Below are 42,606 nucleotides of genomic sequence, written 5' to 3' on the forward strand. Positions count from 1 at the left end.
TAAGGTACGAGAAATTTTAAACTACTAAATTCTAATTTGTAACAGAAAGGAAGTTAGATCCCATGGCTTATAAGTTTAAACTACCAGAAATGGGAGAAGGTATTACTGAAGGTGAAATTGCTACCTGGGATGTAAAGGTTGGCGATAAAGTCAAGGAAGACGATCCGTTAGTAGAAATTCAAAACGATAAGTCTGTCCAAGAAATGCCATCTCCAGTTGCCGGAACCATTAAGAGTATTGAAAAAAAGGAAGGGGAGACCGCTGAAAAAGGCGATGTCTTAGTTGTCATTGATGACGGCTCTCCTGATGAACCCGATGATTCAGCTCCTGCAGCACCTGCAAAAGAAGAAGCTGCTCCCGCTAAGGAAGAAACTCCTGCTCCAGCTGCTGCACCTGCGCCTGCCGCTGCTCCAGCCGCAGTTACTGCCGCACCAGCTGCATCAAATCCAAATGCAATTGTGAAAGCAATGCCATCCGTCCGTCAATATGCACGTGACAAGGGTGTGGACATCACTGCAGTTCCTGCTACAGGAAATCATGGTCAAATTACAAAAGCTGATATCGACAACTTCAATCCTGCCGCTGCACCAGCTGCTTCAGCTGCTGCACCAGCATCAGCCGCAGCTCCTGCCGGCGAGGCAAAAGCCACTGGACAAGCTGTTGCTCCATGGAAGTCCGATCAGCCTGATCTTGAAACTCGTGAACCAATGTCACCTATGCGTAAGATTATTGCCAAAGCAATGCGTACATCTAAAGACATTGCGCCTCACGTAACTTCATTTGATGATGTTGAAGTTAGTGCCCTGATGGCCAACCGTAAGAAGTACAAGCAAGCAGCTGCCGACCAGGATATTCATTTGACATTCTTGCCTTACATCGTTAAGGCACTGGTTGCCGTTATTAAGAAATACCCTGAGTTCAACGCTTCAATTGACGACACAACCCAGGAAATTGTTTACAAGCACTACTTCAATGTTGGGATTGCCACAAACACTGATCATGGTTTGTACGTACCAAACATTAAGAATGCCGATTCCAAAGGGATGTTTGAAATCGCCAAAGAAATTTCTGAAAATACTCAAGATGCTTATGACAACAAGCTTGGCCCAGATACAATGAAGGGTGGTTCAATTACCATCAGTAACGTTGGTTCAATCGGTGGTGGCTGGTTCACTCCAGTTATCAACCAACCTGAAGTTGCAATCTTGGGTGTTGGTAAGATTGCCAAGGAACCATACGTTGATCCTGAAGACGGCGAAATCAAAGTTGGCAATATGCTTAAACTTTCATTGAGTTACGATCACAGATTAATCGATGGCGCCCTTGCTCAAAACGCTTTGAATTACATGAATCAATTGCTTCATGATCCAGCAATGCTGTTGATGGAAGGATGATCGAATAATGGCTGATGTTGAAAAGAAAGAAACAGTAATTATCGGAGCTGGCCCTGGTGGCTACGTTGCCGCAATCCGTGCATCCGAATTAGGACAAAAAGTAACACTGATTGAAAAATCAGATACACTTGGCGGTGTTTGTTTAAACGTTGGTTGTGTTCCTTCCAAAGCTTTGATCGCTGCTGGGCATCGTCTGCAGGAAGCAAATGATGCTTCGACTTATGGAATCACGACTCAACCAGCTACAATCGATTTTGCCAAAACTCAGGAGTGGAAGCAAAAGAAGGTTGTTGACCGAATGACCAGCGGTGTTAAGATGCTGCTGAACAAGCACAAGGTTGAAGTCATTCATGGTGAAGCGGTTCTTGATAGTGATACCCAATTACGGGTAATGCCTACTGGACCTCAACAATTCATGAGTGCCGATACCGGAACAACTATTCAGTTTGATAACCTGATCATTGCCAGTGGTTCACATCCAATTGAAATTCCTGGATTTAAATTTGACGGTCGAGTGGTTGACTCAACCGGCGGCTTGAACCTTCCGGAAATTCCTAAAGAATTCGTTGTTATCGGTGGTGGATATGTTGGTACCGAATTAGCTGGTGCATATGCCAACTTGGGTGCCCACGTAACGATCATCGAAGGATTGGATTCAATCTTGAATGGCTTTACCAAGGACATGGTTTCATTGGTTGTTAAGAACTTGAAGAAGAAGGGCGTTGATATTCATACCAGTGCCAAAGCAATTTCTTCAAGTCAGGATGCCGACAGCGTTTCTGTAACGTACGAGGAAGATGGCAAACAAACAACCATCAAAGCTGACTACTGCATGGTCACCGTTGGTCGTCGTCCAAATACTGATGATCTTGGCTTGGAATACACCAAGGTTAAAGTTGATGACCACGGAATTGTTCAAACTGATGAACAAGGCAGAACTGATTCTCCACATATCTTCGCAATTGGAGATATTGCTTCAGGTCCTGCTTTGGCTCACAAAGCATTCTTCCAAGGCAAAGTTGCTGCCGGTGCAATTTCCGGTAAGAACACTGCTAACGACTATGTTGGCGTTCCAGCAGTCTGCTTCTCAGATCCAGAAATCGCCGTTGTTGGTATGACTCAGGCACAAGCAAAGGATAAAGACATCGAAGTTTCAACTTCGAAGTTCCCATTTGCAGGTAATGCCCGTGCCGTATCACTTGACCAAGCCGATGGATTTGTTCGTTTGATCTTCACTAAAGACGACAAGACACTTGTTGGTGGTGAAATTGTTGGACCAGGTGCCAGTGATCTGATTGCCGAGTTAAGCTTGGCAGTTAACAGTCACATGAATGTTGAGGACATTGCCCTTACCATTCACCCACATCCAACTTTGAGCGAGCCTATTCAAGAAGCTGCCGATGTTGGATTGGGATTCCCAACTCATATTTAAAAAGTTTCGATGAGTTCTGTTTAGAACTCGGAATACAAGTAAAGCAGGTCATGATGAATGTAGTTGTTCATCATGACCTGCTTTTTTGTCCCGCGAACAGCTTGGCAAATTGTTGAAGCTGGACCGGCGCCACTCACTTTTTTGGAACATCTGTCTTTTGAACTCAGCCAAACATGTAAAATCCCACAAACTTTGATCATTTCTGTTTCACAAACTCAGTATCTATCTTATAATAAAGTCAATGCAGTAACGATCGGAGTGAGTGCAATGGCTGATGGGTATGAATACCCTTTGATTGATGGTTTGAATGTCGATGAAATTATTGATGTTGTGAATTTTTACCAGATGGTTGAGCAGGCATATGAGCAATCCGGGGGTGTCAAAAGATCGGATTTTCTTGCCGCTTATCGAAAATTCCAGAAAATTCTGCCTTCCAAAATGGAAGAAAAACAACTTGAAAGGGAGTTTGAGAACCGTTCCGGATATGACGCCTATCAAGTCATCAAGGCTTCTAAAGACGCACAATCGGTTAATCTGAAGATACACGAGGCATAGCATGGAAATTAATGAATTAAAGCATATTGATAAAACTGTCCGAGGCTGGTTGAGTGAATCCAGAGACAATGTTTTAAGAAAAATCGATACCCGGCTTACGGTCGATACCAAAACCAGTCGGAAAGATTTAGTCACGAACGTTGACAAGCAAAATGAAAAGTTTTTAGTCGGCAAGATTCGTGAATTTGACCCCGATTCAAAGATTCTCGGAGAAGAGGGCTTTGGCGACCAGGTTCATTCCACCAAGGGACGCATTTGGATTATCGATCCAATTGACGGCACGATGAATTTTGTTAAGCAGCGCAACAACTTTGCCATCATGATTGCATTGTATGAGGATGGCAAAGGGGTTCTTGGTTATGTAATGGATGTGATTGGCAAACATTTACTTTCAGGAGGTCCTGATCTCGGAGTCTTTGACAATGGCCAACCGCTACCACCAGTTCAAGATACGCCATTAAGGGAAGGCTTGATTGGTTTAAGTGGTCCCATGGTATTGCATAATGATTATAATATGGTAGACATTGCTCAGCAGTCTTTGGGAATGCGCATATATGGCAGTGCCGGTATTGATATCGTTTCCGTTCTTCGTGGTGAATTGGTCGGATATATTTCCTACTTAAAGCCTTGGGATTTTGGGGCTGGCAGAATTTTATGTGAAACTGCCGGACTTAAGATGACAACTATTGACGGACAGCGGTTGGATGTGTTATCATCAACACCAGTATTGTTAGCAACACGAAATGCACATCGAGACATTCTTACAATCGTAAGTAAATGATCGGACTGTGACAGTTGTCACAGTTTTTTTATGCCAATATATATGATGTACAACATTCGGTTTGATTTAAATGAAGGGAAGCAAACGACTTGGATACTAAATTAAAGACACGCGACGACATTCGTAACATCGCTATTATCGCCCACGTTGACCACGGTAAGACAACCTTGGTTAACGAATTGTTAAAGCAGTCAGATACGCTTGATCAACACGTACAAATTGAGGATCGGGCTCTTGACTCGAATGCCATTGAACGAGAACGTGGAATTACCATTCTCTCAAAAAACACTGCCGTTCGTTATGGCGACAAACAAATTAACATCTTGGATACCCCAGGACATGCGGACTTCGGTGGTGAAGTTGAACGTATTATGCGAATGGTTGATGGCTGTTTACTTGTCGTTGATGCTTTCGAAGGTACAATGCCTCAAACCCGGTTCGTTTTGAAGAAAGCTCTTGAACAACACTTAACCCCAATCGTTGTGATTAACAAGGTTGACCGTGAAGGTGCTCGTCCTAAAGAAGTTGTGGATGAAGTTCTTGACTTATTCATCGAACTTGGTGCTGATGAAGAGCAACTTGATTTCCCTGTTGTATACGCATCAGCTATGAATGGTACTTCAAGTTACGATCCTGATATCAGCAAGCAGGAACATACTATGAAGCCTATCTTTGATACCATTATCAAGAATATTCCATCTCCTATCGATAACTCAGACGAACCTCTTCAATTCCAAGTTGCAATGCTTGATTATAATGACTTCGTTGGTCGTATTGGTATTGGCCGAATCTTCCGTGGAACTATCAAAGTTGGTGACAGTGTTACTGTTATGAAGCTTGATGGTTCAAAGCAAAACTTCCGTGTTACCAAATTAATGGGATTCTTTGGTTTGAAGAAAGAAGATATCCAATCCGCTAAAGCTGGTGATTTAATCGCCGTTTCCGGAATGGAAGATATTAATGTCGGTGAAACTGTTGTTGACCCTAAGGATCCAGAACCACTTCCAATCCTTAGAATTGATGCCCCAACTCTGCAAATGACATTTGGTACCAACACTTCACCATTCGCCGGCCAAGACGGTAAGTTTGTTACTGCCCGTCAGTTAGGTGATCGTTTGAAGCGTGAACTTCATACCGATGTTTCATTACGTGTTGATGACACTGACACCCCAGGTTCATGGGTTGTTTCAGGACGTGGTGAATTGCATTTGTCTATTTTAGTTGAAACCCTTCGTCGTGAAGGATTTGAATTACAAGTTTCACGTCCAGAAGTTATCTATCGAGATGTTGATGGAACAACTTGCGAACCATTTGAAACTGTTCAAATCGATACTCCTGACGAGTATACCGGTTCAATTATTGATACCCTTTCACAACGTAAAGGTACCATGCAAAATATGGAAACAACCGACAATGGTCAAACTCGTTTGACATTCTTGGCTCCATCACGTGGATTGATTGGTTATTCAACTGAATTCCTTTCATTAACTCGTGGTTATGGTATTTTGAACCATACTTTTGAAAAGTACATGCCAGTTATCAAGGGCTGGAACCCTGGTCGTAAGAAGGGTACCCTTGTTTCAATGAACGCCGGTAAAGCAACCACCTATGCAATGATGGGGATCGAAAGCCGTGGTACATTGTTAATCGATCCAGGTACCGAAGTTTATGAAGGTATGATCGTCGGTGAAAACAACCGTGAGAATGATATCACTGTTAACATCACCAAAGGTAAGAACCTTACTAACGTTCGTGCTGCCGGTTCTGATGATATGGCCCGGATTAACACGCCAACCCATCTTTCACTTGAAGAATCACTTGAATTCTTGAATGAAGATGAATTGTGTGAAGTAACACCTCACTTCATTCGTTTGAGAAAGAAGATTCTTAACTCAAACACTCGTGAAAAAGAAGCTAAGAAGCAACGTCATAACTAAAATTAACTTTTAAATTAAGCCGCAACCAAACCTTAACGGAATGGTTGCGGCTTTTTGAGTTGAAAAGTGGCTTAATTTGGATTTTTTTAAAATCCAATAAACCTCGTTGGCAATCCGCAAAATCGGCCTTTTAATTATGATATAATGTAGGTCGATGTCCGTACATACAATTAGAAAAGTGGAGTTGGACCAATGGGGAAAGAACGTTTAAAAAATCTTGATTATGTTATTTTTATACCATATATCATTATGTCAGTTATTGGGGTTGTAATGGTATACTCTGCCAGTGCAAATATTGCGCTGCAAAACGGTGGAAGTCCGCTGAGTTACCTGATCAAACAACTGATATACATGGTTGTTGGGCTCGGAATTATCCTTTTCATGATAAGAATGAACATTAACTTTTTAAGAAAGCCAATTGTTTTAAAGTTCCTTCTTGGACTATTTGTTTTTGGATTGCTATGGTTGCTGGTGTTTGGTAAAACCATTAACGGTGCTGCAGGGTGGATTCATTTGGGGCCGATTAATATTCAACCGGCCGAGTTTGTGAAGTTCTTTTTGATTATCTGGCTTGCCAACGCCGTTGCTTCAGGGCAGCCCGAAATGACGCTTTCTGTTCGCAGTTGGTTGGATCAGATGAAATGGCCGTTATTTTGGAGTCTTGCTTTGATTGCCCTTATCTTTAAGCAGCCTGATTCAGGTGGGGCAGCCATTAATTTTGCGATTGTCTTTATATTGATCAATTGTAGTGGTTTTTCCTGGAAACGGGCTTTATCCATTATTTATGGCTGTGCCGCCGGTGCATTTTTGATTTTTGAATTGGTTTTGGTGCCAATGGCTAAATCCGATTCTTTCTCCAACTCGTATCGTCTGCAACGAATTGTGGCGTTTACCAATCCGTTTGGACATGCTCAGGGAACCGGTCAACAGGTTGTTAACTCCTACTATGCGATCAGTAATGGCGGCTTGTTTGGTGTCGGTCTCGGTAATAGTGTTCAAAAAACCGGCTATTTGCCTGAACCCAACACTGATTTCATCATGTCAATTCTAACTGAAGAATTAGGTGCAATTGCCGCCTTCCTGGTTTTGGCACTATTGACCGTGATTATTTTGAGAACTATTCAGATTGGCGTTCGCAGCAATGATCCTTATCAAAGTCTGATTTGCTACGGTGTCGCAACTTACATGAGTATTCAAACATTTTTTAACATGGGTGGTGTATTGGGCGTTCTGCCAATTACAGGTGTCACATTCCCATTCATTAGTTACGGTGGTTCCAGTATTTTAACGCTGGCGATGTGTTTAGGACTGGTTCTAAATATTAGTAGTCGTCAGCGGATCGAGCGTCGAGCATTAAAATTGGCTCGAAAGGCTCATTAAAGGAGATGTATTTATGACATTAGATATTCAACCAACAACTGGATTGATCGTTTATCTGCATTCTATTCGTCATTCCAAAAATCTTAAGTCATATGGCAGACTCTATTATGTGTCCAAACGGATGCGTTATGGCTTGATCTATGTTAATAAAGATGAAGAAGAAGCGATTACCAAAAAGTTGTCCTCACAAAATTACGTTAAACAGGTTGTACCATCACATTTGAATGAACTCGTTCATGAAGTGGAAGGTAAAACTGATTTGGATGATGACGATTTGTCAGATGAAGATTATTAAAGTTGAGGTAAGCTATGAGAATTGTATCCGGTAAATATGGTGGTATTCGATTAAATCCGGTAAAGAGTGATAAGACTCGGCCAACCACTGATAAGGTGAAGGAATCGCTGTTCAGCATGACCGGCCCTTATTACCAAGGTGGTAAATTTCTGGATCTTTTCGCCGGTTCCGGAGCTGTCGGAATTGAAGCTGTCTCCAGAGGGATGGATCGTGCAGTTTTGGTTGATCGTCAGTATCAGGCAATCAAGACAATCAAAGAAAATATTGAAAAGATCCATGCTGAAGATCAATTTGACGTCATTAAAGGCAACGCCGAGTCGGTCTTGAAGCAATTAGCTGAAAATAACGTTCAGTTCGACATGGTATTTCTTGATCCGCCATATAAGCTTCAAAAAATTGTGAAAACTTTAGGTGATTTAAAGGCGCTCAATCTTCTTAACAAGGGTGCAGTGATTGTTTGTGAGACAGACAACCATACTGAATTACCTGAAACACTTGAGGGCTTTCAAGCGACCAAGCAAAAAAATTATGGGCTGACCAATTTAACGATTTATGACTATCAAATGGGGAATGAATAATGACAAAAGCTTTATATGCAGGAAGTTTTGACCCAATTACGTTTGGCCACATTGACGTTATTAAACGTGCCAGTCGGATGTTTGACAAGGTCTACGTTGCCATTAGTATTAATACGCATAAGCATGCTTTGTTTACCGATGAGGAACGAGCAGACTTTGCCAGACAGGCCTTGGCGGGAATTGAAAACGTTAAGGTCTTGGTGTCTGAAGAATTGACGGTTAAGCTTGCTCAAAGTATTGGGGCAACTGTATTGGTTCGCGGCGTGCGGGGCGGTAGTGATTTGGATTCTGAAATGTCGATTGCCGGATTGAACGAAAAATTGGACAATCATATTCAAACAATTTTTATTCCAACCGCTGCCAATTACCGTGATCTTTCATCCAGCATGATTAAAGAAATTGCCAAATTCCATGGTAGTGTTGATAAATTTGTTCCAGAACCGGTGGTAAGGGCTTTGAACGAAAAGTACCGGTAATAAAATCCTGTAAGAGAGTGGTGGACTGATGAAAAAGTGGTTAAAAAAGTATCTAATCTGGTTTGCCATTTTAATTTTTATAGCAATTGGCTTCTTGTGGCCGCTTCCCAACTATATTGAGGGACCCGGGGATGCTGCCAATTTGAGTAAAATTGTCAACATTAAGAACCATCCCGACAAGCATAAGGGCCAATTCATGCTGATGTCGGTCAGTATTGCCCAGGCAAGGCCGTTTACATATCTCTATGCAAAGTTGAACCCATACTATTCAATCGAGCCTGAGGAAGCTGTTACGGGCGGTCAGGACATGAAAGAATATAGTAAAGTTCAACAGATTTACATGGATGGGTCCATTAATAGTGCAATTTACACCGCCTATCATCAGGCACATAAAGCCGTCAAGATTCAATATCGAGGCATTTATGTCATGAGCGTGATGAAGAACTCGAAGTTTAAAAATAAGCTGAGAGTGGGCGACGTGGTTGTTGCTTTGGATGGCCATCATTTCAAAAGTTCGCTGGGCTTCATTAAATACGTGAAGCAGCAAAAGTATGGTCAAAAACTGACGGTCACATACAAACGAAACGGTAAGCTGCACAAAGTAACGGAACCACTCGGAATGATTTCCAAGCATCGAGCCGGAATTGGTATTTCACTAACTGATGATATTCAAGTTAAGCCGGCCATTCCAATTAAAGTGAATCCCGGTCAAGTTGGTGGGCCGTCAGGCGGGTTAATGTTCTCGCTTCAAATTTATAGTCAATTGACTAACAAAAATTTGCGGCATGGTCAAAAAGTTGCCGGAACTGGTACCGTTGACGGATTGGGAAACGTTGGTGAAATTGGTGGGATTGATAAGAAAGTGATCACCGCTAAGAAACATGGTGCCAAGATTTTCCTTGCGCCATATGTCAAACCGACAAAATATATTTTGAAGTATGAAGAGGACCATAAGACCAACTATCAACTGGCTAAAGCAACCGCTAAAAAATATGCGCCTTCAATGAAAGTGATCCCGGTTAAAACATTTGACCAGGCAGTTTCAGCATTGGAGAAAAATAAATAGGATTTTCAAAAAAGGGTTAGATAAACTAATCCTTTTTTTCGTATGTACATTTTAGAAGGGAGGTACAGCATGGATAGGATACGTGAGTTCATTGATGAATATCTTTATCAGATACTAATTGGTTTGGTGGCAGTCATTGTTATTTTTATGTTTGTGATTGGTGGAATGCTTGTTGGTAAAAGAAGTGACTCATCCCCCAGTGACGATCAAGCGGTCGTCAGAAGTTCAAGTACATCTGAAGCAGACGCCGGTTCAACATCTGAATCAGCATCGCAACAGCAGCCCAAACAAGTCGCCTCAGGGGCAAATCAGCAAATGTACGTTGACGTTAAAGGAGCCGTTAAGAACCCCGGGGTTTACCAAGTGAGCGCCAATATGCGGGTCGTAGATGCGATTGATTTGGCTGGCGGATATAACCGATCAGCAGATAAGAAGAAAATTAATCTCGCTCAAAAATTGACCGATCAGCAAGTTATCTATGTCCCCATTCGGGGTGAAAAGGGCAGTCCGGTTACTTCAACCGTTCAGGCCGCACCGTCTACACCGGCGGACATAGGGGATGCCTCAGCAGCCGATTCAGCCGCTGGCACAGATTCATCGGCTGCGGGTTCTCAACAAATTAATTTGAATACTGCTGATAAAACCAAGCTCCAAGAGTTGACCGGAATTGGCGAGAAAAAAGCCGATCAGATCATTGCTTATCGCCAAGCTCATGGTCAATTTAAAAATATTGAAGAACTAAAAGAAGTTCCGGGATTTGGTGACAAAACCTTTGCTAATCTAAAATCTTCAATTTGCGTATAGCCCAAATTGTAAAATTGAGATATGATTTACACCAGAGAAGGTGGAATGAAAATGGATAAGCGAATTAAATGGGACCAATATTTTATGATGCAGGCCGTCTTATTAGCTTCAAGAAGTACCTGTGAACGACTATCTGTCGGTGCGGTGATTGTTAGAGATAAGCGCATCATTGCTGGTGGATATAATGGATCGGTTGCAGGTGACGATCACTGTATCGACGTTGGCTGTTATTTGGAGGATGGTCATTGTGTCAGGACAATTCATGCAGAAATGAACGCAATTCTGCAATGTGCCAAATTTGGCGAGCCGACTGACAATGCTGAAATTTATGTGACTGATTTTCCCTGCCTTCAATGTACCAAGATGTTGTTGCAGGCTGGCATCACCAAGATCAATTACTTAAGAAATTACCATAATAATGAATATGCACAAAAATTAATTCGTTTGAAGAATATTGAATTAAACAAAATTAAGTTGACTCAATCCGATATGGACAGAGTGCCATTCGGATCCTATCTGTCTGATTAATTATTAATACAAATTGGCTCATCTTTCCGGCTGGAATCATGCTGCTAATGAGCATGGCGATTTATGGGAATCACTTAATCGGCCTTGGACTATTAGTCATCCTGTGCTTGAGGATTGGATTGTTGCGCAGTCCGCAGATAATGGTTATTTGCATGATGGTGGCGATAATCTTTGCCGGAGTTTGTTGGGTTACACAACTTCAGCTTGCTCAATCCACCAATCAAAAGACACTGACCGTGAAAATATATCCTGACACTGCGAAGGTTGATGGGGCAAATTTAGCTTTTATTGCCAAGCCTGAAGGGGCGGACCAGAAGATGGTGTTCTACGCCCGACTGAAGGACAAAGGCCAGCAGCATTTGTTTATGAATGAGGTCAAACCAATAGTGGTTGAAGCGGCTGGTAAAGTATCGGATTTTTTGCCGGCCACTAATCTGAATCAGTTTGATGCTCGCAAGTATTACCATCACCAGAAGATTTGTCACGCTTTTTTGGTGGAAAATTTTCATATTAAAGGGTCACCACCCAAGCTCTCGATTATTGATCGAATTCACATTATTCGATCAATTTTTAATCATTACTGCGGTCGACTTCCCGAAACGTTGGGAATCTACGCGACCGGTTTGATTAGTGGTTATCGGCCAAACAATTTTTTCGATGAGATGACGGGTGTTAAAAGGTTGGGGCTTTTGCATATATTCAGTATTTCTGGAATGCATGTGGCCTATTTTCTTTCGATTATTGATCAATTGATGGCATGGTTGGGAATTTCTCGATTTCGAAAAGCTGTTATCGCCATCTTATTTTTGGGTGGATATTTTATCTTTTCCGGCGGATCCCCAGGCCTTTTACGGGCAGTCATCATGGCAATTATTGGGATTATTAATCGCGTATTCAAGCTTGGGTTCTCACAACTTGATATTTGGAGCGGTTCATTAATGATCAATTTGCTGATTTTACCCGAGACGATGTTCCTGATGGGCGTTCAGTTAAGTTACGGACTTTCGTTGGGGTTGATTGCTTCTGAAAAATTATCTTATATCAAACAAACTGTTATTTTAAATTTACTAACTGTTCCAATCTTGTTATTTAACATTTATGAATGGCATTTTTTGAGTGTCGCCGTTAATTTAGTTGTGCTGCCAATCTTTGGCCGCGTCATTTTCCCATTGGTGATTGTCGGCGTGGTGAGTGGCTTAGTTGGGACAATGCTCATCCGGCCAATTGACTGGTTCTTACATGTGTTTAACGATGGTTTGAATACCATTAGTCAGTTGCCGGGGATGGTGGTATTTGGCAAGCCGTCATTAATCATTGTTTTGGTGATGGTGACTTTGACGCTTCTTCTGGCAATTTCTGATCGGAGACACTCAAAGCGAATTATGGTGGGATTGTTGTTGACTTACCTTGTTTCGTTTTGTTGGATTCACTTTCCTCGATACGGCGAGGTGACAATGTTTGATATTGGCCAAGGTGACAGCTTTTTAATTCGGGAGCCGTTTAATCGCTCCGTGACGTTGATTGACACTGGTGGAAAAGTTCAGTTTGCTTCTGAAGCATGGCAAAGGGGCACTCAAAAATATCAAGCCAAGCGATTATCGATTAATTATTTGAAAAGTATCGGCATTTCCAAAATTGATAATTTGTGCGTCAGCCATCAGGATGCCGATCACTGTGGCGACCTGCCGGCGTACATTCAAGAAATGGACATCGGCAGGATCCTCGTTCCGTTGGGAATGGATAAGAACCCCGGCTTTATGAAGCGAATTGCCGATCGTCGGCAAACCACCAAGCTGTTATGTGTCAATGACGAAATGCGGGTGGTGGGGCTTCCGGCTGAGATTTATCACCCATATTTAGCAGGGAAGGGTGAAAACCATGATTCAATGGTTTTAGGCACTCAAAAGGGTGGCCTCAGCTGGCTGTTCACAGGGGACTTGGATCGGCCCGGTGAATTGGACACGATTGCCCGTCACCATGGATTGACTGCGGATGTTTTGAAGGTTGGCCATCACGGAAGCAAGACTGCTTCAGACCCGCAATTTATTTCCGCCATCAAGCCGCGGATTGCTTTGATTTCTGCCGGCCGAAACAATCGTTATGGGCATCCCAATGATGAAACCTTGGTGACACTCAAACAGCATAACGTCAGAATTTATAATACCCAAAAACAGGGTATGGTAAGATATATTTATCGAAACAATACCGGACATTTTAAAACTGTCTTGAAAGGCAATGAAGGGAACCTAGAATGAATTATTCGCAATTAATAAAACAATTAAATGCTGGAACTGCCGATCCGGTATATTTGATTATGGGTGACCAGGAATATCTCTCCCAACAAATCAAAAATGCATTCACAAACATTATCCCCGATAGTGAACGGTCAATGAATATTGGCAGCTATGACATGGAAGATACGACCATCTCGGCTGCTGTGGAGGACGCAATCTCCGTGCCGTTTTTTGGTGAGCGGCGGTTGGTGATGATTAACCGGCCATACTTTTTAACCGGAATGAGAACCAAGTCTAAAATTGATCAGAACATTGACGATTTTCTTGAGTATTTGAAACATCCCGAGAAATCCACTGTCATGGTGATATTTGCGCCCTATGACAAGCTGGATTCACGGAAGAAAATTACCAAGGCTCTCAAGAAGGTTGCGGTGACTGTCGAAATTGGCAGTCTTCGCGAACGTGAAATCAAACAGCTGGTTACCGATAAGATCACTTCGGAAGGATTTAAGATTAATCAAGATGCATTGGACCGAATGGTCGAGTTAACCGGCGGTAAGCTGACTTCGATGATGAGCGACCTTCCCAAATTATTTTTATATAATAATGATACTAAAGTGATTGATATTGATTCGGTCAATGGCCTTGTCAGTCGATCAATGGAACAGAATGTTTTTGATCTGGTTAACAGCGTGCTGAAGAAGAATGCCAAGCAGTCAATGGATATTTATCATCAGCTGCTTTTGGAAAATGATGAGCCGATCCGAATCAACGCGGTCTTGATCCAGCAGTTTCGGCTTTTACTGCAGGTGATGATCCTTCAAAAGCACGGCTACTCCCAGGGGAATCTGGCATCAACCCTGAAAGTTCATCCTTATCGGGTTAAGCTCGCAATGCAGACTGTGAGAAAGTTTAGTTATGGTCAGCTGAGGGATGCCTATGTGGGTTTGGTGGATACGGAACGTCAAATGAAGTCGACCCGGCGTCCGCCAGAATTATTATTTGAATTATTTGTGCTGAAATTTATGAAAAGCGTCAGTTAGAAATACGAAAACAGGAGTCGGGATGCCAAATGGCAATTCCAACTCCTGTTTTTATGTAAAAAAGTGTACAAAAAAAGTTGTTAGACTAGGGTCCGTCTGAAAACTACTTAAGTAAGATGCAAATTGAGGCAATGTAAACCGTAGCCAGATAAACATGAGCGAGCTTATCATAACGCGTTGCAATCCTACGAAAGTTCTTCAACTGATTGAAGAAGTTCTCAATCAAATGGCGCTCACAATAAACGTGGTAATCACAGGTCCACTTGTCTTTGGTATTTTCCTTTGGCGGAATGGTATAGACGCCTGCTTTATCTTCAATATACTGGCGAAGTTTCGCGGTGCCATAGGCTTTATCCGCGATAATATTTGATTGAGAAATATCGAAGCCTTCCAGCAACTCACTGGCAACTTGGCTATCATGTACTTGACCACCTGTTAGGCGAAAACCCAAGGGATTCCCTAATCCGTCAACGAGTGCGTGAATCTTGGTCGTTCGGCCACCTCGACTTAGTCCAATAGCTTGATTTTCGACCATACATTCGGCGTTTTTTTTGCCCCAGTGGCCTTTTGATGCGCTCGAACGATCGTTGAATCTAAGCTCAAGTTTTCCATGTCGGGATCGTCAATCAATTCGAGAAAAACCTGTTCGAACAAGCCTGAACTTACCCAGGCTCGGAAGCGACTATACACCGTTTTCCAAGAGCCATAGCGTTCAGGTAGATCACGCCAAGGAGCCCCGCTGCGCATGAGCCAGAGGATAGCGTTGAGGGCGGTACGGTTGTCTAGGCTTGATGGACGGCCAGTCCGGTATGGCGGGAAGTATCCTTTGATTCGGTCCCACTGAGCATCTTCCAGTTCGTATCGTTTAGGTGTTGTCATCGGAATGCCTCGATTCGTTTTTCCTCAGATTATACCTGAATTTTTAGTTTTCAGACAGTCCCTAACTAACAACTGGAAAAGGTTTTATTTAGCTAATTTTGAAGTTAAACGTGACTTGTCACGAGCAGCCTTGTTAGCTTTGATTAAGCCCTTTGATTTTGCATGATCAATTGCGCTGATTGCGTTAATGTATAAATCCTTAGCGTCGTCAGAACCGGCAACTTGTGCCTTTTGGAACTTCTTAACTGCAGTACGGTATGCACTCAATTGAGCAGCGTTACGACGTTGTGCTTTTTCGTTGGTTTTAACACGTTCGATAGCAGATTTGATAATTGGCATTTGACTCACCTCCGAGTATTATTCTTAGTAAAAATTATTAAATTTCAACAAGCATCATTATACAAAAACCAGCCGACTATTGCAACCCAAACTGCGAATGAATATTGCAAAGAGGCTTGTATTTATTAAAAGAATCCGGTATACTAACTTTTGTGTGTTGTACAAGACCTTCGACTTAGTTTGTCGGGTACCACTTCCGTTTACTCAGTTGTTGGCTTCAAAAAAATAAAAAGGTGGTTATATATTATGGCAATTACACAAACCAAGAAGAACGAAATTATCAACAAGTTTGCTCGTCACGAAGGCGATACCGGTTCAGCAGAGGTTCAAATCGCTGTTTTGACTGCAGATATCAACGAACTGAACGAACATATGCGTACTCATCGTAAAGATTATCATTCACAACGTGGACTTATGAAGAAGATTGGTCACCGTCGTAACCTTTTGGCTTACTTACGTGACAATGACGTTACTCGTTATCGTCAATTGATCAAGGACTTAGGTCTTCGTCGTTAATATTAACATTTCAAGAACGGATATTTTCCGTTCTTTTTTTATACATATTTATTTTAAGCAATAACAATCTGTTTTGAAAAATTCGGTTTCAACAAAAAATATGTTAAACTAAAAGAAGCTGAAAACGAACGTAAAAAAGAACAAATTAATTTTTGAGGTGAATCATGAAAAACAAAATAAAAGTCATGGCTATTGGTGGCGTCCGCGAGAATGGTAAAAACATGTACGCGGTTGATATTAATGGCGGAATTTATATTTTGGACTGTGGTCTAAAATATCCTGAAAACGAATTATTGGGAATCGATGTTGTGATTCCCGACTTTAGCTGGTTGGAAGAAAATAAAGATCGGATTGTCGGGGTCTTCCTGACACACGGTCACGCGGACTCAATTGGTGCGATTTCTTACTTCTTAAGTAAGTTTGATGTGCCAGTCTTTGGTTCTGAAATGACAATTGAGTTAGCCAAACTTAATGTGGCGGACTCTGAGGAAATTAAGAGCTTTGATGATTTCCATGTTGTCAGCGAACGCAGTGAAATTGATTTTGACGACATCAAAGTGACTTTCTTCAAGACAACACATTCAATCCCCGGTTCTTTGGGAATTGCCCTTCACACATCAGATGGAATCATTGTTTACACCGGTGATTTCAAATTTGATCAGACCGCTGCGCCAATTTATCAGACCAACTACTCAGCTTTGACCCAATTGGGCGATGAGGGCGTTTTAGCATTGCTTGATGATTCAGGAAATGCTGAAAATCCTAAGCCAAGTGCGTCAGAGAAGAAAATTGCCGAATATATATATGATACATTCAACTATCAAGACAGCCGGATTATCGTTGCCAGCGTTGCTTCCAATATTTTGAGAATGCAACAGGTCTTCAATGCTGCTGCCAGAACTGGTCGGAAAGTTTACTTAACCGGTCATGATTTGGAGCGGATTGTTAAAACCGCAATGGGATTAAATACCCTGAAGCTTCCTGAAGACGATTTACTGATTGGCTCACTTGATGAGCTGAAGAAAATGGCACCTGACAAAGTTGTCATTATTCAGACTGGTAAAATGGGCGAACCCATTAAGGCAATTCAACGAATGGCCAACAAGGAACAAAGTGACATTAATATTGAACCAAAAGATTTGGTATTTATTACGACAACCCCATCTACTGCAATGGAAACAACCGTTGCTAAAACCCGCGATATGGTTTATCGGGCCGATGGTGAAGTTAAGATGATTTCTGATGAGATGAACTCATCAGGTGATGCCAGTCAATCCGATTTACAATTATTGATGAATCTTTTGCATCCAAAGTATATTATCCCTGTTCAAGGAGAATATCGTTTACTTGAAGCCAATGCCAAATTAGCCAAAGAAATTGGCTATACGGATGATCAAATTGTCATTCCGGCAAAGGGTGATGTCATTTCAATTTCCAAGGATGACATTCATCTCGGAAAGGGCGTTGACTTGGCCGACACCATGATTGATGGGATCGGAATCGGCGACATTGGGAACATTGTTCTCCGGGATCGAAAAGTTCTTTCCGAAGACGGTATCTTTGTGGCTGTTGTGACAATTGACCGTAAAAAGAAGCGGATTGTTTCAAGTCCTAAGTTAACTTCCAGAGGATTTGTCTATGTCAAGGCCAATAAAGACCTGATGAAGGATGCAGCCGGCATTATTGAGAAGACGGTTACGAACAATCTTGAACACAAAGAGTTTGATTGGAGCAACTTAAAGCAGGATGTTCGAGAAGACTTAAGCGATTATCTCTACAAGCAGACAAAGCGTCGTCCAGTTATCCTTCCAGTTATTATGGAAGTCAATCAACACCATAAACGTTCAAAGAAAAAGCAAAAAGCGACTGAAAAAGATTAATCAACAAGCGAGTAATTCATTAAATTGAATTGCTCGTTTTCTATAGTAGTGGATGATGGAGGAAATCATGGCTGGAATTACAAAAAACGATCAGGTCATTTTACTTAGTGCCCATGAAGATCTGCAAGACGGCCGATTCAATCAAGTCGTCAACAAGTCTGAACATTTGTTGGAGAAATACCCGAAGATGCTTGAGATAAACGATCTGTATGCAAGTGCGCTCTACAATTTAAAGAAGTTTTCAGAAGCCTACAAGGTCATTCAGGAATTTCAAAATGACTTTATCACTAATCCGCAATACCAGTCGGACGGACTAAAGATATTCTTGGCCAATGATCTGTTCATGGCTGCCAGAGAAGTACTGGCTCACACATCGGCGGACAAGCACCAGCAGCGACAGGCAGTCATTCTTCAAAATGAGGATGCCTACCGTCAACAGCACAGTAACGATTTATCAAAGCAAACAAGACGATTGGCTCATCTTGGTTCACTTCCGGTGTATGAGCAGGTCCACGAAATCACGGTTTCACAGAAGTTGCCTTTAAAGGAATATGTGCTTGCAGCAAAAACATTGCTGAATGATCCCTTTGGCTGGCAGGTTTCAAAGACTCAAGTTCTACTTCAGCTGATGAAAGTGAAATTTTCTGAAAACATCCAGTTGTATTGGCTGGATGGCAAGTCCCACACCATAAGTATTGACGAATTAAAACCATTGGACGAATATCAATCTTTTGTAGCTGTTTTAAAAAAAGTAACCGAGCAATTTGAATCAGAAGATCCAATTAAGCTCGATCTTGTTGAAAAAGAATTATTTACTCAAAGTAATTACATTTTTCCCTATTTTGATGAAGTCATCACCATTCCCAAATTCTGGGCAGAAACTGTGATTGCCCAATCCTTTGGTGGGACTGCATCCGCAGATAGTCCCGAAGAGGAAAGAATGCTGGCTTGGATTAAGCTGATTCATGACCAGGAGATTAAAATTGGTCTCATATAACCAAATTATTTTCGGAAAATAAGGGGAATCTGTTTACAAACAATTGTAGTATCGATATAATACTTAAGGATTCTTCGAAAATTGACTACTTTGTCTTTTCCAGAAGATGTAGTATAATAACACTTAGAAATGCATTGATGTGAATTGATGTAATTCTTGAAAACAACAGGAGGTTTCATTAATGGCAAAAGAACATTATGAAAGAACAAAACCCCATGTAAACATTGGTACTATTGGCCATATTGATCATGGGAAAACTACTTTGACTGCTGCTATCACTAAAGTATTGGCTTCAAAGGGTCTCGCTAAGGCTGAAGACTATGCTGATATTGATGCAGCTCCAGAGGAACGTGAACGTGGTATAACTATCAACACTGCTCACGTGGAATACGAAACTGAAAAGCGTCACTATGCCCATATCGATGCCCCAGGACATGCTGATTACATTAAAAACATGATCACTGGTGCCGCTCAAATGGATGGTGCTATTTTGGTTGTTGCCGCAACTGATGGCCCAATGCCACAAACTCGTGAACATATCTTACTTGCTCACCAGGTTGGTGTTGATTACATCGTTGTATTCTTGAACAAGACTGATTTAGTTGATGATGACGAATTAGTTGACTTGGTTGAGATGGAAGTTCGTGAATTACTTTCTGAATACGATTATCCTGGTGATGATATTCCTGTTCTCCGTGGTTCAGCTCTTAAAGCACTTGAGGGCGACAAGGAGCAAGAACAAGTTATCCTTGACTTAATGGATGTTGTTGATGAATACATTCCAACTCCAGAACGTGACGACAGCAAACCATTCTTGATGCCAGTTGAAGATGTCTTCACTATCACTGGTCGTGGTACTGTTGCATCTGGCCGTATCGATCGTGGTACTGTTAAAGTCGGTGACGAAGTTGAAATCGTTGGTTTGAACGACCAACCATTGAAGTCAACTGTTACTGGTTTGGAAATGTTCCGTAAGACATTGGATCAAGGTCAAGCCGGAGATAACGTTGGTGTTCTTCTTCGTGGTATCGACCGTGATCAAGTTGTCCGTGGACAAGTTCTTGCTGCACCTGGTTCAATCCAGACCCACAAGAAGTTCGAAGGTCAAGTTTATATCTTGACTAAAGAAGAAGGTGGACGTCATACTCCATTCTTCTCAAACTATCGTCCACAATTCTACTTCCATACCACCGATGTTACCGGTGTTATCGAATTGGAAAAGGGCGTAGAAATGGTTATGCCTGGTGATAACGTTACATTCCAAGTTGAATTAACTAAGCCAGTTGCCATTGAAAAAGGTACTAAGTTTACCATCCGTGAAGGTGGCCATACTGTTGGTGCCGGTGTTGTTAGTGACGTTAAGGACTAGTTTCTTTCGTTAAAAGCACACTAAGCTGTGAGGATAATTCCTCACAGCTTTTTTTATATGTTGAGTGTTATATGAAATTAATTTTACATTTTATGATTAATACGTTAAAATAACAATGTTATGCAATTATGAAATTGTAAAAAAATCTTTTGGTCTCGGAGGAAAAAAGATGTCTACAAAATGGGAAAAGAAAGGTACCAATGATGGCGAATTAACTTTCGAAATTGGTACAGATTCAATTAAATCTGGATTAGATCGTGCATTCAAAAAGAACAAGAACAGTATTCGAGTACCTGGCTTCCGTAAAGGAAAGGTTCCTCGTGCAATTTTCACCAAGATGTATGGTGAAGAAGCATTGTACGAAGATGCCCTCAACATTCTCTTGCCTGACGAATATTCAAAGGCTGTTAAAGATGCTAAGATCGAACCAGTTGACCAACCTAAGATTAGTGTTGAGTCAATGGAAAAAGGTAAGCCTTGGGTTATCAAAGCCACTGTTACCGTTAAGCCTGAAGTTAAGCTTGGCGACTACAAAGGTTTGAGTGTTCCAAAGCAAAATACCCGTGTTTATCAAAAAGACGTTGAAGCTGAATTGGAAAAGAAGCGTCAAAGTCAAGCTGAACTAGTTCTTAAAGAAGGTAAAGCTGCTGCAAAGGGCGACACTGTTGTGATTGACTTTGAAGGTACTGTTGACGGCAAGCCATTTGAAGGTGGCAAGGCTGAAAACCATTCTCTTGAATTAGGTTCAAATTCATTTATTCCAGGTTTTGAAGATCAATTAGTTGGTCACAAGGCCGGCGATGATGTTGAAGTTAAGGTTACATTCCCTAAGGATTATCAAGCTAAAGACTTGGCCGGTAAGGATGCAATCTTCAAGACTAAGATTCATGAAGTTAAGACAAAGGAATTACCTAAGTTAGATGATGACTTTGCCAAGGATGTTGACGAAAACGTTGACAGTCTTGATGAATTGAAGGAAAAGATCAAAGACGATCTTAAGAAACAAAAGAAGAGCGAAGCCCGCGACGCAATCGAAGATGCTGCAATTAGTGAAGCAACTGACAATGCCGAAGTTAAAGATATCCCTCAAGCAATGGTTGATGAAGATATCCAACGTCAAATGGACCAATACCTTGCAGGTATGCAACAACAAGGTATCAACCAACAGATGTACTTCCAGTTGACAGGAACTAAACCTGAGGATCTTAAGAAACAATTTGCTGATGGCGCTGACAAACGTGTTAAGACAAATTTGGTTCTTGAAGCAATTGTTGCTGCTGAAAAGATCGAACCATCTGAAGATGATGTTAAGGCAGAAGTTAAGAACCTTGCAAAACAATATGGTATGAAGGAAGACGCTGTTCGCAGTGCCTTAACCGATGACATGTTGAAACATGATATCGCAATCAAGCAAGCAATTGACTTAATTGTTGATTCATCAAAGCAAGACGCTAAAGCAAAATCAACTGAAAAAGATTCTAAAGACACTAAATCAGAAAAATAGTTTTTCTGCTTAATTAAAAGGACCCGTTCATTCGACGGGTCTTTTTTTAGGGGTAAAGCCTATTGATTGCAATTTATATATGTTATGGTAAAGTTATTCTTAGTTGATTATTATATTTAAAGTCCATCTTGGATGGAGGAGTGAATAATTTGTTTGAAGATAACGAATCAAGCGGGCCTATTACTTGCTCGTTTTGTGGAAAAACACAGGATCAGGTAAAGAAAATTGTTGCCGGTCCCGGCGTTTATATTTGTAACGAATGTATTGATTTATGCAAAGAAATCATTGACGAGGAATTAGCGCCAGAAAAATCTTCAGAAGACTTACTGAAGGTTCTTACACCTGCGCAAATTCTGGATAAATTAAATGAATTTGTAATTGGTCAAGAAAATGCCAAACGGACACTGTCAGTTGCCGTTTATAATCACTATAAGCGGGTTAACGAAATGATCAGTGAACCGGACGACGATTTGGAACTTCAAAAGAGTAACATCTGTATCATTGGACCTACTGGTTCCGGTAAGACATACTTAGCCCAAACATTGGCTAAGATTCTTAACGTGCCATTTGCAATCGCTGATGCAACGACTTTAACCGAAGCCGGATATGTTGGTGAAGATGTTGAAAACATTCTTTTAAAGCTTCTGCAAAATGCCGATTATGATGTTGAACGCGCTGAGCACGGTATTATCTATATTGATGAAATCGATAAGATTGCTAAGAAATCAGAAAACGTTTCGATTACTCGTGATGTTTCCGGTGAAGGTGTTCAACAGGCTTTATTGAAGATCCTTGAAGGAACGATTGCCAACGTTCCGCCTCAGGGTGGTCGTAAGCATCCTCAACAAGAATTCATTCAGATTGATACAACGAACATTTTGTTCATCGTTGGTGGTGCCTTTGATGGAATTGAAGGCATTGTTAAGAGTCGTCTTGGTGATAAGACCATTGGCTTTGGAACCAACTCCGACGAAGCTGCCGACGTTAATCCTAAAAACATTATGCAGTCAGTTATTCCTGAAGACCTCCTGAAATTTGGTCTAATTCCAGAATTCATTGGTCGTCTGCCAATTCTGACTGCTCTTGATAAGCTTGACGAACATGATTTGGTTCGGATTTTAACTGAACCTAAGAATGCCTTGGTTAAGCAATACAAGAAACTGATTGAGCTTGACGGTGCCGATTTGGAGTTCGCTCCAGGTGCCCTTGAAAAGATGGCCCAATTGGCAATTGCCCGTGATACCGGTGCCCGTGGCCTTCGTTCCATCATTGAAGACGTTATGCGAGACATCATGTTTGATTTACCAAGCAGAAATGATGTTTCAAAAGTTGTCATCACACCGGAGACGGTTACCGATCATAAAGAACCGGAACTAATCTTAAAACAAGCATCGTAATTCCCAGAAATCTGATGTAAACTTTAGATAGCTTACTGTCAGATTTCTTTTTTATTTAAATAGTTTATTCATTGAAGGAGTGGTTTCATGGAGGTTCACAATGTCGACCTTACAATTAGTGCTGTCGCAGAAAAACAATATCCAAATACCCAATTTCCAGAAATAGCGTTGGTTGGTCGGTCAAATGTGGGTAAATCTTCATTGACCAACGTCCTGATTAATCGGAACAAATTTGCTCGTACTTCAAGTCAGCCTGGTAAGACCCAGACTCTCAACTTTTATAACATTGAAGACAAACTCTATTTTGTTGACGTTCCAGGTTATGGATATGCCAAAGCTTCAAAAGCCAGCCGTGAAAAGTGGGGCCGGATGATTGAAACATACTTAACCAAGCGTGAGCAGCTTAAAGGCGTTGTGACCTTGGTTGACGGGCGTCATGCACCCACAGATGACGATATTTCAATGCATAATTGGCTGAAATACTACAATATTCCGATGCTGGTTGTGGCAACCAAGATGGATAAAATTTCCGGTGGTAAATGGAATAAGCAGGAATCGTTAATCAAAAAGACTCTCCAACTCGATTCAGATGAGCCGTTGGTCCTGTTTTCCGCATTAACCAAAACGGGTAAAAATGAAATTTGGCGTTGGATTGAGGGGAGAATGAAACGATGAATTTTGATGATTATCAAAAAGCAGCTAATCGGACATTAATGGGCAATGAACAGGTTTTAACTAATTGTGTTTTGGGCCTAACAGGTGAGTCGGGTAAAGTTGCTGATTTGGTTCGTAAATATACATTTCAAAGTCAACAACTGGATCATGATCAACTCGTCAAGGAAATGGGCGATGTTCTCTGGTATCTGTCTCAGATTTCAGAGTGGGCCGATATTCCATTCGACGAAGTTGCCAGTGATAACATTAAGCGACTTAAAAAACGTTACCCTGCTCAACATGGTGGCGTCAATCAAGTTAATATTTAAATTTCGAAGCAGCCGGAGTAATCTTTGGCTGCTTTTTTCATTCCGATTTTTCTAAAATGCCGTCAAAAACTGTATAATCGACATAATAAATTCGATAATAGTGAATAAAACATAAAAACAGTTGCATTAAATGAATATTGGTGTTAATCTCAATACATTGAATTTTTAGAAGATGAGAGGGAATATATATGTCAGAAAATAATAAAGTTGTTTTAGCTTATTCCGGTGGTTTGGATACCTCAGTTGCAATTCCTTGGCTGCATGACAAGGGCTACGATGTGATTGCCTGCTGTATTAATGTTGGTGAAGGAAAAGATTTGGACTTCATCAAGCAAAAGGCATTGAATGTTGGTGCCATTAAGGCATATGTCATTGATGGACTTGATGAATTTGCCGACAATTACGCATCCGTTGCATTAAAAGCCAATGCGATGTATGAAGGTTCATACCCATTGATTTCAGCATTGTCACGTCCATTAATTTCAAAGACGCTTGTTCAAGTTGCCCATCAGGAACATGCCGTTGCCGTGGCCCATGGTTGTACTGGTAAAGGAAATGATCAGGTTCGTTTCGAAGTTGCCATCCATGGTCTTGACCCACAGCTTGAAGTTTTAAGCCCAGTTCGTGATTGGCACTGGTCACGTGAACAAGAAATCGAATATGCCAAGGACCACAACATTCCAATTCCAATTGATTTGGACTCACCATACTCAATCGACGCCAACATTTGGGGCCGTGCCAATGAAGCCGGAATTTTGGAAGATCCATGGCAAAGTGCACCTGAAGATGCTTTTGCAATTACGAATCCAATTGAAAATACTCCTGATACTCCAACTCAAGTTGAAATCACATTTGAAAAAGGAATTCCAACTGAGTTAAACGGCAAGAAAATGAAGTTTTCTGAAATTATTCAGGAATTAAATGAAACTGCCGGTAAAAACGGTGTTGGTCGAATTGATCATATTGAAAACCGTTTGGTTGGTATCAAGTCTCGTGAAGTTTACGAAGCACCTGCTGCCACTGTCTTGTTAAAAGCTCATAAAGAGTTGGAAGACTTAACGTTTGAACGTGACTTGGCTCATTTCAAACCAACTGTTGAAAAACAACTCAGCGAACTGGTTTACAATGCATTGTGGTTCTCACCTTTAATGGATGCCATCCAATCATTTATTGATAAGTCACAAGAAGTTGTGAATGGAGTCATTAAGCTTCAATTATTCAAAGGAAACGTGATGGTTCTCGGACGTAAATCAGATTCTTCACTTTACGATAAGGATTTGGCAACCTACACTTCTTCAGATTCATTTGATCAAGAAGCTGCCAAAGGCTTCATCAAACTTTGGGGACTTCCTACTCAGGTTTATCAACAAGTTGCGCTTAAGAACAAGAACTCACAATTTGTTAAAGCCGTTACCAAGTCTCAATTAAAAGATAAAGTATCTGTTCATGAACAAAATTCTTCACATACGGGAGCTAAAAAATAAATGAGCACTAAGAAATTATGGGGTGGTCGTTTTCAGGAACAAGCAGCAGAATGGGTCGATCAGTTTGGGGCTTCGATTTCATTTGACCAATTAATGGCCGATGAAGATATCGAGGGCTCACTGGCTCATGTCAAAATGCTTGGGCATACCAAAATTTTACCGATGGATGATGTTGATAAGATTGTTGCCGGGTTAAACGACCTGCGAAAAGATTTACATGCCGGCAAGCTGCATTTTACAGTTGAAAACGAAGACATTCATATGAATATTGAAGCGTTATTAACTGACCGGATCGGACCGGTTGCCGGGAAATTGCATACTGCGCGTTCCCGAAATGATCAAGTGGCAACTGATTTTCATTTGTACTTGAAAAATCGTTTGCCTCAAGTCATTGACGAAATCACCACCCTGCAAAAGACCTTGGTTGAAATGGCAGAAAAGAATGTTGAAACCATCATGCCTGGATATACCCATCTGCAGCATGCTCAGCCAATTTCATATGGTCATTACCTGATGGCCTACTATCAGATGTTGAAACGTGATAAAGAACGTTTTGAGTTCAATATGAAGCACACGGATATTCTGCCTCTGGGCGCAGCTGCGTTAGCAGGGACCACTTTCCCAATTGACCGTGAATATACGGCCAAGGAACTTGGATTTGGACAAGTCTATCCAAACTCCTTGGATGCTGTTTCGGATCGTGACTTTGCGCTGGAGTTTTTGAGCAACAGTTCAATTCTGATGATGCACTTGTCACGTTTCTGTGAAGAAATCAGTATGTGGGTCAGCCATGAGTTCAAGTACCTTGAACTGAGTGATGCTTATACAACCGGTAGTTCGATTATGCCGCAGAAAAAGAATCCTGATATGGCGGAGCTGATCCGTGGTAAATCGGGTCGGGTTTATGGTCATTTGATTGGCCTGCTTTCAACGATGAAGTCATTGCCTCTGGCCTACAATAAAGACCTCCAGGAAGACAAAGAGGGAACTTTTGACACTGTTAAGACGCTCCTACCTTCTTTAAAGGTGTTCAATGGGATGCTGAAGACTGCCAAGCCGAACGTCGAACGGATGAAGCATGCAACTGAAAACGACTTTTCAAACGCAACCGAGTTGGCTGATTATTTGGCTGCCAAGGGCATTCCATTCAGACAGGCCCACGGAATTGTTGGTAAGCTTGTCTTAAAGGGCATAGAAACCCACCAGAACCTTCAGGACATGTCCTTGGAGGAACTACAGGCTGCCTCACCTAAAATCGAAGAGGATGTCTATCATGACCTCAAATCAGAGGTTGCGGTCGAACGTCGTCATTCTTTGGGTGGAACCGGCTTTGATCAAGTCCGTTTACAGATCAAGAATGCCAAGAAAGAATTAGGCGAGTAGCGGCACGCTGCTTTTCTGCATATATATTTTCATGAAATTCAAAAAAAGGACTATGTCATTTCGACATAGTCCTTTTAAATATGCTTATTTTATGATCGGGTACGGGTTTCACTTGGAACTAAAACCATTTTTTCTTTGGTCGTTCTTCGTTCTTACGTTTTTTATCTTTATCTTTTTTATCGTGTTTTAAAAACTTGTCTCGTTTCTTGTCTTCAGGATCCATTTCAGCAAATTTGCCGAAGATCGCATCCATGTCATTTTGGCGATTAACCTTTAATGCCATTCTGATTCATCTCCTTACTCTATTACGAGATAACTATAGCAAAGATTGCCTTAAAAGTCACACTTATTGGCCACTTCTTAAATCACAATGAATATTTGCATGAATAATGTATAATTCTAACTTATTTTAGATTTTTATTGCATAAATTATGTTTTTGGTGTAACGTATTGGTTATTATAATTTTGGGAAGAGGGAACGTAATGAAGAAGAATTTTAAAGCTATTATCCAAGTTATTATGATGATTACGACCATCCTTGCTTTAACGGTGGTATCTACGAGTCATGCTTCTGCTGCTGATAATTCGCTGCAGAGAGTTAAACAACGTGGTGAACTGATTATGGTTACCAGTCCTTATTATCCGCCATACGAATTTCAAGTGAATAAAAAGGGCAAGGATCATATTGTTGGGATGGATATCGATGTTGCCAAGAAGGTTGCCAAAGATCTTCACGTTAAGCTTGTGATTAAGAGTATGAATTTTGACTCACTGTTGGTTGCGATTCAGACTGGAAAAGCCGACATGGCGATTGGTGGTATTAATCCAACGGCGGCTCGTCGACAAAGCGTTGACTTTTCAAAGATTTACTATACCGGCGGTCAAAGTTTTCTGATTAATGCCAATGACGCAAATAAGTATAAGAGCGTCAAGAACTTGCGTGGTGCCAAGATTGGTGCCCAGACCGGTACCTTGTAATATGGGTTGGCAAAGAAGAAGATTCCCGATGCAACTGTTAAGGGGATGGATAAGTCAACCGACTTGGTACTGGCATTGAAGACCCACAAAATTGATGCGTTGGGAATTGAAAAGCCCAGTGCCGAAGCTTATGTTAAAAATGATTCCGGATTAAAGATGATTCCATCCGGCTACGATTTAAACAAAAACGAAACCGGTGTTGCTATTGCCTTCAAAAAGGGCTCGAACAGTTTGGTAACGGCCGTTAATAAATCAATTGATCAAATTCAAAAGAAAAATCTAACCGAACAGTATTTGGCAAATGCCGGAAAGTATATGAAGGTTAACACGGTTAATACTTCGATGTTCCATTACTGGAAGTACTTTGCCAAAGGTGTTGAATACACGGTTCTGATTTCAATCGTTTCAACTTTCTTCGGTGTCATCATTGGGGTTGTCTTGGCATTGATGCGATTCTCCAAGCAAAAATGGCTTCGTGGCCTTGCAATTAGTTATACCGAATTTATTCGTGGAACACCTTTGATGGTTCAAGTCTTGTTTGTTTACTTTGGAATCGGTGTGGTGGTGAACATTCCAGCGTTGATTTCAGGGATGATTTCCGTGTCGCTGAATAGTGGTGCCTACGTTGCTGAAATTATTCGTGGCGGAATTAATTCCGTTGCAAAAGGGCAAACGGAAGCTGCCGCCAGTCTTGGATTATCAAAAGGTGATTTGATGCGATTCGTTATTTTGCCGCAAGCATTCAAGAATATCTGGCCAGCTTTGGGTAACGAATTCATTTCACTGATTAAGGAAAGTTCCATTGTTTCAATTATCGGAGTTACCGATTTGATCTATCAGTTGAACATCGTTCGGGCGGATACGTATCGTGGTGTCATGCCAATCTTTGTCGCAATGCTGCTGTACTTTATCATGACATTTGCACTTACACGTGTTCTGAATCACTTTGAAGGGAAGATGAAACATGCAGGATAAAAAAGTTCTCGAAGTTAATCATTTAAGTAAAAAGTTTGGTAAAAATGAAATTCTCAAGGATATCAACGGGACTGTTAAATCCGGCGAGGTTATCTGTGTGATTGGCCCATCCGGAGCCGGAAAAAGTACTTTTCTCCGTTGCTTGAATTTATTGGAAAAGCCAACATCCGGTGAAGTTAAATTTGACGGAACCGACTTAACCAATGTTGATGAAAAGCAGTTGATCAATCTGCGTGAACGAATGGGAATGGTTTTTCAAAGCTTTAATCTCTTCCCGAACATGACGGTGATTGAAAACCTTAAGCTGGCACCGATTCGTGTTAAACATATGAAAGATGACGAAGCTCAAAAAGTTGCCATGCATTTATTGGACAGAGTTGGCCTCAAAGAAAAAGCCAATGCCTATCCAAGCAGCTTGTCAGGTGGTCAACAACAACGGGTGGCCATTGCCAGAGCCTTGGCAATGAACCCGGAAGTCATGTTATTTGATGAGCCAACCAGTGCGTTGGATCCTGAAATGGTTGGTGAAGTTCTGGAAGTTATGAACGAACTTGCCAAAGAAGGAATGACCATGGTTGTGGTTACCCACGAAATGGGCTTTGCCAAAGAGGTTGCCGATGAGGTTTGGTTTATGGCAGATGGCTATATTCTGGAAAGAAACAAACCTGGTGAATTGTTTGACAACCCTCAAAATGAACGGGCAAAAGATTTCATTGGCAAAATCATTCAAAATGTCTAACCGACTGACTAATCTTGAGTGAATCAAATTTGAATCAACAATGACAATAAAAAAGGAATCCCAGATGATGTATTTAAAATCATTGGCAGGATTCCTTTTTTGGGATAGTTGGTGCAAAACGATGTGCTTGTTTGATTGAGTAAATGTGAGTGTTGAAGACCGTTTATCCCCAGTTCGTATCAGTTGAACCAAACATATATTCGATGTATACTTTTAAATTGAATATTATGAAAGGAGTGAGTTTTTTGGCGAATGAATATATCGAACATAAGTTGGCTTTATTGCCTGATATGCCTGGTTGTTACCTGATGAAAAATATCAACGGTAAGATCATTTATGTTGGAAAAGCCAAAAACTTAAAGAACCGGGTTCGCTCATATTTTAAGAGCAGTCATGAAGGTAAAACGGCCCGGTTGGTCTCCGAAATTGCCGATTTTGAATACATCGTGGTTTCCAGCGACAAAGAAGCATTTTTACTGGAAATTACGTTAATTCAAAAACACCGGCCATATTTCAACATCAAATTAAAACAGGGGAACGGCGGGTACCCATACATTAAGATTACTAATGAACGTGACCCGCAAATTAAAATCGTCAATACCTTGCTTAAAGATGGCGGCTTTTATTTTGGCCCTTATCCAAACGTTTATGCAGCTGATGAGACGGTGAACTTCTTACAGAAGGTATATCCGCTCAGACGCTGTAATGGATTTCAAAATCGACCTTGCCTGTATTACCACATGGGCCAGTGTCTGGGTGCCTGCTTCAAAGTGGTTCCCGAAGAGGCATATGCCAAACAGATTAAGCGGATTAAATCATTTCTGAATGGGAATGTTGCCCATGCCAAACAAATGTTGACTGCCAGAATGGAAAAGGCAGCCTCGAAGATGGAATACGAGCGGGCAGCCGAAATTCGTGATTTGATCAAATATATTGAAATCACGGTTGAAAAGCAGAAAATTATTTCAAACGATAACACCCCTCGAGATATTTTTAATTATTATATGGACAAAGGCTGGTTATCTATTCAGGTGTTCTTCATTCGTCAGTCACGATTAATGAAGCGTGAAAAACGATTATTTCCAATTATTGACGATCCTGAAGAAGAAATGGTCAGTTTCATTTCTCAATTTTACAAGCAGAAGAATCAAATCTTGCCAAAGGAAATTCTGGTACCCAAATCACTGCCAACTGATGTGATTAGTCACGTGGTGGAAGACGTACCCGTTAGAACGCCACAGCGGGGTCAGAAACGTGACTTACTGGAGATGGCAGGTAAGAATGCCAAGATGGTCTTAGAGGAGAAATTCAGGCTGTTAGAGCTGGATGAGAGCAAGACAACCGGGGCAATGAAAGAATTAACCGATGCCATGGGAATTGCCCCTGGTCATAAGATCGAAGCTTTTGACCACTCACACATTCAAGGAGCCGACCTGGTTTCGGCAATGGTTGTTTTCGTGGATGGCCAACCTAATAAGAATTTATATCGGAAATACAAATTGAGAACCGTCCACCATGCCGATGAAGCTGCAAGTACAAAGGAAGTCATTCGTCGACGCTACACCAGATTACTCAAGGAACACGCTGAAATGCCCGACCTGATTTTAATGGATGGCGGGACTATTCAGATGAACGCCGTTAAAGATGTTCTGGTAAATGAACTGGGACTGGACATTCCGGTTGGTGGCATGGTCAAGAATACCCATCACCAAACGGCCGACTTATTATTTGGTAATCACGATACACCGCTTCAACTGAATCCAAAAAGCCAGGGATTTTACCTCCTGCAGCGAATTCAAGATGAAGTTCACAGATTTGCGATTACCTACCATCGTAAAGTTCATACGAAGAATTCTTTGAGTTCTCGTTTGGATTCAATCGCTGGAGTTGGTCCTAAGACCCGAAACAAGCTTTTGCGAAAATTTGGATCATTGAGGAAAATTTCAAATGCTTCGATTGCCGATCTCCGCAAACTTGGAATTTCGGAAACTGTAGCGCAAACCATTAAGTTCTCGTTGAGTAAGATTGATGAAGAACGTAAGGTAACTAATTATCAAGATAAAAAATTAACCCACTAGGGATCAATTTTCATGGTCATTTTCAAGATTATTTTGACCTGGTGTGCGAAACTCGGTATACTGCTAGAGTATTGAACATGTAACTAACGACTTAGGATTAATTAAAATGGTGATAAGATGTTTGTTGATCAAGTAAAAATTAATGTAAAGGCTGGAAACGGCGGAAACGGTATGGTTGCTTTCCGACGCGAAAAATATGTTCCAAACGGAGGCCCTGCCGGAGGTGACGGTGGCCGAGGCGGAAATGTCATCTTTAAAGTGGATTCAGGAATGAATACCTTGATGGATTTCCGTTACCATCGAAAGTTTAAAGCTGCAAATGGCGGCAATGGTGCCAACAAATCTATGACCGGTCGTAGTGCCGATGATTTGGTTATCCCAGTCCCAGAAGGAACAACGGTAACCAACACTGAAACGGGTGCCGTCGTCGGGGATTTAACCAAACCCGATCAAGAATTGGTTGTTGCAAAAGCCGGCCGTGGTGGCCGTGGCAATATTCATTTTGCAAGTCCAACGAACCCGGCACCTGAAATTGCTGAAAATGGTGAACCAGGGGAGGAAATTTCCCTTAGCCTGGAATTGAAAGTTTTGGCAGATGTCGGACTGGTTGGGTTCCCTTCAGCAGGGAAGTCGACACTTTTGTCGGTCATTACCAGTGCCAAACCGAAAATTGCCGGCTATCATTTCACAACGTTGGTTCCTAATCTTGGAATGGTCAGATTGGATGACGGGCGTGATTTTGCTGTCGCTGATTTACCTGGATTAGTTGAGGGAGCTTCGAATGGAGTAGGATTGGGATTCCAATTCCTGCGTCACGTTGAACGAACCCGTGTTATTCTTCATTTAGTGGACATGTCCGGAATTGAAGGCCGTGATCCATTCGATGATTATTTGGCAATCAATAAAGAATTGGAACAGTATGATGAACGAATCTTGAAACGGCCACAAATCATTGTGGCAACCAAGATGGACCTACCTGATGCTGAAGATAATCTTCAGGAGTTCAAAAAACGTTTGAATGAATCTCAAGATAGTCAGACAGATGTTCCTGAGATTTTCCCAATTTCTTCAGTCACTCATACCGGTTTAACCGAATTAATTCGCAAAACAGCCGACCTATTAGATACAACTAAGCTGTCAGATTTGGAGAAGCCACAGGATACGACCAAGCAATATGATTACAAGCCAGCTGACTCTAGTGACTTCCATATTTCATATGATAAAGAATATGAATCATGGGTTATTACAGGCGACAAGATTGAACGTCTGTTTAAGATGACCAATACCGAACATGATCAAAGTATGCTAAGATTTGCACGTCAAATGCATGGTATGGGAATCGATGATGCCTTACGAAAAGCTGGGGCTAAAGATGGCGATACAGTCACTATCTTGGACTTCTCATTCACATATGTTGAATAGTTAAAAATCAAATTCATATAGGGCAGGGAATATTTCAATGCAACAGGTTCAAACAAAAAAACATGTAAAACGGCTTAAGCATAGCCGGTATATAACTGGTTTTGATGGTATTCGAGCACTAGCGGTAGTTGGTGTTATCATTTACCATCTGTTGCCGTATAAGCTGCAGGGTGGGTACTTGGGAGTGCCAACCTTTTTTGTAGTATCCGGCTATTTGATTACTGATCTCTTGTTACAGGAGTGGGAGCAAAACGGCAAAATTGATTTTTGGGGCTTTTATGCCCGAAGAATTAAACGGCTGTATCCTGCCCTGGTGTTTATGCTGGTGGGAACCGGCACATACATAACACTTTTTCAACGGTCGCTGTTGACCAATTTACGATCGATTATTACGACCAACATGCTTTACGTCTACAACTGGTGGGAAGTCGGTCACGGTCAAAGTTATTTTGACCGGTTCAACGGGGAATCACCGTTTACCCACTTGTGGTCACTGTCCATTGAAGGACAATATTATTTAATTTGGCCGTTAATTTTAACGGCAATGATTTTGATCATTCGCAAACGAAGAACAATTGCCAATATCTTACTTGTTTTGGCAATTGGCTCCGGGGTCCTAATGGGCTTGCTATACACCGGCCCAGCTACTTTGAACCGGGTTTACTATGGTACTGATACCCGGATGTTCTCAATTGTCTTTGGTGCTTTACTGGCTGTGATTTGGCCATCAACTCACTTAAAGAAGCATGTATCAACCACTTCTCGATGGACACTGAACGTAATCGGACTTATTTCGATTGCCATTATTGCTTACCTTTACTTCCAACTTTCCGGCCAAAATACCTTTACGTATCGCGGCGGAATGTTCATCATGGCAATTGCTTCAACGACCTTGATTGCCGCTTGTGCCCACCCAGGTGCAGATATTAACCGGTGGCTGACCAACCCGGTATTTCATTGGATTGGTACCAGAAGTTACGGAATCTATCTTTATCAGTTCCCGGTCATGATTTTTTACGAAATCAAAGTTCAAAATATCGCATCGCATCCTTTGATGCATGCAACGATTGAGATTGCCTTGATCATGATTATCAGTGAACTGTCATACCGTTACATTGAAGCGCCATTAAGACATTACAAGTATTCAAATCTTGGCCGTTCAATTTACGAATTTTTCCAACCAAGTTCAGTTTACGGTTGGAAGCGGCTATGGTTGGTTCCAGCTCTGTTCCTAATTGGTGTATCGGTCTATGGTAGTGCCATTTCACCAACCAAGGATGCCAAAAATGTTTTGCAGGAAAACATTACGCAAAACGAAAAAGCTTCCAGTGCGAAGAATAAAGCTGCCTTGGCCAAGCAAAAGAAGGCTTCCAAGCTTTCTGCAAATCAAAAGCGGATGAAGAAGCTTTTGAAGAAGAAGCTAACTGTTAAGCAGTACAAGATTGCCAAGCACTATGGTTTGAATAAACGTCAATATTTGATGGTTTATCAACAACCACTAACGGCTATTGGAGATTCAATTTTGGCCGATAACAGTCGAGATCTTCAGCACGTATTCCAGAACGCCTATGTTTCAGCTGCAGTTGGCCGTCAGATATGGCAGGCAGGGCAAGTGTTGACGCAGATGAAGAAGAAAAACGAACTTGCTCCCAACATTTTAATTAATTTGGGAACCAATTCTCCGATGACATCTGCACAGATTAACTCGGTTATTAAATCAATCGGTCCTAAGCACCAGATTTTCTGGGTAACCACTCATGTGCCAACCAGAAACTGGGAGTCTGAAGTTAACCGGACGATTCGAGCTGCCGCCAAACGCCATAAGAATGTCCATGTTGTTGATTGGCATGCATACAGTTTGAATCAGCGAGACTGGTTCTGGCAGGATAATGTCCATCCAAATCCAAAAGGAAATGTTCATTACACGCATTTGATTGCAAAATCAATTAGTGATTTTTACGATAAAAAATAACAGTTTTCCAACTGTTGAATATACAAAAAAGAACTGAGACAAAATGATCATTTTGTCTCAGTTCTTTTTATTTCTAATTTAAATTAACAGTGAGTGTTGAATCCGGTGCGTCCGCAACTTTCTTTTGATTGGTTGTATAAACCGGTCCAAACTTAATGGCCAACTTGGTTGCCGGATGACTTGCATAATCGTGAAGGTAGCCAGTCATGGCGAAGCTGACGGCTTTACCGGAATTGATTCGGTTGCCGGCTGATGAATCCGTGAGCTGGTCAGCAGTTGTCAGTGTCTGCCCCTGATTGGTTTTAACGTAGTCAACGCCGTTCAAAGCAATTTTAATGTCATAACGATTGGTAACGATATAGTTCAGCACAAATGTGTAGTAGGTGTCAGGGATGGTCTGCAGGTTCAAAACCTGTTCGACGGCTTCCTTAGCTTCAGGTGTTTTTGCAGTATTTTTAATAATCCGAACTTGATTAACTTTGTAGGTTAATTTACCGGATTGAATGTCGAGAGGCTGAGTTGAAACGGCAGCAAGCTGTTGACGGGTTCCGAAGCGGTCAAATGTAAACTGATGTTTTTTACTCAGATCACCATTTTTAACGTAGTGTGAATTGTGTTGGACTGACTTGGGCACTTTGTACTGATAGTTGTCCAGTGATTGACTTGAACTGGAAGCGGCCGAAGAACTTGATGAATCGTTAGCCATATTTGCACTGAATGATTTTTTCTCGTTTGCTTGATTTGCCTTGTTGCCACCGCAGCCTGCCAAACCGACTGCGAGGAACGCAGACAAGATTATTAAGTATCCTTTTGCTTTCATGTTTTTATCCCCTAATAAAATACAATTGATTTATTAACAATTCTAAACCCAAAAACCAATTGATGATCATTTAAGGTTCTCAAATCGGTTTTAAGAGAAAGTTGTCTGGTTCGGGTCATAAACTGATCTAAGGTTATTGTAGCAAATCCACCGTGAGATGGAGATGTTTTGCCCAACAATAAGGAATCTTTATCAATTAACAATTCATTGACGGGCAGAAAGTGTTTCCCTTCGGCAATTAAAATTGTTAACTTCGGATTTAGTGTACTGCTGGCACGGAAAAACTCATCCAAATTGATGATAACCCCCTCCCTTCTAATTATTATTTTATCGTAATTATGATACAATTGAAAAGTGATTTTAGGAGTCAGCATAAGGCTGGCTTTGTCATTCGATTTTAAAAAATAAGGAAACGATAATAATGCAGATTGAATTTTTAGGAACTGGGGCAGGGTCTCCAGGCAAGTTTCGAAACGTTTCAAGTTTGGCACTTCGACTGTTGGATGAAATCAACTCAGTGTGGTTGTTTGACGTCGGCGAGGGAACCCAGCACCAAATTCTTCGTTCAACTATCCGGCCTCGAAAAATAGAAAAAATATTCATCAGCCATTTACACGGTGATCACATTTTTGGCCTGCCTGGTTTATTGAGCAGCCGGTCATTTCAAGGTGGAAATACACCGTTGGATATATACGGACCTCAGGGAATTAAAGAATATGTCAATGTCAGTTTGAAGATCTCTGAAAGTCGATTATCTTACAAGATCAGGTATCATGAGCTTCCGAAAGATACTGACGGAAAGATTTTTGAAGGTAAGAAGTTTACTGTCTATGCCGCACCGTTAGATCATCGAATTACCAGCTTTGGCTATCGGGTTGTTGAACACGATCACCCGGGTGAATTGATGGTTGATAAGCTGACGGAACTACACATTCCGTCGGGACCAGTATACGGAAAGTTAAAAATGGGGCAAACGGTTAAGCTTGAAGATGGCCGGGTCATTGATGGAAAAGAAATGATCGGTCATTCTCAACCTGGTCGAATTGTCACGATTATCGGAGACACGCGAAAGACTGCCAACGCTGTCAAGCTCGCTGATCATGCTGATGCGTTGGTTCATGAGAGTACCTTTGGTAAAGGGGAAAACAAGCTCGCAAGGAACTATTTCCACTCAACTAATATGCAGGCGGCTCAAATTGCCAAGCAGGCCGGTGCCAAGATGCTTTTATTGAACCACATTTCGGCCCGATATACAGGCAAGATGGCTCATGAACTCGAAAAGCAGGCTCAGACCGTATTCCCCAATACAAAAGTAGTCAAGGACTTTGATGTCATTGATATACCATTTGAAAAGAACTAATAAGTATTTCCGGGGGGATTCACTTTGAAGAAACAAATTAGCACAATTCTCAGTATTATTTTGATTATTATTATCGCAATTTTTGCGTTAATGAATTTTGAATCTGTTGAAGTTAATTTTGGCTTTGCATCTTTGAAGGTACCATTGGTGTTGTTAATTTTAATTAGTTTATTGATTGGCGCACTTGTTATTTTCCTGTTTTCATCCACTCAAAACGTGAAGAAAAACCGACAGTTCAAACAGTTGGAGTCTGAAAGCCAACAAAAGCAGAATCAGTTGAATACTCAAATTGATGAGCTCAACGATAACTTGAAAGCTTTGGAGACCAGACTGAAGAACTCAACCGGCAAACAGGAAATTGGCAGCCGTGATCAACAAATCAGTGATCTGGAAGATGAAATTGCGAAATTAACCGAAAAATTATCTTCGGAAAAGTAAGGTAGAGTGTTTTAATGATCAATTCCAAGTTTAAATGGCAACTTGACCAACCAGCCAACCAGGATGTAGTTGATAAATTGTCAAAGGATGCAAATATTGACCCGTTTGTTGCCAAATTATTGGTACAGCGGGATATTACAACTGCAGAAGGTGCGGAGAGTTTCATGAATCCTTCTGTCAGCTCATTTCACGACCCGTTTTTGATGCATGACATGAAAAAGGGGATCGACCGGATTCGACAGGCTGTTGAAAAAGGCGAGCACATCACCGTTTACGGTGACTATGATGCCGATGGTATTACCAGTACGACGATTATGTATGAGACGTTGAGTGATCTTGGAGCCGATGTTGACTACTATATTCCCAACCGATTTACGGAGGGCTACGGTCCCAATGTGAAGGCGTTTCAAAGTATTGTGAATAATGGGACCTCGCTAATTGTCACGGTTGATAATGGCGTGGCCGGATTTGACGCGATTGCCGCGGCCAATGCATTGCACTGTGATGTGGTCGTTACTGACCACCATTCATTGCCGGAGAAGCTTCCCGATGCGTATGCCATCATCCATCCCAGAGTTAAAGATGATGAAGGTAAGGCGTATCCATTTGGTGATCTTTGTGGTGCCGGGGTTGCATTTAAAATTGCCCAGGCATTAATGGACGAAGTGCCGTCTGATTTAATTGATATCGCTTCAATTGGGACGGTTGCCGACGTTGTTTCATTAACCGACGAAAATCGGGCAATTGTTAAATTTGGTGTTCAAGCCATTCAAAATAGTCAGCGGCCTGGTTTGCTGGCTTTAATCAAAGAAGCCGGTATTAATTTGGCTCAATTTAGCGAAGAAGATATCGGTTTTGGCATTGCACCGCGTTTGAATTCACTTGGCAGAATCAAAGATGCAACGGTCGGAGTTGAACTCTTATCTACTTTTGATGAGGATCGGGCTTCCGAATTGGCCAAATTTGCCAATCAGCAAAATGATTTGCGCAAGTCGCTTGTCGATCAATTTTTCACTGACGCTGTTCAAAAGGTTGAGGAAAATGGGGACATCAGCAAGCGTCATACGTTGGTCGTCGTTGGCAACAATTGGCATCAAGGTGTTTTGGGAATTGTTGCCAGCCGATTGGTTGATAAATATCAGCGACCGACAATTGTGATGACTGGTTCCGACGATAGTGATGAAGTCAAAGGTTCTGGCCGGAGTGTCGACAGTTTTGATTTATTCAAAGCAATTGATCCGATTCGTGACCAAACGGTTGGCTTTGGTGGCCACCACTCTGCTGTTGGACTCACCATCAAACAAGACAAGGTCGACGTGCTTAAAGATCAACTTGAAAAGGCGGCTGAAGAGCAGCATTTGGATTTATCCGTCAAACCACAATTGGAAATTTCAGGAGCGTTGCCTGTATTGAAGGTTACCCCGGATCTGTGTGATAAAATTAAGACACTGGCGCCTTTTGGCCAGGATAATCCCAAGCCAATCTTTAAATTTCAGTTTGATCATCTTGCCAATGTGAAGACAATGGGGAAGACAAATGATCATTTGAAGTTCTCCATGGTGCAAGGTGACAGCCAACTGACGGCGATTGCTTTTGGTAAAGGAGACGTCGCTTCTGACATTCAAAACGGTCAGTCTCAATTGCAGGTTGTCGGTGAGATTGGTGAAAATACATGGAATAATCGAACAACTCTTCAAGTCATGATTGATGATTTGAAAGAAACGCCTCAACCAGTTGTTGACGAACGAACCCGTGAACTGCACAAACAAATGTTTACTGATTCGGGGATCTACGTTTTCTTCCACGAAAAAGTTTTGAAACAGTTGCGACGTTATGTGAATGATCAGTCGCAGGTTGTGATGTACAACCAAATTGAGCAGGAAGCCGTTAAAGATCAACAATTATATATTGTTGACTGCCCTGATGTCGTTGATGATCTGGTCCAAGTTTTGTCGAAGGTATCACCGAAGACCACTGTCCTTTATTTGTACAAAAAGCAACTTATATCCAAAATAGGGATGCCAGATCGTCATTCTTATGCTAAACTATTTAGGTTCATTAAAGAACACTCAAACATCAATATTGCGACGCAGTTAAAACAAATTTCAGAGCATCTCCACATTTCCGCACGGACAATTATTTTTATGGTTCAGGTTTTCCTTGAATTGGATTTCATCACGATCCAGGACAGAATTATCAATCTGAATCCAAATTACGCTGCCCGTGATCTGAAAACAGCACCAAGTTATCATCTTCGGACTGAACAACTGGCTGCTGAAAAGAAACTGCTGGTTTCAAATACTCATGAATTAGTCAGCTTCGTCAAGGACTGTTTGGGCGTTTGATGAAAGGGAGAAAGAATATGCCAATCGATTTTTCAAAATATATTGCTTCATATCCGGACTTTCCGGAACCCGGAATCCTCTTTAGAGATATCTCACCAATGCTTGAAAATGGTGAAGTCTATCGAGCTGCTACGGATAAAATTGTTGATTTTGCCAAAGCACGAAACGTTCAAATGATTGTCGGCCCAGAAGCACGTGGATTTATTGTCGGCTGTCCGGTTGCCTATAAGCTGGGGGTTGGATTTTCACCTGCCCGCAAGAAGAATAAGCTGCCAGGGGAGACCATTGAGGAAAGCTATGGCTTGGAATACGGTAAATCGTCATTATACTTGCGTACCAACGCTGTTAAACCTGGTCAGAGGGTATTGGTTACCGATGATTTATTAGCCACTGGTGGCACGATTGACGCCACTATCCGGTTAGTTGAAAAGCTTGGCGGAATTGTTGTTGGAACCGCGTTCTTGATTGAATTGTCCGATCTTAAAGGTCGCGATAAAATCAAGGACTATGATTTCTTCTCACTTTTAAAATATTAAAACAAAAGTTCGTGATCACTGAAATGTCAGTGGTTACGAACTTTTTTAATGTTGTTGGTTGTTTGAAATCTGTATATGTCGGTTGCGATTGGGTGGCTGCACGAATGTCCTTTGGGTCACCAAAAGTCTGAATTTGATTTGGATTGGTGCGTGCAGGTAACAATTTAAAAAGATAATAAAAGCGCTCTGGAATTATCTTCCAGAACGCTTAAACGCCTGCTGCTATTAAGGTGAGTACAGGATTTGAACCTGCGCGCCGGTATTAGCCGGTTCGCCGGATTTCGAGTCCGGTGCATTACCACTCTGCCAACTCACCACAACAGATTTCATTATATCAATTGTTATTATGAAAGTAAATTACTGTCTACTTGGAAGAGGCAAAACGCGTCTTTAAATAACCGACAATTGCTGGAATTAATGAAATCCCCACAATTCCGATAATGACCATTGAGAAGTGGTCTTTAACGACAGGAATATTGCCAAAGTAATATCCGGCGCCACAACAAATTGCGACCCACGAGATGCAGGCAATCAAATTGTATTTGATGAATCGTTTGTAAGGGAAGTCACTGGTTGCTGAGACAAATGGAATTAAAGTCCGGATGATGGGGATGAACCGGCCAAAGAAAATGGCCATTGCCCCATATTTATCGAAAAAGCCCCGGGCTTTACTCAGATCTTTTTCCTTAATGAATTTTCCAAGAATACGATGACGAGGGATGATTTCTCCAAACTTGTTACCAAAAAAGAAGTTTAAGGAATCTCCGCCAATTGATGCCGCCAGAAATATGATGATAAACAGACCAATATTCAACCCATATGTAGCGTTGGCTGATAGTGCCGCAGCTGCAAACAGGAGTGAGTCTCCTGGAAGGAACGGAAAGATTACCGCTCCTGTCTCAATAAAGATAACCGCAAATAGAATTAAGTATGTTGAGTCTCCAAATGTATTTACGATATTTATGAGATGGCTGTCAATATGCAGGATAAAATCGATAAGCGTACTCAAATAATCATTCCTTTCGAAAATTTATAATTGATTCTAACAAATTATGTCTGACCCGCGTGATTTATTAGCTGTCCTTTAACAAAAAATAAGTTTTGTTGTGAAAACAGATTTTCAAGGTTACAATATAAAAGCAGATTATGGATAGGATGATTATAGATGAAATTTAAAGTAGGAATGACGGTTACAGGGACAGTAACCGGGATCCAGCCGTATGGTGCCTTCGTAGACATTGGTGAGCATACACAGGGACTGATTCACATCTCGGAGTGTAAATCCGGGTATGTTGATAACATTTTTAATATGTTCACGATTGGCCAGCCGGTTTCTACGTTGATTATCGATATTGATGAGTACTCAGGAAAAATTAGTTTATCAATGAGAAGCCATCAGCCTGATTTGGATCTTATTAAGCATCCGAAAAACTTCCGCCCAAGGAATATTCATTATTGGACAAACTATCGATTAAACATCGGCTTTAAGAGCCTGGCGGATGCTAGAAGTCAATGGATGCGTGATGCCCGAAACTTTTTTGATTAGTTTTTAAGAAAGTCCTTGACCTAACACCAATAAATTGGGTATAATATTTTTCGTTGTCAATTATTCATTTGATTCGCTTGTGAATTTCAATTTTACAAATTGAGTTAAAAAATCACTTGATTTCAAGTTGAATATCTGATAATATTAAATAGTTGTCAAAAGC

General features: G+C 41.3%; 40 protein-coding genes, 1 tRNA gene and 1 pseudogene (1 of these 42 cut by a window edge). 35 read left to right on the forward strand and 7 right to left on the reverse strand.

What is annotated here, in order from left to right:
- The 15 genes from LKE01_RS03270 to holA form a co-directional block, all read left to right on the forward strand.
- Positions 1-28, forward strand: the 3' portion of a protein-coding gene (locus LKE01_RS03270) for an alpha-ketoacid dehydrogenase subunit beta (RefSeq protein WP_056982169.1). 950 nt of this gene lie to the left of the window's left edge; 28 of the gene's 978 nt are visible here — the last part of the coding sequence; its start codon lies off the left edge, out of view; it ends in the stop codon at positions 26-28.
- Positions 29-62: 34 nt separating this feature from the next.
- Positions 63-1,394 carry a 2-oxo acid dehydrogenase subunit E2 gene (locus LKE01_RS03275; RefSeq protein WP_056982171.1) on the forward strand — a complete coding sequence of 444 codons (1,332 nt, stop codon included), beginning with the start codon at positions 63-65 and terminating at the stop codon, positions 1,392-1,394.
- 7 nt (positions 1,395-1,401) lie between these two features.
- Positions 1,402-2,826 (forward strand): dihydrolipoyl dehydrogenase, encoded by a 1,425-nt coding sequence (gene lpdA, locus LKE01_RS03280; RefSeq protein ID WP_056982173.1) that lies wholly within the window; start codon positions 1,402-1,404, stop codon positions 2,824-2,826.
- 72 nt (positions 2,827-2,898) lie between these two features.
- The gene (locus LKE01_RS12340) at positions 2,899-3,381 is read left to right on the forward strand and encodes a UPF0223 family protein (RefSeq protein WP_306765868.1); all 483 of its coding nucleotides are present in this window, start codon (positions 2,899-2,901) and stop codon (positions 3,379-3,381) included.
- A gap of 1 nt (position 3,382) precedes the next feature.
- The gene (locus LKE01_RS03290) at positions 3,383-4,162 is read left to right on the forward strand and encodes an inositol monophosphatase family protein (protein ID WP_054769222.1); all 780 of its coding nucleotides are present in this window, start codon (positions 3,383-3,385) and stop codon (positions 4,160-4,162) included.
- Positions 4,163-4,251: 89 nt separating this feature from the next.
- Complete coding sequence (gene typA, locus LKE01_RS03295; RefSeq protein ID WP_056982175.1) at positions 4,252-6,099, forward strand: translational GTPase TypA; 1,848 nt, start codon at positions 4,252-4,254, stop codon at positions 6,097-6,099.
- A 192-nt stretch (positions 6,100-6,291) separates the two neighbouring features.
- Positions 6,292-7,479: an FtsW/RodA/SpoVE family cell cycle protein gene (locus tag LKE01_RS03300; RefSeq protein ID WP_056982177.1), complete on the forward strand. Its 1,188-nt coding sequence runs from the start codon at positions 6,292-6,294 to the stop codon at positions 7,477-7,479.
- Positions 7,480-7,492: 13 nt separating this feature from the next.
- Positions 7,493-7,774, forward strand: a complete 282-nt coding sequence (locus LKE01_RS03305) for a YlbG family protein (RefSeq protein WP_054769813.1) — start codon at positions 7,493-7,495, stop codon at positions 7,772-7,774.
- A gap of 14 nt (positions 7,775-7,788) precedes the next feature.
- On the forward strand, positions 7,789-8,352 hold the full coding sequence (gene rsmD / locus LKE01_RS03310) for a 16S rRNA (guanine(966)-N(2))-methyltransferase RsmD (RefSeq protein WP_056982179.1): 564 nt from the start codon (positions 7,789-7,791) through the stop codon (positions 8,350-8,352).
- Positions 8,352-8,828: a pantetheine-phosphate adenylyltransferase gene (gene coaD, locus LKE01_RS03315; protein ID WP_054769814.1), complete on the forward strand. Its 477-nt coding sequence runs from the start codon at positions 8,352-8,354 to the stop codon at positions 8,826-8,828. The genes rsmD and coaD overlap by 1 nt, the downstream gene beginning before the upstream one ends.
- Positions 8,829-8,856: 28 nt before the next feature.
- A complete protein-coding gene (locus tag LKE01_RS03320) occupies positions 8,857-9,894 on the forward strand; it encodes a SepM family pheromone-processing serine protease (RefSeq protein WP_056982181.1) in 1,038 nt (345 codons plus the stop codon).
- A 69-nt stretch (positions 9,895-9,963) separates the two neighbouring features.
- A complete protein-coding gene (locus LKE01_RS03325) occupies positions 9,964-10,698 on the forward strand; it encodes a ComEA family DNA-binding protein (RefSeq protein WP_054769815.1) in 735 nt (244 codons plus the stop codon).
- Between the two features lie 51 nt (positions 10,699-10,749).
- Positions 10,750-11,226 carry a ComE operon protein 2 gene (locus tag LKE01_RS03330; protein WP_056982183.1) on the forward strand — a complete coding sequence of 159 codons (477 nt, stop codon included), beginning with the start codon at positions 10,750-10,752 and terminating at the stop codon, positions 11,224-11,226.
- Positions 11,227-11,273: 47 nt separating this feature from the next.
- Positions 11,274-13,481 carry a DNA internalization-related competence protein ComEC/Rec2 gene (locus LKE01_RS03335; RefSeq protein WP_056982186.1) on the forward strand — a complete coding sequence of 736 codons (2,208 nt, stop codon included), beginning with the start codon at positions 11,274-11,276 and terminating at the stop codon, positions 13,479-13,481.
- Entirely contained in the window at positions 13,478-14,503 is a 1,026-nt protein-coding gene (holA, locus tag LKE01_RS03340) for a DNA polymerase III subunit delta (protein WP_056982189.1), read from the forward strand. The genes LKE01_RS03335 and holA overlap by 4 nt, the downstream gene beginning before the upstream one ends.
- 103 nt (positions 14,504-14,606) lie before the next feature.
- On the opposite strand, the gene LKE01_RS03345 is transcribed toward holA, so the two are convergent.
- Together LKE01_RS03345 and rpsT are read right to left on the reverse strand one after the other, a co-directional pair.
- Positions 14,607-15,382, reverse strand: a protein-coding gene (locus tag LKE01_RS03345; RefSeq protein WP_086989537.1) for an IS5-like element ISLpl3 family transposase whose coding sequence is annotated in 2 segments (ribosomal slippage) — positions 14,607-15,058 and positions 15,058-15,382 — 777 coding nt in all. Because the reading frame shifts where the segments join, the coding sequence is not laid out codon by codon here.
- 84 nt (positions 15,383-15,466) lie between these two features.
- On the reverse strand, positions 15,467-15,721 hold the full coding sequence (gene rpsT / locus LKE01_RS03350; RefSeq protein ID WP_054769508.1) for a 30S ribosomal protein S20: 255 nt from the start codon (positions 15,719-15,721) through the stop codon (positions 15,467-15,469).
- A gap of 246 nt (positions 15,722-15,967) precedes the next feature.
- On the opposite strand from rpsT, the gene rpsO reads away from it, so the two are divergent.
- From rpsO to argH, 10 genes are all read left to right on the forward strand, one after another.
- On the forward strand, positions 15,968-16,237 hold the full coding sequence (gene rpsO, locus LKE01_RS03355; RefSeq protein ID WP_020281908.1) for a 30S ribosomal protein S15: 270 nt from the start codon (positions 15,968-15,970) through the stop codon (positions 16,235-16,237).
- Positions 16,238-16,401: 164 nt separating this feature from the next.
- A complete protein-coding gene (locus LKE01_RS03360) occupies positions 16,402-18,117 on the forward strand; it encodes a ribonuclease J (protein WP_056982191.1) in 1,716 nt (571 codons plus the stop codon).
- A gap of 67 nt (positions 18,118-18,184) precedes the next feature.
- Entirely contained in the window at positions 18,185-19,114 is a 930-nt protein-coding gene (locus LKE01_RS03365; protein ID WP_056982193.1) for a hypothetical protein, read from the forward strand.
- 181 nt (positions 19,115-19,295) lie between these two features.
- Positions 19,296-20,483, forward strand: a complete 1,188-nt coding sequence (gene tuf / locus LKE01_RS03370; RefSeq protein WP_054769507.1) for an elongation factor Tu — start codon at positions 19,296-19,298, stop codon at positions 20,481-20,483.
- Between the two features lie 169 nt (positions 20,484-20,652).
- Positions 20,653-21,987 carry a trigger factor gene (tig, locus tag LKE01_RS03375; RefSeq protein WP_056982195.1) on the forward strand — a complete coding sequence of 445 codons (1,335 nt, stop codon included), beginning with the start codon at positions 20,653-20,655 and terminating at the stop codon, positions 21,985-21,987.
- A 149-nt stretch (positions 21,988-22,136) separates the two neighbouring features.
- Positions 22,137-23,384: an ATP-dependent Clp protease ATP-binding subunit ClpX gene (clpX, locus tag LKE01_RS03380; RefSeq protein WP_179286781.1), complete on the forward strand. Its 1,248-nt coding sequence runs from the start codon at positions 22,137-22,139 to the stop codon at positions 23,382-23,384.
- 87 nt (positions 23,385-23,471) lie between these two features.
- Positions 23,472-24,059, forward strand: a complete 588-nt coding sequence (yihA, locus tag LKE01_RS03385) for a ribosome biogenesis GTP-binding protein YihA/YsxC (RefSeq protein ID WP_054769506.1) — start codon at positions 23,472-23,474, stop codon at positions 24,057-24,059.
- A complete protein-coding gene (locus LKE01_RS03390; protein WP_056982198.1) occupies positions 24,056-24,367 on the forward strand; it encodes a nucleoside triphosphate pyrophosphohydrolase family protein in 312 nt (103 codons plus the stop codon). Before yihA ends, LKE01_RS03390 begins: the two co-directional genes overlap by 4 nt.
- 188 nt (positions 24,368-24,555) lie before the next feature.
- Complete coding sequence (locus LKE01_RS03395) at positions 24,556-25,851, forward strand: argininosuccinate synthase (protein WP_056982200.1); 1,296 nt, start codon at positions 24,556-24,558, stop codon at positions 25,849-25,851.
- Positions 25,852-27,234, forward strand: coding sequence for an argininosuccinate lyase (gene argH, locus LKE01_RS03400; protein WP_056982202.1), 1,383 nt, complete (start codon positions 25,852-25,854; stop codon positions 27,232-27,234).
- A 118-nt stretch (positions 27,235-27,352) separates the two neighbouring features.
- On the opposite strand, the gene LKE01_RS12030 is transcribed toward argH, so the two are convergent.
- Positions 27,353-27,517: an SPJ_0845 family protein gene (locus tag LKE01_RS12030; RefSeq protein WP_169790310.1), complete on the reverse strand. Its 165-nt coding sequence runs from the start codon at positions 27,515-27,517 to the stop codon at positions 27,353-27,355.
- 200 nt (positions 27,518-27,717) lie between these two features.
- Here LKE01_RS12030 and LKE01_RS03405 point away from each other — a divergent pair.
- The 5 genes and pseudogenes from LKE01_RS03405 to LKE01_RS03425 all read left to right on the forward strand — a co-directional run bounded on the left by LKE01_RS03405 (position 27,718) and on the right by LKE01_RS03425 (position 35,398).
- Positions 27,718-29,187 (forward strand): annotated as a pseudogene (locus LKE01_RS03405) (ABC transporter substrate-binding protein/permease).
- The gene (locus LKE01_RS03410) at positions 29,177-29,926 is read left to right on the forward strand and encodes an amino acid ABC transporter ATP-binding protein (protein ID WP_056982203.1); all 750 of its coding nucleotides are present in this window, start codon (positions 29,177-29,179) and stop codon (positions 29,924-29,926) included. The pseudogene LKE01_RS03405 and the gene LKE01_RS03410 overlap by 11 nt, the downstream one beginning before the upstream one ends.
- A gap of 245 nt (positions 29,927-30,171) precedes the next feature.
- Entirely contained in the window at positions 30,172-32,004 is a 1,833-nt protein-coding gene (gene uvrC / locus LKE01_RS03415) for an excinuclease ABC subunit UvrC (RefSeq protein ID WP_056982205.1), read from the forward strand.
- A 117-nt stretch (positions 32,005-32,121) separates the two neighbouring features.
- A complete protein-coding gene (obgE, locus tag LKE01_RS03420) occupies positions 32,122-33,426 on the forward strand; it encodes a GTPase ObgE (RefSeq protein ID WP_056982207.1) in 1,305 nt (434 codons plus the stop codon).
- 37 nt (positions 33,427-33,463) lie between these two features.
- Entirely contained in the window at positions 33,464-35,398 is a 1,935-nt protein-coding gene (locus LKE01_RS03425; RefSeq protein WP_056982209.1) for an acyltransferase family protein, read from the forward strand.
- A 73-nt stretch (positions 35,399-35,471) separates the two neighbouring features.
- Here LKE01_RS03425 and LKE01_RS03430 read toward each other — a convergent pair whose 3' ends face one another.
- Together LKE01_RS03430 and LKE01_RS03435 are read right to left on the reverse strand one after the other, a co-directional pair.
- A complete protein-coding gene (locus tag LKE01_RS03430) occupies positions 35,472-36,218 on the reverse strand; it encodes a hypothetical protein (RefSeq protein WP_054769504.1) in 747 nt (248 codons plus the stop codon).
- Positions 36,219-36,229: 11 nt separating this feature from the next.
- Positions 36,230-36,517, reverse strand: a complete 288-nt coding sequence (locus tag LKE01_RS03435; RefSeq protein WP_054769509.1) for a hypothetical protein — start codon at positions 36,515-36,517, stop codon at positions 36,230-36,232.
- A 122-nt stretch (positions 36,518-36,639) separates the two neighbouring features.
- Between LKE01_RS03435 and rnz the strand changes: the two genes are divergently transcribed.
- Genes rnz through LKE01_RS03455 form a run of 4 tightly spaced genes read left to right on the forward strand, consistent with a single transcriptional unit; the run spans position 36,640 to position 40,897 of the window.
- On the forward strand, positions 36,640-37,578 hold the full coding sequence (rnz, locus tag LKE01_RS03440; protein ID WP_179286782.1) for a ribonuclease Z: 939 nt from the start codon (positions 36,640-36,642) through the stop codon (positions 37,576-37,578).
- 24 nt (positions 37,579-37,602) lie between these two features.
- Positions 37,603-38,016 (forward strand): lipopolysaccharide assembly protein LapA domain-containing protein, encoded by a 414-nt coding sequence (locus LKE01_RS03445; RefSeq protein WP_054769502.1) that lies wholly within the window; start codon positions 37,603-37,605, stop codon positions 38,014-38,016.
- A 14-nt stretch (positions 38,017-38,030) separates the two neighbouring features.
- Entirely contained in the window at positions 38,031-40,361 is a 2,331-nt protein-coding gene (recJ, locus tag LKE01_RS03450) for a single-stranded-DNA-specific exonuclease RecJ (RefSeq protein WP_056982211.1), read from the forward strand.
- A gap of 17 nt (positions 40,362-40,378) precedes the next feature.
- Positions 40,379-40,897: an adenine phosphoribosyltransferase gene (locus tag LKE01_RS03455; RefSeq protein WP_054769501.1), complete on the forward strand. Its 519-nt coding sequence runs from the start codon at positions 40,379-40,381 to the stop codon at positions 40,895-40,897.
- A gap of 228 nt (positions 40,898-41,125) precedes the next feature.
- Here the strand turns inward: LKE01_RS03455 and LKE01_RS03460 are convergent.
- A tRNA-Ser gene (locus tag LKE01_RS03460) sits at positions 41,126-41,213 on the reverse strand.
- A gap of 48 nt (positions 41,214-41,261) precedes the next feature.
- Entirely contained in the window at positions 41,262-41,906 is a 645-nt protein-coding gene (locus LKE01_RS03465) for a VTT domain-containing protein (RefSeq protein WP_056982213.1), read from the reverse strand.
- A gap of 156 nt (positions 41,907-42,062) precedes the next feature.
- Between LKE01_RS03465 and LKE01_RS03470 the strand changes: the two genes are divergently transcribed.
- Entirely contained in the window at positions 42,063-42,443 is a 381-nt protein-coding gene (locus tag LKE01_RS03470) for a CvfD/Ygs/GSP13 family RNA-binding post-transcriptional regulator (protein ID WP_054769500.1), read from the forward strand.
- Positions 42,444-42,606: the final 163 nt, after the last annotated feature.

Origin of the sequence: Lentilactobacillus kefiri (genome assembly GCF_007989105.1) — a bacterium.
Lineage (GTDB): Bacteria > Bacillota > Bacilli > Lactobacillales > Lactobacillaceae > Lentilactobacillus > Lentilactobacillus kefiri.

What these genes read in the sequence shown, in the direction of transcription:
- LKE01_RS03365 (WP_056982193.1), top strand. Translation starts at nt 18,185, where the DNA reads ATGGCTGGAATTACAAAAAACGATCAGGTCATTTTACTTAGTGCCCAT.
- LKE01_RS03325 (WP_054769815.1), top strand. Translation starts at nt 9,964, where the DNA reads ATGGATAGGATACGTGAGTTCATTGATGAATATCTTTATCAGATACTA.
- rpsO (WP_020281908.1), top strand. Translation starts at nt 15,968, where the DNA reads ATGGCAATTACACAAACCAAGAAGAACGAAATTATCAACAAGTTTGCT.
- lpdA (WP_056982173.1), top strand. Translation starts at nt 1,402, where the DNA reads ATGGCTGATGTTGAAAAGAAAGAAACAGTAATTATCGGAGCTGGCCCT.
- rpsT (WP_054769508.1), bottom strand. Translation starts at nt 15,721, where the DNA reads ATGCCAATTATCAAATCTGCTATCGAACGTGTTAAAACCAACGAAAAA.
- LKE01_RS03290 (WP_054769222.1), top strand. Translation starts at nt 3,383, where the DNA reads ATGGAAATTAATGAATTAAAGCATATTGATAAAACTGTCCGAGGCTGG.
- LKE01_RS03335 (WP_056982186.1), top strand. Translation starts at nt 11,274, where the DNA reads ATGAGCATGGCGATTTATGGGAATCACTTAATCGGCCTTGGACTATTA.
- holA (WP_056982189.1), top strand. Translation starts at nt 13,478, where the DNA reads ATGAATTATTCGCAATTAATAAAACAATTAAATGCTGGAACTGCCGAT.
- rsmD (WP_056982179.1), top strand. Translation starts at nt 7,789, where the DNA reads ATGAGAATTGTATCCGGTAAATATGGTGGTATTCGATTAAATCCGGTA.
- LKE01_RS03390 (WP_056982198.1), top strand. Translation starts at nt 24,056, where the DNA reads ATGAATTTTGATGATTATCAAAAAGCAGCTAATCGGACATTAATGGGC.
- rnz (WP_179286782.1), top strand. Translation starts at nt 36,640, where the DNA reads ATGCAGATTGAATTTTTAGGAACTGGGGCAGGGTCTCCAGGCAAGTTT.
- LKE01_RS03305 (WP_054769813.1), top strand. Translation starts at nt 7,493, where the DNA reads ATGACATTAGATATTCAACCAACAACTGGATTGATCGTTTATCTGCAT.
- coaD (WP_054769814.1), top strand. Translation starts at nt 8,352, where the DNA reads ATGACAAAAGCTTTATATGCAGGAAGTTTTGACCCAATTACGTTTGGC.
- LKE01_RS03410 (WP_056982203.1), top strand. Translation starts at nt 29,177, where the DNA reads ATGCAGGATAAAAAAGTTCTCGAAGTTAATCATTTAAGTAAAAAGTTT.
- LKE01_RS03320 (WP_056982181.1), top strand. Translation starts at nt 8,857, where the DNA reads ATGAAAAAGTGGTTAAAAAAGTATCTAATCTGGTTTGCCATTTTAATT.
- tuf (WP_054769507.1), top strand. Translation starts at nt 19,296, where the DNA reads ATGGCAAAAGAACATTATGAAAGAACAAAACCCCATGTAAACATTGGT.
- LKE01_RS03395 (WP_056982200.1), top strand. Translation starts at nt 24,556, where the DNA reads ATGTCAGAAAATAATAAAGTTGTTTTAGCTTATTCCGGTGGTTTGGAT.
- LKE01_RS12340 (WP_306765868.1), top strand. Translation starts at nt 2,899, where the DNA reads ATGACCTGCTTTTTTGTCCCGCGAACAGCTTGGCAAATTGTTGAAGCT.
- tig (WP_056982195.1), top strand. Translation starts at nt 20,653, where the DNA reads ATGTCTACAAAATGGGAAAAGAAAGGTACCAATGATGGCGAATTAACT.
- LKE01_RS03425 (WP_056982209.1), top strand. Translation starts at nt 33,464, where the DNA reads ATGCAACAGGTTCAAACAAAAAAACATGTAAAACGGCTTAAGCATAGC.
- recJ (WP_056982211.1), top strand. Translation starts at nt 38,031, where the DNA reads ATGATCAATTCCAAGTTTAAATGGCAACTTGACCAACCAGCCAACCAG.
- LKE01_RS12030 (WP_169790310.1), bottom strand. Translation starts at nt 27,517, where the DNA reads ATGGCATTAAAGGTTAATCGCCAAAATGACATGGATGCGATCTTCGGC.
- yihA (WP_054769506.1), top strand. Translation starts at nt 23,472, where the DNA reads ATGGAGGTTCACAATGTCGACCTTACAATTAGTGCTGTCGCAGAAAAA.
- LKE01_RS03330 (WP_056982183.1), top strand. Translation starts at nt 10,750, where the DNA reads ATGGATAAGCGAATTAAATGGGACCAATATTTTATGATGCAGGCCGTC.
- LKE01_RS03430 (WP_054769504.1), bottom strand. Translation starts at nt 36,218, where the DNA reads ATGAAAGCAAAAGGATACTTAATAATCTTGTCTGCGTTCCTCGCAGTC.
- obgE (WP_056982207.1), top strand. Translation starts at nt 32,122, where the DNA reads ATGTTTGTTGATCAAGTAAAAATTAATGTAAAGGCTGGAAACGGCGGA.
- LKE01_RS03275 (WP_056982171.1), top strand. Translation starts at nt 63, where the DNA reads ATGGCTTATAAGTTTAAACTACCAGAAATGGGAGAAGGTATTACTGAA.
- argH (WP_056982202.1), top strand. Translation starts at nt 25,852, where the DNA reads ATGAGCACTAAGAAATTATGGGGTGGTCGTTTTCAGGAACAAGCAGCA.
- LKE01_RS03455 (WP_054769501.1), top strand. Translation starts at nt 40,379, where the DNA reads ATGCCAATCGATTTTTCAAAATATATTGCTTCATATCCGGACTTTCCG.
- LKE01_RS03470 (WP_054769500.1), top strand. Translation starts at nt 42,063, where the DNA reads ATGAAATTTAAAGTAGGAATGACGGTTACAGGGACAGTAACCGGGATC.
- LKE01_RS03300 (WP_056982177.1), top strand. Translation starts at nt 6,292, where the DNA reads ATGGGGAAAGAACGTTTAAAAAATCTTGATTATGTTATTTTTATACCA.
- LKE01_RS03360 (WP_056982191.1), top strand. Translation starts at nt 16,402, where the DNA reads ATGAAAAACAAAATAAAAGTCATGGCTATTGGTGGCGTCCGCGAGAAT.